The sequence below is a fragment of the Bacillus sp. SSR7 genome, assembly GCF_055902415.1.
The window spans coordinates 514,974-572,644 of record NZ_JBVVXV010000002.1 but is presented as its reverse complement, the minus strand read 5'-3'; the positions used below and the strand labels follow the sequence as shown (position 1 = coordinate 572,644).

The 57,671-nt window shown below is 36.3% G+C and carries 57 protein-coding genes and 1 other annotated feature (2 of these 58 cut by a window edge); of the genes, 7 read left to right on the top strand and 50 right to left on the bottom strand.

From position 1 onward, the window contains the following. From AC0NJG_RS07115 to panE, 27 genes are all read right to left on the bottom strand, one after another. Positions 1–276, bottom strand: the 5' portion of a protein-coding gene (locus tag AC0NJG_RS07115) for a TraR/DksA C4-type zinc finger protein (protein ID WP_001004664.1). 54 nt of this gene lie to the left of the window's left edge; only the first 276 of its 330 coding nucleotides appear in the window; it begins with the start codon at positions 274–276; the stop codon falls past the left edge of the window. Positions 277–432: 156 nt separating this feature from the next. Beyond that, a complete protein-coding gene (gene ileS2, locus AC0NJG_RS07110) occupies positions 433–3,198 on the bottom strand; it encodes an isoleucine--tRNA ligase (RefSeq protein WP_143881477.1) in 2,766 nt (921 codons plus the stop codon). Positions 3,199–3,269: 71 nt separating this feature from the next. After that, positions 3,270–3,494, bottom strand: a binding site (T-box leader). A 51-nt stretch (positions 3,495–3,545) separates the two neighbouring features. Further along, positions 3,546–4,052, bottom strand: coding sequence for a septum site-determining protein DivIVA (gene divIVA / locus AC0NJG_RS07105; RefSeq protein ID WP_001131612.1), 507 nt, complete (start codon positions 4,050–4,052; stop codon positions 3,546–3,548). A gap of 89 nt (positions 4,053–4,141) precedes the next feature. Beyond that, entirely contained in the window at positions 4,142–4,909 is a 768-nt protein-coding gene (locus AC0NJG_RS07100; RefSeq protein ID WP_087954474.1) for a YlmH family RNA-binding protein, read from the bottom strand. 15 nt (positions 4,910–4,924) lie between these two features. Continuing rightward, positions 4,925–5,188, bottom strand: a complete 264-nt coding sequence (locus AC0NJG_RS07095; RefSeq protein ID WP_000450919.1) for a YggT family protein — start codon at positions 5,186–5,188, stop codon at positions 4,925–4,927. Positions 5,189–5,194: 6 nt separating this feature from the next. Beyond that, a complete protein-coding gene (locus tag AC0NJG_RS07090; protein ID WP_000119138.1) occupies positions 5,195–5,665 on the bottom strand; it encodes a cell division protein SepF in 471 nt (156 codons plus the stop codon). A 19-nt stretch (positions 5,666–5,684) separates the two neighbouring features. After that, positions 5,685–6,359, bottom strand: coding sequence for a YggS family pyridoxal phosphate-dependent enzyme (locus AC0NJG_RS07085; RefSeq protein WP_016718318.1), 675 nt, complete (start codon positions 6,357–6,359; stop codon positions 5,685–5,687). Continuing rightward, positions 6,356–7,174: a peptidoglycan editing factor PgeF gene (pgeF, locus tag AC0NJG_RS07080; protein WP_087996512.1), complete on the bottom strand. Its 819-nt coding sequence runs from the start codon at positions 7,172–7,174 to the stop codon at positions 6,356–6,358. Before pgeF ends, AC0NJG_RS07085 begins: the two co-directional genes overlap by 4 nt. Before the next feature lie 118 nt (positions 7,175–7,292). After that, positions 7,293–7,577: a YlmC/YmxH family sporulation protein gene (locus tag AC0NJG_RS07075; RefSeq protein WP_048550538.1), complete on the bottom strand. Its 285-nt coding sequence runs from the start codon at positions 7,575–7,577 to the stop codon at positions 7,293–7,295. A gap of 167 nt (positions 7,578–7,744) precedes the next feature. Continuing rightward, the gene (gene sigG / locus AC0NJG_RS07070) at positions 7,745–8,524 is read right to left on the bottom strand and encodes an RNA polymerase sporulation sigma factor SigG (RefSeq protein WP_000197753.1); all 780 of its coding nucleotides are present in this window, start codon (positions 8,522–8,524) and stop codon (positions 7,745–7,747) included. A 157-nt stretch (positions 8,525–8,681) separates the two neighbouring features. After that, positions 8,682–9,401, bottom strand: a complete 720-nt coding sequence (gene sigE / locus AC0NJG_RS07065) for an RNA polymerase sporulation sigma factor SigE (RefSeq protein ID WP_000976948.1) — start codon at positions 9,399–9,401, stop codon at positions 8,682–8,684. A 19-nt stretch (positions 9,402–9,420) separates the two neighbouring features. Beyond that, on the bottom strand, positions 9,421–10,338 hold the full coding sequence (gene spoIIGA / locus AC0NJG_RS07060; protein WP_140421291.1) for a sigma-E processing peptidase SpoIIGA: 918 nt from the start codon (positions 10,336–10,338) through the stop codon (positions 9,421–9,423). Between the two features lie 460 nt (positions 10,339–10,798). After that, a complete protein-coding gene (gene ftsZ, locus AC0NJG_RS07055) occupies positions 10,799–11,953 on the bottom strand; it encodes a cell division protein FtsZ (RefSeq protein WP_000888991.1) in 1,155 nt (384 codons plus the stop codon). Positions 11,954–11,992: 39 nt separating this feature from the next. Then, entirely contained in the window at positions 11,993–13,300 is a 1,308-nt protein-coding gene (gene ftsA / locus AC0NJG_RS07050; protein WP_001087553.1) for a cell division protein FtsA, read from the bottom strand. 400 nt (positions 13,301–13,700) lie between these two features. After that, the gene (gene divIB, locus AC0NJG_RS07045; RefSeq protein WP_000798232.1) at positions 13,701–14,471 is read right to left on the bottom strand and encodes a cell division protein DivIB; all 771 of its coding nucleotides are present in this window, start codon (positions 14,469–14,471) and stop codon (positions 13,701–13,703) included. A 98-nt stretch (positions 14,472–14,569) separates the two neighbouring features. Next, positions 14,570–15,475, bottom strand: coding sequence for a UDP-N-acetylmuramate dehydrogenase (gene murB / locus AC0NJG_RS07040; protein WP_048550540.1), 906 nt, complete (start codon positions 15,473–15,475; stop codon positions 14,570–14,572). Positions 15,476–15,536: 61 nt separating this feature from the next. Beyond that, positions 15,537–16,631 (bottom strand): undecaprenyldiphospho-muramoylpentapeptide beta-N-acetylglucosaminyltransferase, encoded by a 1,095-nt coding sequence (murG, locus tag AC0NJG_RS07035; RefSeq protein ID WP_001265415.1) that lies wholly within the window; start codon positions 16,629–16,631, stop codon positions 15,537–15,539. Between the two features lie 105 nt (positions 16,632–16,736). After that, positions 16,737–17,828, bottom strand: coding sequence for a stage V sporulation protein E (gene spoVE / locus AC0NJG_RS07030; protein ID WP_000753510.1), 1,092 nt, complete (start codon positions 17,826–17,828; stop codon positions 16,737–16,739). A gap of 90 nt (positions 17,829–17,918) precedes the next feature. Then, complete coding sequence (murD, locus tag AC0NJG_RS07025; RefSeq protein ID WP_087954469.1) at positions 17,919–19,271, bottom strand: UDP-N-acetylmuramoyl-L-alanine--D-glutamate ligase; 1,353 nt, start codon at positions 19,269–19,271, stop codon at positions 17,919–17,921. After that, positions 19,272–20,246: a phospho-N-acetylmuramoyl-pentapeptide-transferase gene (gene mraY / locus AC0NJG_RS07020; protein WP_000893058.1), complete on the bottom strand. Its 975-nt coding sequence runs from the start codon at positions 20,244–20,246 to the stop codon at positions 19,272–19,274. A 22-nt stretch (positions 20,247–20,268) separates the two neighbouring features. After that, positions 20,269–21,744, bottom strand: a complete 1,476-nt coding sequence (gene murE, locus AC0NJG_RS07015) for a UDP-N-acetylmuramoyl-L-alanyl-D-glutamate--2,6-diaminopimelate ligase (protein WP_087954468.1) — start codon at positions 21,742–21,744, stop codon at positions 20,269–20,271. 208 nt (positions 21,745–21,952) lie between these two features. Further along, positions 21,953–23,869 (bottom strand): stage V sporulation protein D, encoded by a 1,917-nt coding sequence (locus AC0NJG_RS07010; RefSeq protein WP_001266227.1) that lies wholly within the window; start codon positions 23,867–23,869, stop codon positions 21,953–21,955. Positions 23,870–23,950: 81 nt separating this feature from the next. Continuing rightward, a complete protein-coding gene (locus AC0NJG_RS07005; RefSeq protein ID WP_474062943.1) occupies positions 23,951–26,101 on the bottom strand; it encodes a penicillin-binding protein in 2,151 nt (716 codons plus the stop codon). 21 nt (positions 26,102–26,122) lie between these two features. Next, the gene (ftsL, locus tag AC0NJG_RS07000) at positions 26,123–26,485 is read right to left on the bottom strand and encodes a cell division protein FtsL (RefSeq protein WP_000067081.1); all 363 of its coding nucleotides are present in this window, start codon (positions 26,483–26,485) and stop codon (positions 26,123–26,125) included. Between the two features lie 15 nt (positions 26,486–26,500). After that, on the bottom strand, positions 26,501–27,433 hold the full coding sequence (gene rsmH, locus AC0NJG_RS06995; RefSeq protein ID WP_000481789.1) for a 16S rRNA (cytosine(1402)-N(4))-methyltransferase RsmH: 933 nt from the start codon (positions 27,431–27,433) through the stop codon (positions 26,501–26,503). A gap of 368 nt (positions 27,434–27,801) precedes the next feature. Next, positions 27,802–29,418, bottom strand: a complete 1,617-nt coding sequence (bshC, locus tag AC0NJG_RS06990) for a bacillithiol biosynthesis cysteine-adding enzyme BshC (RefSeq protein WP_474062942.1) — start codon at positions 29,416–29,418, stop codon at positions 27,802–27,804. Between the two features lie 91 nt (positions 29,419–29,509). Continuing rightward, a complete protein-coding gene (gene panE, locus AC0NJG_RS06985) occupies positions 29,510–30,400 on the bottom strand; it encodes a 2-dehydropantoate 2-reductase (protein WP_087996506.1) in 891 nt (296 codons plus the stop codon). Positions 30,401–30,697: 297 nt separating this feature from the next. Between panE and AC0NJG_RS06980 the strand changes: the two genes are divergently transcribed. Continuing rightward, positions 30,698–31,171, top strand: coding sequence for an N-acetyltransferase (locus AC0NJG_RS06980; RefSeq protein WP_000506708.1), 474 nt, complete (start codon positions 30,698–30,700; stop codon positions 31,169–31,171). 34 nt (positions 31,172–31,205) lie between these two features. On the opposite strand, the gene AC0NJG_RS06975 is transcribed toward AC0NJG_RS06980, so the two are convergent. From AC0NJG_RS06975 to AC0NJG_RS06965, 3 genes are all read right to left on the bottom strand, one after another. Next, entirely contained in the window at positions 31,206–31,712 is a 507-nt protein-coding gene (locus tag AC0NJG_RS06975) for an RsfA family transcriptional regulator (protein ID WP_087954464.1), read from the bottom strand. A 129-nt stretch (positions 31,713–31,841) separates the two neighbouring features. Then, the gene (rpmF, locus tag AC0NJG_RS06970) at positions 31,842–32,015 is read right to left on the bottom strand and encodes a 50S ribosomal protein L32 (RefSeq protein WP_001984764.1); all 174 of its coding nucleotides are present in this window, start codon (positions 32,013–32,015) and stop codon (positions 31,842–31,844) included. A gap of 61 nt (positions 32,016–32,076) precedes the next feature. Continuing rightward, entirely contained in the window at positions 32,077–32,577 is a 501-nt protein-coding gene (locus AC0NJG_RS06965; protein WP_000872145.1) for a YceD family protein, read from the bottom strand. 153 nt (positions 32,578–32,730) lie between these two features. On the opposite strand from AC0NJG_RS06965, the gene AC0NJG_RS06960 reads away from it, so the two are divergent. After that, the gene (locus AC0NJG_RS06960) at positions 32,731–33,972 is read left to right on the top strand and encodes a nucleotidyltransferase (protein WP_474062946.1); all 1,242 of its coding nucleotides are present in this window, start codon (positions 32,731–32,733) and stop codon (positions 33,970–33,972) included. Positions 33,973–34,000: 28 nt separating this feature from the next. On the opposite strand, the gene AC0NJG_RS06955 is transcribed toward AC0NJG_RS06960, so the two are convergent. Continuing rightward, positions 34,001–35,023 carry a SepM family pheromone-processing serine protease gene (locus AC0NJG_RS06955; protein ID WP_087996502.1) on the bottom strand — a complete coding sequence of 341 codons (1,023 nt, stop codon included), beginning with the start codon at positions 35,021–35,023 and terminating at the stop codon, positions 34,001–34,003. Next, complete coding sequence (locus AC0NJG_RS06950; RefSeq protein ID WP_474062941.1) at positions 35,016–35,807, bottom strand: patatin-like phospholipase family protein; 792 nt, start codon at positions 35,805–35,807, stop codon at positions 35,016–35,018. Before AC0NJG_RS06950 ends, AC0NJG_RS06955 begins: the two co-directional genes overlap by 8 nt. A 113-nt stretch (positions 35,808–35,920) precedes the next feature. Between AC0NJG_RS06950 and ylbJ the strand changes: the two genes are divergently transcribed. Beyond that, positions 35,921–37,150 carry a sporulation integral membrane protein YlbJ gene (gene ylbJ, locus AC0NJG_RS06945; RefSeq protein WP_474062940.1) on the top strand — a complete coding sequence of 410 codons (1,230 nt, stop codon included), beginning with the start codon at positions 35,921–35,923 and terminating at the stop codon, positions 37,148–37,150. Here the strand turns inward: ylbJ and coaD are convergent. Together coaD and rsmD are read right to left on the bottom strand one after the other, a co-directional pair. After that, entirely contained in the window at positions 37,142–37,633 is a 492-nt protein-coding gene (gene coaD / locus AC0NJG_RS06940; protein ID WP_000200598.1) for a pantetheine-phosphate adenylyltransferase, read from the bottom strand. The genes ylbJ and coaD overlap by 9 nt on opposite strands. Beyond that, the gene (gene rsmD, locus AC0NJG_RS06935; protein WP_087996495.1) at positions 37,630–38,196 is read right to left on the bottom strand and encodes a 16S rRNA (guanine(966)-N(2))-methyltransferase RsmD; all 567 of its coding nucleotides are present in this window, start codon (positions 38,194–38,196) and stop codon (positions 37,630–37,632) included. The genes coaD and rsmD overlap by 4 nt, the downstream gene beginning before the upstream one ends. Before the next feature lie 503 nt (positions 38,197–38,699). Here rsmD and AC0NJG_RS06930 point away from each other — a divergent pair. Further along, positions 38,700–39,089, top strand: coding sequence for a DUF7147 family protein (locus tag AC0NJG_RS06930; RefSeq protein ID WP_000616011.1), 390 nt, complete (start codon positions 38,700–38,702; stop codon positions 39,087–39,089). A gap of 54 nt (positions 39,090–39,143) precedes the next feature. Here AC0NJG_RS06930 and AC0NJG_RS06925 read toward each other — a convergent pair whose 3' ends face one another. The 6 genes from AC0NJG_RS06925 to AC0NJG_RS06900 form a co-directional block, all read right to left on the bottom strand. Further along, the gene (locus AC0NJG_RS06925) at positions 39,144–39,410 is read right to left on the bottom strand and encodes a YlbG family protein (protein WP_002080814.1); all 267 of its coding nucleotides are present in this window, start codon (positions 39,408–39,410) and stop codon (positions 39,144–39,146) included. Positions 39,411–39,529: 119 nt separating this feature from the next. Further along, positions 39,530–39,982, bottom strand: coding sequence for a YlbF/YmcA family competence regulator (locus AC0NJG_RS06920; RefSeq protein ID WP_000634351.1), 453 nt, complete (start codon positions 39,980–39,982; stop codon positions 39,530–39,532). A 115-nt stretch (positions 39,983–40,097) separates the two neighbouring features. Then, on the bottom strand, positions 40,098–40,670 hold the full coding sequence (locus AC0NJG_RS06915) for a histidine phosphatase family protein (protein WP_033692458.1): 573 nt from the start codon (positions 40,668–40,670) through the stop codon (positions 40,098–40,100). Positions 40,671–40,752: 82 nt separating this feature from the next. Then, positions 40,753–40,998, bottom strand: a complete 246-nt coding sequence (locus tag AC0NJG_RS06910) for a YlbE-like family protein (RefSeq protein ID WP_001200990.1) — start codon at positions 40,996–40,998, stop codon at positions 40,753–40,755. A gap of 11 nt (positions 40,999–41,009) precedes the next feature. Then, entirely contained in the window at positions 41,010–41,453 is a 444-nt protein-coding gene (ylbD, locus tag AC0NJG_RS06905; RefSeq protein WP_087954459.1) for a YlbD family protein, read from the bottom strand. A gap of 141 nt (positions 41,454–41,594) precedes the next feature. Continuing rightward, the gene (locus AC0NJG_RS06900; RefSeq protein ID WP_087954458.1) at positions 41,595–42,629 is read right to left on the bottom strand and encodes a CAP domain-containing protein; all 1,035 of its coding nucleotides are present in this window, start codon (positions 42,627–42,629) and stop codon (positions 41,595–41,597) included. Positions 42,630–42,836: 207 nt separating this feature from the next. Between AC0NJG_RS06900 and AC0NJG_RS06895 the strand changes: the two genes are divergently transcribed. Next, complete coding sequence (locus tag AC0NJG_RS06895) at positions 42,837–43,202, top strand: YugN family protein (protein ID WP_001160939.1); 366 nt, start codon at positions 42,837–42,839, stop codon at positions 43,200–43,202. Between the two features lie 46 nt (positions 43,203–43,248). On the opposite strand, the gene AC0NJG_RS06890 is transcribed toward AC0NJG_RS06895, so the two are convergent. The 7 genes from AC0NJG_RS06890 to ctaB form a co-directional block, all read right to left on the bottom strand. Further along, the gene (locus AC0NJG_RS06890) at positions 43,249–44,247 is read right to left on the bottom strand and encodes a formamidase (RefSeq protein WP_000535791.1); all 999 of its coding nucleotides are present in this window, start codon (positions 44,245–44,247) and stop codon (positions 43,249–43,251) included. A gap of 227 nt (positions 44,248–44,474) precedes the next feature. Next, positions 44,475–45,380, bottom strand: coding sequence for a cytochrome c oxidase assembly factor CtaG (gene ctaG / locus AC0NJG_RS06885; protein WP_087954456.1), 906 nt, complete (start codon positions 45,378–45,380; stop codon positions 44,475–44,477). 81 nt (positions 45,381–45,461) lie between these two features. Beyond that, positions 45,462–45,794: a cytochrome c oxidase subunit IVB gene (ctaF, locus tag AC0NJG_RS06880; protein ID WP_000985703.1), complete on the bottom strand. Its 333-nt coding sequence runs from the start codon at positions 45,792–45,794 to the stop codon at positions 45,462–45,464. 3 nt (positions 45,795–45,797) lie between these two features. Beyond that, positions 45,798–46,421, bottom strand: a complete 624-nt coding sequence (gene ctaE / locus AC0NJG_RS06875; RefSeq protein WP_000557861.1) for a cytochrome c oxidase subunit III — start codon at positions 46,419–46,421, stop codon at positions 45,798–45,800. Continuing rightward, complete coding sequence (gene ctaD / locus AC0NJG_RS06870; RefSeq protein ID WP_011040617.1) at positions 46,421–48,256, bottom strand: cytochrome c oxidase subunit I; 1,836 nt, start codon at positions 48,254–48,256, stop codon at positions 46,421–46,423. Before ctaD ends, ctaE begins: the two co-directional genes overlap by 1 nt. Before the next feature lie 60 nt (positions 48,257–48,316). After that, positions 48,317–49,366 (bottom strand): cytochrome c oxidase subunit II, encoded by a 1,050-nt coding sequence (gene coxB, locus AC0NJG_RS06865; protein WP_087954455.1) that lies wholly within the window; start codon positions 49,364–49,366, stop codon positions 48,317–48,319. A gap of 93 nt (positions 49,367–49,459) precedes the next feature. Then, positions 49,460–50,383, bottom strand: a complete 924-nt coding sequence (ctaB, locus tag AC0NJG_RS06860) for a protoheme IX farnesyltransferase (RefSeq protein WP_001015058.1) — start codon at positions 50,381–50,383, stop codon at positions 49,460–49,462. 498 nt (positions 50,384–50,881) lie between these two features. On the opposite strand from ctaB, the gene ctaA reads away from it, so the two are divergent. Then, positions 50,882–51,817, top strand: a complete 936-nt coding sequence (gene ctaA, locus AC0NJG_RS06855; protein WP_474062939.1) for a heme A synthase — start codon at positions 50,882–50,884, stop codon at positions 51,815–51,817. 76 nt (positions 51,818–51,893) lie between these two features. On the opposite strand, the gene pyc is transcribed toward ctaA, so the two are convergent. From pyc to AC0NJG_RS06840, 3 genes are all read right to left on the bottom strand, one after another. Next, positions 51,894–55,340 (bottom strand): pyruvate carboxylase, encoded by a 3,447-nt coding sequence (pyc, locus tag AC0NJG_RS06850; RefSeq protein ID WP_173601295.1) that lies wholly within the window; start codon positions 55,338–55,340, stop codon positions 51,894–51,896. Positions 55,341–55,671: 331 nt separating this feature from the next. Continuing rightward, positions 55,672–56,850 carry an FtsW/RodA/SpoVE family cell cycle protein gene (locus AC0NJG_RS06845; protein WP_088327861.1) on the bottom strand — a complete coding sequence of 393 codons (1,179 nt, stop codon included), beginning with the start codon at positions 56,848–56,850 and terminating at the stop codon, positions 55,672–55,674. Positions 56,851–56,975: 125 nt separating this feature from the next. Next, a complete protein-coding gene (locus AC0NJG_RS06840; RefSeq protein WP_000135695.1) occupies positions 56,976–57,263 on the bottom strand; it encodes an Fpa/YlaN family protein in 288 nt (95 codons plus the stop codon). Between the two features lie 150 nt (positions 57,264–57,413). On the opposite strand from AC0NJG_RS06840, the gene AC0NJG_RS06835 reads away from it, so the two are divergent. After that, positions 57,414–57,671, top strand: the 5' portion of a protein-coding gene (locus AC0NJG_RS06835; protein WP_087954452.1) for a molybdopterin-binding protein. 240 nt of this gene lie beyond the right edge of the window; the window shows 258 of its 498 coding nt (coding positions 1–258); its start codon is at positions 57,414–57,416; its stop codon lies beyond the right edge, outside the window.

The window sequence follows — 57,671 nt, the reverse complement described above, 5'->3', positions numbered from 1 at the left end:
CGTTTTCATTTGTTTTACCGACATTACTCTCCCTGTGTCTTCACAAATACCATACATATCTATTTCCATTTTAAATAATGCACGTTCTACATCTTTTAAATCCTCTTTTATATCATGTAATAATAGTTTTTTCTTTATCTCTTCCTTAATTTCATACCCAAGCTCTTCGCTAAACTCTGTATTATATTTGTACATAACCTCTTTAGCTAGCCTCTCTTGTAACTCTTTTCGCATCAATTGCAATTCTTCTTTGATTTCCATATACATTTCATTCACGTGTACATTCCTCCCAGTTGCAATGTACGATTAGTGTGTCCGAAATTTATATGCTTACCTCTCACACATTTTTCCTTCATAGGAAAGAGAGTGAAAGTTATTTCAATATACTGTTAACCAAAAAAATGACTGCACTTTACGTGCAGTCACCCCTTATTATTTTACATAATTTTCTTTAACAACCGTTGCACAACGCTCACATAATGTTTCATGTTCAGCATCTTTACCAATTGTTTCTGAAACTACCCAACAACGTTCACATGTTTCACCAGTTGCTTGAGCAACAACAACCGCTGTATGTTCATACTTCGGTGCATCTGCTGGCGCTTCTTCCATCATGCCACCAAGTTTGTACTCAGAAACGATGAATAATTGCTTTAAGTCTTCGTTAATAGACTCTAACATAGCTTTCATTTCTGCAGTTGGATATAGCGTAATGCTTGCATTTAATGACTTACCGATTACCTTTTCATTACGAGCTACTTCTAACGCTTTTAATACGTCATCACGCAATGTCATAAATGCATCCCATTTTGTTTTCAATGCTTCTGCACCATCTAATTGTACAGCTTCTGGCATATCAGTTAATTGTACACTTTCTTCTGTTACACCCGGAATGTATGGCCATACTTCATCAGCTGTATGCGGTAAGATTGGTGTTACAAGTTTCGTCAATGCAACAAGAACATCATATAATACAGTTTGAATTGCACGACGATCTTCATGGTTTGCACCTTCAATATATAAAATGTCTTTTGCAAAGTCTAAGTAGAATGAACTTAAATCAATTGTACAGAAGTTATGAATTGCATGATATACAGCAGCGAAGTCGTACGTCTCATATGCTTCTTTTACTTTTGTAATTAAGTCATTTAATTTCACCAACATATAACGATCTACTTCACGAAGTTCAGCTACAGCTACTGTATTTTCACTTGGCTTAAAGTCGTCTAAGTTTCCTAATAAGAAACGGAATGTGTTACGGATTTTACGATACACTTCTGCTACTTGTTTTAAAATATCATCCGAAATACGTACATCAGATTGATAGTCAACAGAAGATACCCATAATCGTAAAATATCTCCGCCTAATTGATCCATAATTTTCTTCGGTACGACGATGTTTCCAATCGACTTACTCATTTTACGTCCTTCACCATCTAATACGAAACCATGACTTAGTACGCCTTTATATGGCGCTTTTCCTGTTACAGCAACTGCTGTCGATAATGAAGAGTTAAACCAACCACGATATTGGTCAGATCCTTCTAAATATAAATCTGCTGGACGTTGTAAGTCATCGCGCTCTTCTAATACCGCTTGGTGAGAAGAACCTGAGTCGAACCATACATCCATGATGTCTGTTTCTTTACGGAATTCACCATTTGGGCTACCTGGATGTGTAAATCCTTCTGGTAATAGATCTTTCGCTTCACGCTCAAACCATACGTTAGAACCGTGTTCACGGAATAAATCAGCTACATGGTTAATTGTTTCATCCGTAATAATTGGATCACCATTCTCAGCATAGAATACAGGAATTGGCACACCCCATGCACGTTGACGAGAAATACACCAGTCACCACGGTCACGAACCATGTTATGAAGACGCGTTTCGCCCCATGCTGGTACCCATTTTGTTTCCGCAACAGCTTCTAATAGCTCTTTACGGAATGCTTCAATAGATGCAAACCACTGTGCTGTTGCACGGAAAATAATAGGTTTTTTCGTTCTCCAATCATGTGGATATGAATGCGTAATGAATGTTAGCTTCAGTAATGCGCCTACTTCTTCTAATTTTTCTGTAATTGGCTTGTTAGCTTTATCATAGAATAAGCCTTCAAATCCAGGTGCTTCCTCTGTTAATACACCTTTATCATCAACTGGGCAAAGTACTTCTAAGCCATACTTTTTACCAACAATAAAGTCATCTTCCCCGTGTCCTGGTGCTGTATGAACACAACCTGTACCTGCATCTGTTGTTACGTGATCTCCTAGCATAACTAATGAATCACGATTGTAGAATGGATGCTTTGCAACTGTATACTCAAGTTCGCTACCTTTTACCGTTTTCACAACTTCAGCGTTTTCCCACTCTAACGTTTTTGCAACTGTCTCAAATAGTTCAGAAGCAATAATATATTTTTCATCATTTACTTTCACGATGCTGTATTCAAGTTCTGGGTGAACAGAAATACCTAAGTTTGCTGGCAACGTCCAAGGTGTTGTTGTCCAGATAATGAATTTCTCATCACCTTCTAATACGTTCTTTCCGTCTTTTACAGGGAATGCTACGTAAATAGATGCTGATTTTTTATCTTGGTATTCAATTTCAGCTTCTGCTAAAGCTGATTCACTCGTTGGTGACCAGTAAACTGGTTTTTGTCCTTTATAGATATAACCTTTTTTCGCCATATCACCAAACACTTTAATTTGTTGTGCTTCATAAGCTGGCTCTAAAGTAATGTATGGGTTATCCCAATCAGCACGTACACCTAAACGCTTAAATTGCTCACGCTGACGTTCTACTTGTTCATATGCATACTCTGCACATAACTTACGGAACTCAGCAACTGTCATTTCTTTACGCTTTACACCTTTATTTGTTAAAGCTTGTTCAATTGGTAAACCGTGTGTATCCCAACCTGGGACATATGGTGCACAGAAACCAGTCATTGATTTATAACGAACGATAAAGTCTTTTAATACTTTATTTAATGCATGTCCCATATGAATGTCACCATTCGCATATGGAGGTCCATCATGCAGTACAAATAAAGGACGACCTTTCGTATGTTCTTGTACCTTTTCATAAATATTCATTTCCGCCCACTTTTCTTGCATTGCAGGCTCACGTTTTGGTAAATTCCCACGCATTGGGAACTCTGTTTTTGGCATTAGTAATGTATTTTTGTACTCCATGCTCAATTCCTCCTTACATGTATAAAAGAAAGACCTAAAAAACGGAATAAAAAAGAGACTTTCTCATCCCAAAAAGGGACGAGAAAGTCTCCCGCGGTACCACCCTAGTAGATCCTATACGTATGTATACAATCCTCTTTATATTCTTAACGCGAATATACGCCTACGCTTACTCTATTTGTTCAGCGCGGAACTCCAGGGTGATATTCCCATTATCTCCTTATCCTGAGCTTACACCATCCTCAGTTCGCTATATAAGGTATGAAAAAGGTACTTATCCCTATCTTCGTTTTTCTTAATAAATATGTTGTTTAAAATTATATGTAATAATGAGAAAAACGTCAAGCTTACACTGTTTCTTCTTTTTTCAACAGCTCGTCTACTTCGTCTTCTAACTCAATTAGTTTATCCCAATCATCGTTGTTTAACATTTCAAGCTGTGTTTCTAATAACATACGGAAACGAGTGCGGAATACTTTCGCTTGTTTCTTTAGCTCTTCAATATCAAAAGCAACTTTTCTTGATTTTACTAAAGCTTCGTTAATAATACGGTCTGCATTCTTTTCAGCTTCACGTACAATTAATTTTGCCTCTTTTTGCGCATTACGTTTTACTTCTTCCGCTGCTTCTTGTGCAACAACGATAGATTTGTTTAACGTATCTTCAATATTAGAGAAATGATCTAACTTCCCTTCTAATTGCGCAACTTGTTCTTCTAAAGCTTTTTTCTCACGAATGACTAATTCATAATCTTTGATAATTTGATCAAGAAACTCATTTACTTGATCCTCATCATAGCCACGGAATCCGCGACCAAATTCTTTGTTATGAATATCTAATGGTGTTAACGGCACAACGCCACCTCCAAGTAGTTATCTAAATTTCCTCTTTCAATTATATCTTTTCTTCGACAAAATAGGAGGATTTCCTTCTAAAAAACCAATCATTTTAGTATACCATACAAAATTCTCCATTTGTCGCGCTTTGTTCTACCTTCTACAGAAAACAATTTACTGCGTCCATATCCTCTCACTGAAAAAACATCTCCTGGATAACATTCATAAGAGGTTTGCTCCACTGTTTTCCAATTCACTTTTACTAAACCATTTTTTATGAAAGGTTGTACTTTTTGCCTAGATATATGTAACATTTCAGCTAACATAACATCTAAACGAAGTGAAGAAACTGTTCCGGATTTCTCCCCCCACGTTTCTTGTATCTGTAGAATTTTTTCCCCTTGCACTGGTAATAAGGAGACTTTCACTTTTCCTATAGATTGTAAGTTCATCTCAATATAAGATACAACTTCTTTCGCGACTACAATTTGGGCACGATCTTCTTGAAGCAAAATATCACCACATTTTTCTCTCGTTAAACCGAGAGACATAAATGTACCTAATATTTGCCTATGCTCTAGCGTATAAAACTTGGAAGGATAGTCAATTTCCAATACTTCTACTTGAAATTCCTCTTCATTTACTACTAGATAGTCCGGATAAATGAGTGCTCTTTTGCGCTCTGCTTGAGACGTTGCACCATCAAACTGTACAGCAACATCTCCTTGCCCTATTACCATCGTGACAATTTGTTGTTGTCTTGGATCAAGAAAGTCTGTTAACTTCACTTGATGGTACTCCGCTGCTCGCTTCCACTCTAACACTTTATCCACAAAGACCACTTCATCAGGTCTAAAATGCTCGTAGATGCTCATGTATTTAACCTCTTACTATAAGAAATAGCCGAATAAAGTTACTAAACCACTTGTAGCAAGTCTCAACGCAAAAATCGCAACAAGTGGTGAGATGTCAATCATACCAAGCGGCGGAATAAATCTGCGAAATGGTTCTAAATACGGTTCACAAATACGGGCAAGAAAATCTCCGAAAGTTGATTCCTTTGCACCTGGGAACCATGATAGGAGAATGTAAATAATAAGTGCCCACGAGTAAATCTCGATAGCAGTAACTAAAAGCCTTAAAACTGTTTCCATGGCGTATTACCACCTCTTTATATTTGTGTCTTCTTCTTCACCGAATAACTCTGAAATTGCCCCAACTATATCTACATTTTCAGGCGTACACATAAATGTTTTCGGTCCTATTTTTTGAATGTCCCCGCCTATAGCGTATACAGTACCACTTAAAAAGTCAACGATACGTACAGCTTGATCCGTAGACATTCGTTGTAAATTAATCACAACAGCTCGTCTACCTTTTAAATGGTCCGCAATTCCTTGCGCTTCCGAATATGTGCGTGGTTCTAATAAAACAACTTTTGAAGATTGCTTCGCTGTTTCAATACTCACAACATTTTGTTTCGTTTGCGCTTTTGGAAACGTAACATCTTGTTGTTCTGGCGGATCTTGCTGCTTCTTCATGTCTGTTTGCTCCTTTTCATAACTATATTGAGCTGCTTCTTTTTCTTCAGGTGTATCAAAAAAGAAGTATTTTACTTTTGACCAACTCATAATAAGATTCTCCTTCCTTTTACGCTTTTCCTACTAAAATCGTCCCCAAACGAATGTATGTAGCACCTTCTTCAATTGCAATGGTGTAATCATTAGACATTCCCATTGATAATTCTTTACATGGCGCATGTAATAATTCTAACTCCTGTACTTCTGTTTGTAGCATACGTAATGTCTTAAAACAGCGTCTGATTTCTTCCTCTTCTTCTGTAAATGGAGCCATTGTCATTAGTCCAACCACTTCAATCTTATCCAATTCTTGCAAACTTTGAATAAAAGAAACGGTTTCTTCTATTGCCAATCCTTGCTTTGATTCTTCAGATGATGTTTTCACTTGAATAAAACATTTCACTTTCTTATCCGCACGTTTTTGAATTTCTTTTGCAAGTGAAAGACGATCTAATGAATGTAAATAATCGATTTCATTAATGATTTCTTTTACTTTTCTCGTTTGTAATGAGCCAATAAAATGCCAATTCACTTTTGAACCGAAATGTTCGTACTTCTGTAAGAAACCTTCATTTCTATTTTCACCTAAATCGATAATTCCTGCTTCAATTACTTCGTTTGTTTTTTCAATTCCTACCGTTTTTGTAACCGCAACGAGTTTAATATCTTGCAACGAACGTCCTGCTCGTGCGCAAGATTGTTTAATTGATTCGTTTACAGTTGTTAAATTTGTTTGTACTGTCACTTGCTTTCTTCCTCCTTAAAACCTATGAAACTCAACATTCTTCCCGTCTTACCTTGATCACGACGATGAGAGAAAAAGAGTTGTTCTTCACAGCTTGTACAAAGAGATGACATTACAATATTCTCTTCTTTTATACCTACTTGTAAACATAATATACGATTAATTTCTTTTAAATTAATTGCATACTGTCCGTCAGTAATTTTTTTATAAGGGACAGAACCGTTTACTACTTGCTCTGCTGCTGTTAACACTCGATCATCAACAACGTAACAACAAGATCCAATTGCTGGTCCAATCGCAACATGAATTTCATCACTTGAAATCCCTTCTGCATTCCATTTTTGAATCATTTCTTTTGCAATCTCTTTTACAGTCCCTTTCCATCCAGCATGCGCAAGTCCTATCATACCATGTGATGGTGCATAAAAATAGAGTGGAACACAATCCGCGTAACAAGATGTTAGAAGAACATCATTATTAGTCGTATAAATGCCATCTGTTTTTGAAATGCCGTCTTCATATGAATAAACGCCACTTCCTTTTTCCTGTTCTCCCACTTTTTCAACATGATGATCATGAACTTGTTCAGAGCAAATCCAGTTTTCTAATGGTTTTTGTAACTTATTTGCTAAAATGCGTCTATTTTCATGAACGTTCTCCGCAATATCATTCACATGTAATCCTAAATTCATCGCATGAAAGGAGTCCGTACTTACCCCACCATCTTTTGTCGTAAATCCAGCAGTAATGTTCCCAAGTTCTTTCCACGCTTGTAAATACAGTATACCGTCCACATATTTAAATGGCTCTCTCATAATAGCGGCTCCTTTTAATTAAAATAACATAAAAAAGCATGGTACTTCCTGTCTATTTTACCATACTTTTATTTTTTCATAATCCTAACAGAAAAAAAAGAGGAATTTGTAATATTCTTTATGAAATTGTCGGTGTTTGTATTGATTCTGTTACAGAATTAACAGAACTTACTCTAACAAGTATGACATCTTCCCCAATTTTCACAATTTCTTTCCAAGGAATTACAATTTCTATATCTTTCCCAAAAATCCCTAACATACGTGTCTGTTTGGAAATAATAATAGACTCGATTTTTCCTGTGTTCATATCGATTTCGATATCTCCAATATTACCCAGCCTTTTTCCGTCTGAAACATTTATTATATCTTTCATCTGTAATTCCGAAATTCGTATCACTTTCATCCTCTCCCTTATATATGACGACTCGAAAAAAAATTGTTTCTCAAATGAACAGGAAGCACCCTCTTGCCAACCTCATATTATTTTCATTATATGAACACAGCTACCCTACTATGAGCGCAAACAAACTATATGACATATAAAAAGGTCTCACCATAAATGGTGAAACCTTATCCTTGAATCGTCTTATTCATTTGTTTAATAGCTGATTTCTCTAAACGTGACACTTGCGCTTGAGAAATCCCAATTTCTTCTGCAACTTCCATTTGTGTTTTTCCTTGGAAGAAACGTTTTCGAATAATCATTTTCTCACGATCATTTAAACGCTTCATTCCTTCTTTTAGAGCTAACTCTTCAACCCACTGCTCGTCCTTTTGTTTTTCATCACTTAACTGATCCATAACAAAGATAGGATCTCCCCCATCGTTATAAATCGGCTCAAATAATGAAACTGGATCTTGAATCGCATCTAAAGCAAAAACAATTTCTTCATGAGTCACTTCAAGCACTTTTGCAATATCCATTGCTGTCGGTTCTTTTGAATTTTCTGCAATCAATTTTTCTCTTACTTGTAACGCTTTATACGCAATATCTCGTAAGGAGCGAGATACGCGAATCGGATTGTTATCACGCAAATATCTGCGTATTTCCCCAATAATCATCGGCACAGCATACGTTGAAAATTTTACATTTTGGCCTAAATCAAAGTTATCAATGGATTTCATAAGTCCGATACAACCAACTTGAAATAAATCGTCAACATATTCTCCTCTGTTATTAAATCTTTGGATGACGCTCAGTACAAGACGTAAGTTTCCATTCACTAATTTCTCTCTTGCGCTTATCTCTCCACTTTGCATTTCACGAAATAATTTACGCATTTCATCATTTTTTAGTACGGGAAGTTTAGCTGTATCAACACCGCAAATTTCTACTTTGTTTCTCGTCAAAGTGTTCCCTCCTATCGGGAGTTGCTGTACAGTGTAAAGTATTTCCTTTGAAGGGGATTTTATGCATGCGGTTTTCTCTTCATTTTTTATTTTAGTTGTCCTTCCTTATACAACTAAATAGAATAAGACCAGCCTAGATAACGGCTGGTCTTATTCTTTACACCATTTTATTAAATTCTTTTCGTAATCTTTTTATGATTCTTTTTTCTAAACGCGAAATGTATGACTGTGAAATCCCAAGCATATCCGCTACATCTTTTTGCGTCTTTTCCTCTCCTCCAGCAAGCCCAAACCGAAGTTCCATAATTTGTTTTTCACGATCATTTAATTGATGCAATGCTTTCATTAGAAGATGACGATCCACAGTCGCTTCTAAATCTTTCGTAATAATATCATCGTCTGTACCTAATACATCTGATAATAAAAGTTCATTTCCATCCCAATCGATGTTAAGCGGTTCATCAAAAGAAACTTCTGAACGATTTTTATTATTCCTGCGCAAATGCATTAAAATTTCATTTTCGATACAACGTGAGGCATATGTTGCTAATTTTATTTTCTTTTCTGGATTAAATGTATTCACCGCTTTAATAAGACCGATTGTTCCAATGCTAATCAAATCTTCAATATTAATCCCTGTATTTTCAAATTTTCTCGCTATATATACGACTAGCCGTAAGTTGCGTTCAATCAGTAACGATCTTGCCGCCTGATCTCCTTTTGGCAATTTATTTAAAAGAACTTCCTCTTCTTCTTTCGTTAACGGCGGTGGTAACGCTTCACTTCCACCAATGTAATAAATTTCATCGGTCTTAATTCCTAATTTCAGCAATACTTTATACCAAAGGTATACTAAATAAAATTTTAATTTCATCATATTATCCCGCCTCCCATTATTAAGCGATTACCATTTTTTGAGAAATCAACATTTTCGGATGCACAATACATTGATACTCTCCATTGGTTGACAACTGTTGTGTATTTAACCCAATCAATACTTTGTTCACAACAATAGAACTTCCTTCATGATAAATTTGTACACTGTCTGGCTTAATTGCCCATAAAAATTGACTTTCTACTCCCACTGCTCGGAAAGGAATTAAGCGTAATTTTGTCGCCCACCCAGAATCATTTTCTGGTATTTGAGGAATTTCTGTTTTGGAATAAATTTGTTCTGTTAACCAAGCTGGCAAACAATGTTCTAACGATGAAATATGCATAATCATAACAGGTGTTTTCGTTAACGGGTCATAAAGTTGATTTCCACTATCAATTAAGCCTGCAAGTTCTAGCTCCTCTTCAGCTAATTGAATTTTCAATTTCACAATTTGATCATAGTGTATTTTTGTAACCTCTACGCTTTCAATACGCTTTTTAGAAAAATAATAAATGACTGGAAAACCAAAAATAACAAACAACCAGCTAATTGGGTCACCGTAAGAAATTGATTGAGATTGAACCAACCCATTTACCATTTCATTCGTTTGCAAAAAGAAATGAGTGCCCATTAACCCTCCGCCAACCATAAAGGTTACAAAATAAAAAGTAAAAACAGTTTGTGCATAATTTCTAAATGTTGTAAACCCAAATGCTGTATACACAATAAGTAACGAGTACAGTAGTTTCATAATTGGATGTGTCATCACAGAAGCAAAAGGAGTAAAGGCAAAAATAACAATGGTTGAACCTATCAATGCCCCTAACACAAGCCTCCATCTTTTGATCTTCTTTTTTAACACGGTAGCTGTTAATAAAAGTAAAAGAAAATCAATGCAGGCGTTTAACAACCAAACAACGTCGGCGTAAACAACCAAACAATTCACCTCTTTTTTTAAGTTGAGACTAGTATAATGCATATCCAATAGGAAAGTGTGTCAATTTGCGGAGGTGTTTTTTTGTTATTTTGTGCTTTCTAGACATAATCTGTCGGTAAAAAATAAAAGTATATGCTTCATAGAATACTATACTTTTTTATTTACATATAAAGTGAAACTTTAATCAGTGGGTGTTTTCTTCACCCTACTGATTATTAGTTGAACCAATCGGGCTTTTACGGGCAGCCCGACCCCCACCTAACTTCTTTGCTTTCGCTGAATTTTGAGGTGAGGTCTTATTACTCGTTAATGCGGGATAAAGTAAGATTTCAATCGACCCTCATCAATCGGACTGCACAAAAATTAGCGGAATCAAGTGAAATATATAACAAAAAAAGACCTGCTTAGCAGATCTTTTCCCTGTATAAAACAAAAAAGGAGCATAAATGCTCCTTTTCTTTTATCGTCTACGACGATTACGTAAGAATGCTGGAATATCGATATCATCTGAATCTGAATGACGCTCATGTACAACCGGCTCTTCACGCTTCATTTCACGTTTTACTTCACGTTGTTTTGGTGGTTGAGCTACTGGCTGTTGCTGTTGTTGCGTGTGATTCACATTCGGACGGATAATTGGTTTTGGTGGTTGAGTTGCAATTGTATCATCAAAACCAGTTGCAATTACAGTTACAACGATATCATCTTTTAATCCTTCATTAATAACCGAACCGAAGATCATATTTACTTCTGGATCTGAAGCTGAAGCTACAATGTCTGCCGCTTCTTGTACTTCATATAAGCTTAAGTTAGCTCCACCCGTAATGTTCATGATAACACCTTGAGCTCCATCAATAGATGTTTCTAATAATGGACTAGAAATCGCTTTTTTCGCAGCTTCAGCAGCACGATTTTCTCCATTACCAGAACCAATACCCATTAAAGCAGAACCTCTATTAGACATAATTGTCTTTACGTCTGCGAAGTCTAAGTTAATTAAACCTGGTGTTGCAATTAAATCTGAAATACCTTGAACACCTTGACGTAATACGTTATCTGCTTCACGGAATGCCTCTAACATTGGCGTGTTTTTATCAACAATCTCTAATAAGCGATCGTTTGGAATTACAATAAGTGTATCTACATTTTCTTTAAATGCCGCAATACCAGATGCCGCTTGTGTTGCACGCTTACGTCCTTCAAATGTAAATGGACGTGTTACAACACCAACTGTTAATGCACCTAATTCTTTTGCCACTTGAGCAACAACTGGAGCTGCACCAGTTCCAGTTCCGCCGCCCATACCAGCAGTTACGAATACCATATCAGCACCACGAAGTGCTTCTTGGATCTGTTCTTTACTTTCTTCTGCAGCTTTTTTCCCTACTTCAGGGTTTGCACCTGCACCAAGTCCACGTGTTAATTTTCCACCAATTTGCATTTTCGTTTCAGCTTTTGATAGATTTAATGCTTGTGCATCAGTATTCACAGCGATAAAGTCTACACCTTGTACACCGTGTTCAATCATACGGTTTACAGCATTGTTTCCGCCACCGCCGACACCGATAACTTTTATATTCGCTAATTGATCTTGAGTAGTATCAAACTCTAACATGTCGAAATCCCCCTAGAACCTCATTTTTCGTGTCCAATTTTAATCCCATAAATAACGGAATACACGTTTTACTTTTGACATCATACGGTCATCATTTTGATTATTATTGTTTTGATTACGCGTTTTTTGTTTCGCAGGTTGCTGTTGTACCGGCGTTGGAGCTGGTGCTGGTACTGGTTCAAAATGCTCTTGTTTTTCCTGTACATTTTTCCCACGCAACTTAGCTTTTTGATAAGAATGTTTAATTAATCCTACTCCACTTGTATATTGGGGCTCACGCACGCCAATATAATCAGGAGTTGCTATACGAACATTTTCATGTAAAATATCATATGCAAGATCAAGAACACCTGGCATAGAAGCAATTCCACCAGTTAGTACATAACCAGAAGCTACTTGCTTTACTCCTAACTTACGCACTTCATCTTGAACAAACATTAAAATTTCCTCTACACGAGCCTCTATTATATCCGATAATTCCAACTGAGAATATTGTTCTGTTTGATCGCTTCCCATAATAGGAACCGTAAACATCTCTTCTTCAGACGCTGTATCATAAAAAGCATGTCCATATTTCAACTTAATTTGATCTGCATTTTCTGTTGAAGTTTTCAACCCAATCGCAATATCCTTCGTTATATGGTCTCCACCTAATGGTAATACGCTCGTTGCTTGTAACTCTCCATCTTTAAAAATAGATAAAGTTGTAGATCCTCCCCCCATATCAACAAGGGCTACTCCTCTATTTTTTTCATCTGAAGATATAGCAACTGTTGCAGCCGCTAAAGGTTGAAGACAAATATCAACAATTTCAAGACCTGCTTTTTCTACACAACGAAGTAGGTTATGTAGTAAAGTTCTTGAGCCTGTAATAAGTGTACCTTCCATTTCTAATCTTACACCGATCATCCCGCGCGGATCGTTAATCTCGTCAAGACCGTCTACAATGAACTGTCGAGGTACCACATCAATAAACTCACGTTCTGGAGCAATTGACACAACTTGTGCTGCATCTAGAACGCGTAAGACATCTTCATTCCCGATTTCACGATCTTCATTTGAAACAGCGACTACTCCGTGACAAGGAAGTAGCTGTACCTGGTTTGCATTGACACCTACTACAACTTGCTCAATGTGGATTCCCACCATGCGCTCAGCTTGTTCAATTGCTTTTTTAATTGATCGAACAGTCTCGTCTATATCAACTATCGATCCCTTCTTTAAACCATTTGATTTTACATTTCCAACACCAATAATGTTTAAGCTGTCATTAACCATTTCACCAATGATGACTTTAACATTGGATGTACCGATGTCAAGACTAACATATATTTCATTGCTGTTCATTCTTTGGCACCTCCTTCTTTATTTATACCATACAACTCAATATATGGAACAACAATCGCAACTTTACTATTTATAAGAAAAATATTCAACGTCTTTATACGTTTCCCTTTTTTAACCCTATATTTTTCTTATTTTTATTTAACATTCATTTAAGAATATCGCAGTAAACTGTGAATAACTGCTTATCTTGAAATAATTCTATTTCAAGTGTAAAGATTACCGCCAAGTATAAGTCTACACTAAGATGTACTCATAGAAAAGTGAAACTTGTACCAATCCTAGTATGAATCTAAGAATTTTTACATATTTTTCATCAAATGAACCATTCTTGTAAATTCCTATGCACCAAGCAGAACATTCGTTTCGTTTTTTCTACAATAACGTAGTAAAAACTATCATTCTATTCTTTTTTTTCTTCTGCTCCTAATTCTTTCGTATACGCCCCTACTTCTAAGTCAATTAATACCTTTTTACCTGGCTCAATTGTTTTTAAGATAAGTGGATAAGCTTCCATACGTTTTGCGAAATTTTGAATCGTAGTGCTCACTTCATACCCTTCATTCATATATAAAGTAAGGTGGTCTTCATTCGCATTCGTCGGTGAATAACGAATTTCAGAAATAGACCTTAAAATAGTTGGTGTTAATTTTTCAAGCTCAGCAATTAACTCCTTCATTTTCTCCTCTTTAAAAGGTTCAAAAATTGGCGCTGCAACAGGAAGTTTTCCGTTCGGGAGTACATCAAGTGTTTTCCCGTTCTCTAATAACGGTTGTAATTTCCCATCTTTGTTTATATAACCAATCGTTAAATATTCTTCAATATGAACGTCAATTTTATTTGGAAAACGTTTCTTTACATTTACTGCTTTAATTTCTTTTCGTTTCGTTAAGTTTTCTTCTGCTTTATGTGCTGTCACTCGGAAATAACTTGTATCATATGTCACACCTGATTCCTTCATCACTTGTTCATCTGTCATGTAATGATTTCCAAACACGCTTATCTTTTTTATATTGCTAAGCGGAGACCGAAAATAAATTAAAAAGAGCACTAATAAAAATAAAATTGATATGTATAAAATCAACCGATGATTAACATTTTTCTTGTTTTTTTTCTGTTGATTTTTTAACTTTGGTACACGATCCTGTAGTTTAATCACTTTACTATTTTTCATGTACGATCCCCCTACGTAACATAAAGAACGGCATGTTCCTCATGCCGTTCTTATCTTCTTATTATAACATAAATGATAATGAGCGGAACGAATAACCGTTATCTTCCAATGATTTCTACTTCTGTATGCATTTCTACGCTAAATTTATCCTTGATTGTTTGTTTTACTAATGCTATTAAAGATAATACATCTTGCGCGCTAGCTCCACCAGTATTAATAATGAAGTTCCCATGCATTTCAGAAATTTGAGCTCCACCTATTTGATAACCACGAAGCCCCGCCTTCTCTATTAAATCTCCTGCAAAGTATGGAATTGGATTCCGAAACACACTTCCTGCACAAGGGTGATTCCATGGCTGTGTTTCACGGCGGTAATCTTTATTCTTTTGCATGACACTTACAATTCCCTCACGCTCTCCTATCTGTAATTGAAACTCAGCTTCCAAAACAATACCAGGACGTTTCGTTTGCAATACAGATGTACGATAGGAAAACTCCATTTCTTCATGCGTTAACCAGTCGATTGTTCCATCTTCAAACAAAATAAGAGCTTTTGAGAATATGTTTGATATATCCGATTTATGTGCTCCTGCATTCATATACACTGCACCGCCAACACTTCCTGGAATACCACTTGCGAACTCCAGACCAGCTAACCCTTGACGACTAAGTAAAGTTGATAATTTAATCAGGGGATACCCACCACCAACTCTTACTCTATGTTTTTCGACTTCTAAGTGGTCTAATCCTTCTCCTAAACGAATAACGACACCTTCTATACCTAGATCAGATACAAGAAGGTTTGAACCACGACCAATTACAGTCCACTTTGTTTTATATTTCTTTACTAACTGCAACGTTTTTTCAATACCGGCAACATGCTTTGGCACAATTAAAATATCAGCTGGTCCACCTATTTTCATAGTTGTATAACGTGCTAACGGTTCATCCACTAACACACGACCAACATTTGCTTCTATAAGCTCATTTACTAATTGCTCCATAAACAATCTCCCCCATACTAAGCATCCTTATTACAGTAGTATGCAGGGCGTTCAACTAACGTTATTTTTTTACAAGCTTATTCATTACTTCATACAACTTATTTGCTGCATCTGGAATACCTAATTGCCCAGCAGCAAGCTTCATATTTTGTAATGTTTGTGCATCTAATAAAATCTCGTCAATATCACGAATAAGTGTTTCAGCTGTTAAATCTTTTTCAAGCAACATTTTTGCTGCTCCTTTATCGACAACAGAACGTGCATTTTTTTCCTGATGGTTATTTGTTACATAAGGACTCGGAATTAACACACTTGGCTTACCTAACGCTGTTAATTCTGCAAGTGTTGTTGCTCCAGCCCTTGAGACAACCAGGTCTACACCTGTAAGTACTTCTGGCATATTATGAATGAAAGGTTTAATAATAACATTATTCGGATTCCCTTTTTGCTTCACTGCATCCATCACTTTGTCGTAATGAACTTCACCTGTTACATACAATATTTCGTAACTTTTATTTCCAAACTGTTCAATTGCCTCTACGAAAGCATCGTTAATTGGTCTAGCCCCACGGCTGCCACCAAAAATAAGCACGGATTTTTTAGGAAGAGATAAACCTACTGAACGTTTTCCTTTCATTCCATTTTGATCCATTACTTCTGACGCTCGTGGGTTTCCTGTCATGACCACTTTTGACTGCGGAAAATGTTCTGCAGCCGCTTCAAAACAAACTGCAACTTTATCAACATAGCGGCTTAAAAATTTATTCGTTACACCAGGTACACTATTTTGTTCATGTACAATAGTTGGAATACCTAATTTTGCCGCAGCATATACAACAGGTCCACATACATATCCACCTGTTCCAATTACAATATCTGGATTAAAACGACGAATATATCGTTTACTATCTTGTACACCTTTTAGGAAACGCATCACCGTTTTCACGTTATCTAACGATATTTTACGCTTAAATCCACTTATAACTATAGATTGAAACGGTATACCTGCTTTGGGCACGATTGTGCTCTCTAATCCATTCTCCGTACCAATATATAAAAACCTTGCTTCCGGATTTAATTTTTTTATTTCTCTTATTAAAGCAAGAGCCGGATAAATATGACCTCCAGTGCCCCCACCACTTACTAATACACGCACTACTAACTCCTCCGCTTCTCTTTTTCTTATTACAGTCGTATTTATTTCTATATACATATTGTTTCTTCGTACACATACGAAAAACCCTGTCTTATAAAACAGGGTTTAGTAGCGAGAATGGCGACTTATATTTAATAATACACCTACTGCCATTAACATTAATGTCAAACTTGATCCACCATAACTTAAAAACGGCAAAGTAATACCCGTAACAGGCATCAATCCTGTTACAACACCAACATTAATCATTACTTGAATCGCAATCATCGCCACAATACCTACTGCTAAAAACGTACCATATAAATCTGGCGCTCCTAAAGCTATACGAATTCCACGCCATAATAATAGACTAAATAATAATAACACAAATGAACCACCAATAAAACCTAATTCCTCGGATAAGATTGCAAATATAAAGTCTGTTTGCGGTTCAGGTAAATAAAGAAACTTTTGTCTACTTTGTCCAAGTCCAAGCCCGAATAATCCACCTGGTCCAATTGCGAGTAACGATTGAATAATTTGAAATCCACTTCCAAGCGGATCTGACCACGGGTCTAAATATGATGTAATACGTTTCATCCGATACGGTGCTGATGCAATTAGCCCTACAAATCCTGCTACACCAAGCAAACCAAACATTGCAAAGTGAAAGACCCTTGCTCCTGAGATAAATATCATAATGATACATGTCCCAACCATTACCGTTCCTGTACCAAGGTCCGGCTGTAACATAATCATTCCGAAAGCAAGAAATACAAAACCTAGAGCTGGTAGTAAACCACGTTTAAAAGAGGTAATTAATTTCTGTCGTTCCGCTAAAAATTTCGCTAAGAAAATGATCATCGCAAATTTCATAAATTCGGACGGTTGAATGGAAAATGCCCCGATTCCAATCCAACTTCGCGCTCCTCCTCGAACAAGACCTACTCCAGGAATAAGAACGAGAATAAGAAGAATGAAGCACACTAGCAAAATTACTTTTGAATACGTACGCCACACCCAATAATCAATTTTCATAATAAAAAACATAGCCACTACACCAAGACCTGCGAATAGCAATTGCCTTTTTGCAAAAAAGAATGAGTCCCCCATTTTATAAGAGGCCCAAACCGCACTCGCACTATAAACCATAATCATTCCGATTGTTAACAACGCAAGTGTAACGATGATGAGAATAAAATCAGGCGTTTTCTTCATTACCCATAAACACCACCTCTTTAGGCAGAAACTTTTGCCCTATGTAACAAAACATCAGTAGGTGTTAGCCTACTGATGTTTTGATTTACTTTATATAAGTTTATGCACAGCTTGTATAAAAATGTCTCCTCTTTCTTCAAATGTTTTAAATTGATCCCAGCTTGCACATGCTGGAGAAAGAAGAATTACATCGCCATCTGTAGAATGAGCATAAGCTTTCACTACAGCTTCATCTAAAGTATCGACACTTTCAATCGTATCTAATCCCGCTTTTTGTGCAGCTCTTACTAATTTTGGAGCTGTTTGTCCAAATGTTACAATCGCTTTAACATTTTTGAAATACGGAATTAAATCATCGAATTCATTTCCACGATCCAGCCCACCTGCTAATAACACAGTCGGTTGTGTAAACGCAGATAAAGCTTTCTCTGTCGCTAACATATTCGTTGCTTTTGAGTCATTATAAAACTTACGGTTGTTTATAGTTGTTACATATTCTAAACGATGTTTTACACCTGTAAAACGTTTTAGCACCGCCGTAATCGCTTCATTAGAAACACCCAATAATTTTGCGATACTCATCGCTGCTAAAATATTTTCTAAATTATGTTGACCAGGTAAAACGATATCGCCTACTTCAACAACTTTTTCACCTTTAAAATAAAGAGCGTTATCTTTTATACACGCACCATCTTCAATTTCTTTCGTTGTTGAGAACAGTACTTTTTGACCCTTACTATAAGCAGATAAAGCCATCACATCTGCATCATCTGCATTTATTACACTATAATCATTTTCTGTTTGGTTTTTAAAAATATTTGCTTTTGCTAAACCATATTCTTTCTTCGTCCCATGATAATCTAAGTGGGCCTCAAATAAATTTAAAAACGCAGCAATTTTAGGTTGGAACAATTCTACTCCCATCAGTTGGAACGATGAAAGCTCTGTAACTACAACTTCATTTTCTTTTGCATCCTGTGCTACTTCACACGCTACAGTTCCAATGTTCCCTGCAATTATAGGATGCTTTTGTCCTTCTTTTAGCATTTCAAATGTAAGCATTGTCGTCGTCGTTTTACCGTTAGACCCCGTAATCCCAACAAATGGTGCTTCTGAAATACGATATGCTAATTCAACTTCCGTAACAATTGGAATTTGCTTTTCTTTCGCAGCAACTAATATTGGATTAGAATACGGGATTCCTGGATTTTTTACTACAAGAGCAATATTTCTCTCTAATAATTCTAAAGGATGACCACCGCATACAACATCCATTCCTTTTGCTTGTAATTCTGCAGCAAGTACATTCTCTGCCAAAGGCTTTCCGTCATTTACAATAACATTTGCCCCTAACTTTTGTAACAATGTAGCTGCTGCATAACCACTTTTTGCAATGCCTAATACAAGAATATTCTTATTTTGAAATTCAGTTACAGTTTTCAATTACATCCACACCCCGATATAAATTCCTAACACAGCTAATAAAAATCCTACAGACCAAAACGTCACAACAACACGCCATTCTGACCAACCACATAATTCATAATGATGGTGTAATGGGCTCATTTTAAAGACACGTTTTCCTGTTGTTTTAAACGAAATAACCTGAATAATAACCGATAAAGTTTCCATTACGAATACTCCGCCAATGATTACAAGTAGCAATTCTTGTTTTAATAAAATTGCTACAGCTGCAATGGCTCCACCTAAAGCTAATGAACCTGTATCTCCCATAAACACTTTTGCTGGATTCGCATTGAATACTAAAAATCCAAGTACAGCTCCTACAACTGCCATACAGAATATTGCTACTCCAAATTGCTCTTGTGCCACAGCAATAATACTAAATGCTCCAAATGCAATAGCAGCTGTTCCTGATAATAAACCATCTAAACCGTCAGTTAAGTTAACTGCATTTGATCCACCAATAAGCATAAATAGTACAAGTACAAAATACGCCCAACCTAATTCAAACTTAACATCCGTTCCCGGAATCATGATGTATGTGTGGAACGCTTGCCCTTTTCCAATTAAAAAGAACGCAATAGCAATAACAAGCTGACCTACTAATTTTTGTTTTGATGTTAAACCAAGATTTCTCTTCTTCACTACCTTTATGTAGTCATCTAAAAATCCAATCAATCCGTAACCAAATGTCACTAATAGTAATAACGATACCTCTGCACCTAAATGATTAAACTTAATCGCCATAATAAGTGAAGTTACCATCATAGATACGTATATGACGATACCACCCATTGTCGGTGTCCCTGATTTTTTTTGATGTGATTTTGGTCCCTCATCACGAATACTCTGTCCGAACTTTAATTTTCTTAAAAATGGAATAAACAATGGCGAAAGGGCAACAGAAATTAAGAATGCTACCCCAGCCGTTACTAATAAACCTTGCTCAAGCACATGTAGTCCTCCTCTCACGTTGTTACTCTTCGTTGTTTAAACGCTCTGTAATTGCTTCTTTAGCGATTTCACGATCGTCAAAATGATGAACATCTTTACCAATAATTTGATATGTTTCATGACCCTTACCAGCAATAATGATAATATCTTCAGCTTTTGCGTTAGCAATTGCATGGTATATCGCTTCTTTTCTATCAATAATTACTTCGTAATTTTTTCCATTTGCACCATGTACCATATCATCTAAAATAGCTCCTGGCTCTTCACTTCTTGGATTATCTGAAGTGTAAATTGCGTGAGTTGCATATCGTGTTGCAACACTTGCCATGATTGGTCTCTTCGTTCTATCTCTATCACCGCCACAACCGACGATGCAATATACGTCACCTTTTGCAAACTGTTTTGCTGTTTTCAATACATTTTCTAAGCTATCTGGCGTATGTGCATAATCAACAATAACTGTATAATTTTGTCCACCATCAACGACTTCAAAACGTCCTGGAACTCCAGCTAGTTCCTTTATTACATCGATGATTGTTTCTAAACTTACACCGGAAACAAGTCCTGCCGCTGTCGCAGCTAGTACGTTATATACATTAAATTTCCCAATTAATTTCATCGTAACATCTACACTCTCATACGGTGTTACAAGCGTAAATGTAGTTCCACCACTTGTCATAACGATATCTTTGGCCATAACATCACTTGTTGTATCAATTCCATACGTTACAACAGTTGCTGCAGTACTTCTCATATATTCCGCTGTTACAGCATCATCGTTATTCAATACCGCGTATTTTTCACGATTATGATTATAACTATTGCCAAGTTGCGCAAATAGCAACCCTTTTGCATGTTTATATTCTTCCATCGTTTTATGATAGTCTAAATGATCTTGTGTTAAATTTGTAAACACCGCTACATCGTAATCACATCCGTGTACACGGCCAAGATCTAAAGCATGTGACGAAACTTCCATTACTGTGCTATCCACACCGTGTTCAACCATTTTTGCAAACGTCTGTTGAAGTGTTAGTGCATCTGGTGTTGTATTTTTCACCTCAAATGTTTCATCACCGATTTTCATATTAATCGTTCCAATTAGCCCCGTTTTATGACCATGTGCGCGCATAATCTCATCCATAATATGCGATGTTGTTGTCTTTCCATTTGTACCTGTAATACCGATTAAATGTAACTTGTGTGTTGGTTGACCATAAAAATAATCAGCTAAAACCGCTAACGAACGAAAAGTATTTTTCACAAGTACAACTGGAACGTCAACATCAATTGGTCTTTCCGCAACAATAGCAGCCGCTCCTTGTGCCGCTGCTTGCTTAGCAAAATCATGGCTATCAACCGTATATCCTTTCATACATACAAATAAGCTTCCTTCTTTCACTTTACGTGAATCAGCTTCTATAGATGTGATTTCTGGATTTTCTTTTGGAACAACTGGAAAATCATGCAAACATGATACAAGTGTATGCAACTTCATTTCACTAAACCCTCTCTACATTGTGTATTTATCTCTTTTATTAATAAGCAACACGTTACCTCCTAATTATGTAAAATAGGAGGTAAGTGCTACTCTGTCTAATAAATAGACCTATTTATAACCGAGACTCTTGCGGTCTCAAATTAAGTAACTCTTCTATAAAGAACTCACTTCCACCAATTGTACCATAAAACGTACTAGGTTACCTTTAATTCCCGAAGTAAATTCTAATTTTTGAGCCTTCTTTCACTTTAGCTCCTGCTTCTGGGGACTGCTTAATGACTTTCTCTCCGTCTCCACTTATATCAAGCTTCAAATCGACGAGTTGCGTCTGTAAGTCTTTCTTTTTCATACCAATTAAATTCGGAACTTCCACAGTTGGTGTATCGCCCCATTTATATTCTCTCTCAACTTGTTCTTTTCTCGGTTTCACTCCCATAACAGGAAGTGCATCCCGAAGAATATTCCCAACAATTGGAGCTGCTACTACTCCACCAAATTGCGTTACACCTTTCGGATTATCAACAGCAACATAGACAACAATTTCTGGATCATCTGCTGGAGCAAAACCGATAAAAGATACAATATAATTATTCTCTAAATATTTACCATCTTTCACTTTTTGAGCCGTACCTGTTTTCCCACCTACACGATACCCATCAATAAAAGCACCTTTACCAGATCCCTTTGCTACAACATTCTCTAATGCATACCGAACTTTTTCTGAAGTTTCCTTGGAAATAACTTTTCTTTTTTCCACAGGTGTCTTTTTACTTACAACTTGATTGTTTTTCGGATCAATAAATTCTTTAGCTATATACGGTTGATACAATGTTCCACCGTTTACAGCTGCTGCTACCGCCGCCACTTGTTGAATTGGCGTAACAGAAACACCTTGACCGAATGAAGTTGTTGCTTGCTCGACTGGACCGACTTTGTCTAAATTAAATAAAATCCCACTACCTTCACCTTGCAGGTCAATTCCGGTTTTTTGTCCAAAACCAAAATTACGAATGTATTTAAACAATCGGTCTTTACCAAGACGATCACCCAGCTCGATAAATCCTGGGTTACAAGAGTTTTGAACTACTTCTAAAAACGTTTGGCTACCATGGCCTCCTGCTTTCCAACATTTCAATCTTGCTCCACCAACTTCAGCTGCTCCATCATCATAAAACGTATCTTTCTCTAAGTCTACTAAATTTTCATTCAAAGCTGCGGCTAACGTAATGATTTTAAATGTTGAACCAGGTTCATACGTACTCCATACTGGTAAATTTCTATTGTACACTTCTGGAGAAACACTTTGAAAATCTGCCGGATCAAAACTCGGCCGACTCGACATACCTAAAATTTCACCATTTTTCGGATTCATCGCAATCGCAATCATACCATCTGGATTATATGTCGACTCTGCGATATTCATTTCTCTTTCCATAATTCTATTAATACGTGCATCAATTGTTAATCCTAAATTCAAACCAGCTTCTGGTTTTTTGAAATCATCACCAACATTAGGCATCCTTTGCCCTTTTGCATCTGCAAAAAAGCGCACATGACCTTCATCACCATTCAGTTCTTTATCATAATATTTTTCTAGTCCCATAAGACCTTGGTTATCACTACCTGCAAACCCTAATACGTGTGATAAAAAGTTGCCAAATGGATAGTACCGGATAGAGTCCTCTGCGATATAAACACCTTTCAAACTTAATCCTCTTACCTCTTTCGCCTTATCATGTGATATTTTCCTTCCGCCTTTATCTAACCTTACAATAGATTCTTTTTTTGTAATCCTCTTATAAATCTCATCTTTTTCCACACCTAATACTGCAGCTAACTTCTCTGCAGTCTCTGCTGGTTTTTCAATTTGCCTCGGTACAACAAAGACAGTTGGAGCACTTTTATTCGTGGCAAGTTCCACACCATTTCGGTCTAAAATTTTCCCACGTTCAGGTTCAAAAGTAATATTACGACTCCATGAATCTTTCGCACGATCCGTTAACATATTCCCAAGAAAAAATTGCACATATCCAAGACGAATATCGATGATAGTGAAAATAAGTATACCTGATATGAGTATAAAAATAAGTCGTTTTCTAACTGTTACATTTGATACACGCATATTGGAACAAGCCTCCCTTACGCCTAGCTTGTTCCAATATATGCTTGTACTTATTTAATTAGAACTTCTTCTCTTTTACCATTACGGCTTTTCTGCTTCTTGTTGTGGTTCAAGTGGCGGTACAAGTGTTACACCTAACTCTGTACCAGGTTGCAACAACGTTCCTTCTGGTACACTTTGTTCGGTTACGTATCCTGTACCAGTAGGTTTTAGGTTAAGCTTTAATGTTTTTGCTAAATTCATAACATCACGAAGTGCCCAGCCTTGTATATTTGGCATTGTAGGTTTATCTCCCACTAAGAAGACTCGGTCACCCTTCAATGTTTGTTCAGTCGCTTTCGGTACTTGTTGCTGCACTTTCCCTTCACCTAATACGATTGGACGAAGTTTGGCTTTATCAATGGCTTTTTTCGCTTCTTCCATCGTTTTTCCCGTTACATCTGGAACAGCAGTTTGCTGCTCTTTCACATATTTCTTCGGATCTTTCACTTCATTAGGCTTAATCTTTAAATACTCTAAACTATTCTTCGTTACATATTTAAAAATATCAGCTAAAGGTTGTGCGCCGCTCTCATCATCTTTCAATTTGGGCTGTTTAACAGCTAGATACACAACAAGTTGCGGATCGTCCATAGGTGCCATCCCTAAGAATGAGAATATATAATTCTCTCTTCCCGTCATATAGCCTCCTTTTCCATCCGGAATTTGCGCTGTTCCTGTTTTACCACCAACTGAATAGCCATCGACTTTATAAGCAGTTCCTGTTCCTTTCGGCGATGTAACAACGCGTTCTAATAACTGTCTTACTTGCGCTGCTGTCTCTTTTGTAACAGGTTTGCCCACTTCTTCTGGCTTATGTTCTAATTTTACTTCCCCTGTTATCGGATCTACAATTTTATCAATTGTATAAGGTTTCATCATTTTTCCATCGTTCGCAATAGCAGTTGCAGCTTGTACAAGCTGAATTGGTGTTACAGTAGAGCCTTGTCCAAAAGCTGTTGTTACTTGCTGTATTTGCTGATCGAATAAAATGGTATTTGAACCTTCACCAGGTAAATCAATATTCGTTTTTTCATCTAATCCGAAAGCTTGGATATACTTTCTGAAACGGTCTGGACCAAGTTTTTGATCACCTAAAATAGCAAACGCTACGTTGGAAGAGCGCTCTACCCCTTCATCAAATGTGATAGATCCCCATCCAGCGCCGCCATTATGATCTTTTATTTTGCGGTTCCCGACTTGATATGTACCAGACTGGTAATAATCTTGTCCCTTATACACGCCTTCATTAATAGCTGCTGCTAGCGTGAAAATTTTCATTGTTGATCCAGGTTCAAATGCATTTGCAATTGCATCATTATAAAAATATTTATTATTTTCTTGATTCGGATCATAACTAGGTTTACTAGACATAGCTAATATTTTCCCTGTTTTTGGATCCGCAACAATTCCTATTAAGCTTTCTGGTTCATAATGTTTACTCGCTTCTTTCATTGCGTCTTCTAAATAACTTTGAATACGTTGGTCAAGCGTTAAATAAACATTATCGCCATTTTTAGGTGCCTTTACATTCACTTTTCCACCGTCAAGAGATACTCCTCTACGATCGCCTGTATAAGCTACTTTTCCATTAGCAGCACCTAAATACTTATCCAAACTCTTTTCTAAACCAAATTGTCCTATAGCAATTCCTTTATCATCAGGTCTCGCATGACCTACAACATAAGATGCGAAATCACCGTTTGGATACACTCTTGCATTTTCTGTAATAAAAGATATACCCGGCAACTTCAATGCTTCGATTTGTTCCTTCTGTTCTTTCGTCAAGCCCTTACCTAAATTCCCAAACTCTACCTGACTTCTACCTTCTTTATTTAACGTATCTAAAATCTTCTTTTCATCTTTTCCGAGTACGCCCGCAATTTTCTTGGCGGTATCCTCTTTATTCTCAACCGGCTTCGCACCTTTTAGTTCCGCTACAAGTTTATAAGAGTTTGCATCTTGCGCTAACACATGACCGTTTTGATCATAAATCGTCCCGCGATTTGCTTCGAGAACTCCTGTTTTACTATGTTTTTGCTGAGCGAGTTTATCCAAATCCTGATTATGCACTGTTCCTGTCGCTTGTATGTAAAAAAATCGGGCTAATAACAGCAAAAAGAGCAGGAGGAATAAAATCATAAAATACCCTGCTCCCTTATTGGTATGAAATTTAGTCATATTTCTCTTCATTTTCCCTTCACACCTATTGCCTTATTTGAGGCCTTTCACATTATTCGCATTAATTTCTAGCCCGTGTTTTTTTGCAACTTCAGCGATTCGTTCATAACGACTTAACTTCTCTACTTCAGCCTGTAACTCTTGATTTTCTTTTTGCTGCTGTACAATTTTTTGTTCTATTGTCGCAGCTTCTACATTAACTTGATAAAGTCCTGCTTTATTTCCAATAAACGCTACACAGGCATACAATAAAAAGCCAATAAACGCTACATACAACAGTTTTTCGATTCTTGTAATCTTCGCTTTAGCTTTTGGCTGAACCATCTGCTGTGGGGGCGTTTGAATCTGAACCTCTTCTTGCGCTTGTTGCTTGTACTTTACAGCTAAGTTACTCATACCTCTCTCCCCTTTTTATCGTTTTTCAGCGATTCTCAATTTCGCAGAACGCGCTCGATTATTTTCTTCTAACTCTATATCAGAAGGTAAAATCGGTTTTCTTGTAATAAGCTTTAATTTTGGCTTAAATTCATCAGGAATAATTGGTAATCCTGGTGGCAATTGTGGCGTTGTACTATTTCGCTTAAACGTCGTTTTGCAAATACGGTCTTCTAAAGAGTGGAATGTTATAACACTAACTCTTCCGCCCGGCTTGACCATCTCAATTGCAGATTCCAACGCTTCTTCAAATACTTTCAATTCATCATTTACCGCAATACGGATTGCCTGGAACACTCGCTTCGCAGGATGTCCACCCGTTCTACGAGCAGGAGCTGGAATACCCTCTTTAATTAGCTCTACTAATTCCCCTGTCGTTTCAATAGCTTTATTCTCACGATACGCTTCAATTTTTCTTGCTATTTGTTTTGAAAATTTCTCTTCGCCATACTGGAAGAAAATTCTTACAAGTTGTTCATATGACCAGCTATTTACAACATCATAAGCTGTTAATGGGGCATCTTGATCCATTCGCATATCTAACGGTGCATCATGATGGTAACTAAAGCCACGCTCTGGTGTATCTAATTGCGGGGATGAAACACCTAAATCAAATAAAATACCGTCTACTTCTGTTATACCTAATTCCTGTAGTTTTTCAGATAGGTAACGGAAATTACTCTTTACTGTTATGAACTGTTCACCGTATGAAGAGAATTTTTCTTTCGCATTTTGAATTGCTATCTCATCTTGATCAAACGCGATTAATCTTCCGCCTTCAGTTAATTGGGATAATAAATAAGAACTATGTCCTCCTCCCCCCAGTGTACAATCTACATATGTACCACCTGGCTTTATATCTAAGCCATCTACTGTTTCCTTCAAAAGCACTGTTACGTGATTAAACATTGTTGCACCTACTCTTTTTCCAATTAATTATGTTGAATGTATCTCCTCCTCTAAACGCATATTTTACGACTAGAGAACGAGATACTATGAAAGAACGACTCATTTAACTTGCCTACAAAGGCAGCATACTATACAAATCGCTATTTTCTTTTATTATATACTAAATTTTATCATCTTTTGCGGGAATTTAAATAAAAAACTGTCGAAAAAGATAATAATACGTTTACATTTTGTGCTATTTTGTCATATATTTAAGTATCCTGCATAATTACGATATTAACCTCTTTGAAATTAATAATTCAGAAAAATTTCACTTCACAGTAAATTCAACGGGATAAAAATAAAATCCTGCTCCTAAGAGCAAGATTCTATAGTTTTATAACGTGATGTTTTCCATTCCAAGAAAACGGTTTTTCCATTACACGATCAACGAAATCCAAACCGAACTGATTTAAGTAGTAACATACATTCCACACACGCTCTTGCGGCGCTCCCAATGGACGGATTGCAAATTGTATACGACGGAATTTATTTAGTTCCACTTCATGTTTTTTCTCAACATTTCTTTTCAACATTCTTTCCAACAATTCAATTTGTTCATTAATTTTGAACTCATTTTTCCCTGCAAACGAACTTAATCCAGGATCTATTTTCTTCACAAATTGTTGTAATGACTTATGAATATCAATTATTTCTTTTTTCGCCTCTACAAATCGTTCATCTATCGGTTCCTCTATTTGATTAGATAGCCAGTTTTCACGCAACTTATCTACGTTATTTAAAAACGGGTCACTCTCTTGCAATTGTAAATCGTGTAAATCTGTCGCTATATCCCTCTCAATATAAGTGATTGTAATACGAGGAACGACAGGCGGCATTCGGAAACCGATAGTATGGAAGACTTGTTGTAATTCACTCCAGTAAGCTAATTCCCCTGGACCTCCAATAAACGCAAGCGTAGGAAATAGATACTCTTGCATAAGAGGGCGCGTTACAACATTATTACTAAAGCGCTCTGGGCTTCTTTCCATCTCTTCAATCAATTCCTCATATGAAAAGGAATACGTCCCATCCTTCCCAACAAACTTCCCTTGATTGTCTTCAAGCAACACTCGCTCATTATCAATTTCCATGAATATATGTACTGCATTAGACTTTGTTTCAATAATTGGCTTATATCCTAATTCTTTAATTACTTCCTGTTGGTTATGAAGCCCCTCTTGCACTTCTTTATACTTACTTACAATTTGTTTAAAAAACGGCACTTCTAATTTTCTTAATTCAGGATGATGCGAATCGACAAGAATTAAACCAGAATTCACGAACATTTTCATAATAAGGTGACCAAAGAAATCTACATACGTATTCGATTCCCTTAAAGAATCATCAATAAATTGCAGTACATCCTTTGTAAAATTCGTTTCAGGGTATGTTTTAAAAATTTCTTCAATCCACTTTCTACAGTCTTCCAAAGAAAGCTCAGACTCTGAAGCACTCGCCTTTTTCGGATTACGATCATGAAAAATGGTCTTTTTTATTTTTTTATTCTTCGTTACAAAAGTATGATTAATTTCATCCATATCATGGTCTTCACCAGCAATCCAGAAAACAGGAACAACTTTAACACCTAAACTTTCTTCCTTTTCCTTCGCAAGCTGTAAAACTGAAATAATTTTATGAATTGTATAAAGTGGTCCAGTTAATAACCCAGCTTGTTGTCCAGCTATAACAACACATGTATCTTCATCTCCAAGCGCTTTTACATTTTGAATTGTAGCTTCTCCCGCTTGTAATTTTGTATTATATTCTAATAAGTGCGCTACTAAATCTTGGCGGAAAAACTCCCTCTCACGCAAATCTTGTACACGCTGTTTAAAAGCATCTTCTGTTAACATATAATCAAAACACGACTGTATCTCTTTTTTACCGTTCATATAGTCCGCTACAACACCTTGTTGCGGAACAGAGATTTCTTTTATCTCCATATAATTCTTCCTTTCGTATCCTGTTCTCTCACCAATCCACATTGTAGTCAATGTTTCACGTAAAAGCAAAGAATTACACTTATACTTTTACTTATACTTTTACTTCTAACCCTTTTATTGCATCGAACAAAAATTGAAGTGTCGGAACGGATCGTTGCTGTTTCTTAGCTTCTTCTAATACATATCCAACAATCGCACCAATCTCTGTTTGTCTATTCGCCCTTACATCTGCCAGCATAGATGATGTATTATGAGCCGTTCTTTCACATACATGACGTACCATTTCCCATACCATTTCTTTTTCTTCTTTAACGAGAAAAACGACTTCCTGAAATACTTGCTCCATCATCTGATAAAAAAACGGGTTCGTAATCAATTCTCCGTTCTTGACCTGTAATAATGCCGTCAATGGATTGATACATACATTCACTACTAATTTTTTGTGCATAACATCCTTCCAATCATCTTCTATTCGAATTGGAAAATGCGGAAAAGGAAAGCAATTACATATTTTTTCAAAATGTATAGACCGACCGCGCACGATTCCAAACTTCGTTACACCTATCCCTGTATGATAAACGGTATGCCTTTCTTCCTTTTTTGCACCGTGCTCCACAATTCCAACTGCAATATTGTCATTATCTATTTTCTGCATAACATGAAGGTGCGACATTCCATTTTGCAAAAAGACTAATGAGGATTTCCCTCGCACAAAAGGTAGTATGTCAGTTATATGATATTGCTTAACAGCAATAAATATATAATCTAGCTGCTGGTCTAGCATACTATTTATTGGTAATACTGGCGGGAATACCGTTTCACGTTTCCCCTCCCTAATACAAGTTACACCCGTTATATTTAATTCGTCAGCCTGCTTAGCTGTCCTTGTAAACAACGTAACATCTTGATTACTTTTTTGTAAATAAAATGTATACAATAGACCAATAGCTCCTGGTCCCACAACTCCGATTTTCATTTTCACGTAAGGAACTCATCTAAACACGATACACAAGTCCCTTTTTCCCCTCCCTTTTTATTCCTCAAACACTCGATTCGATTCGTGCGGAATCATAATTAACTAAAGATGAACAAATGCCACCTCTTCTTCCAATATGTATAGACTACTTATTACTATGCCTCTACTCTTAGTTTAGCAAATCCTCAAAAAATAATAAAAGAAATACACTATCATCTTCATAAAAATAAAAAAATGAGTTATAATATTATTATAAATATTTTCACTTTTCTGCATTCAATGAGACAAAAAGGATGTGATGTTATGGGATTCCCAAAAGTTGAGCGCTTGCTCATCAATTATAAAACATTAGACGAGTTTAAAAAATTTAAAGGCTGCGGAGCTCAAGAACTATCCATGTTAGAAGAATTACAAGCAAACATTATTGAAAACAATAGTGAATCTCCATTTTACGGTATTTATTATGGTGGATCACTCATTGCACGTATGAGTCTATACATGAAAAGGAACGGCGGGGAACCATTCGAAATTACAGGTACTTACCTAGAACTTTATAAACTTGAAGTATTACCAACTTTCCAAAAACAAGGGTTTGGAGAAATGCTTGTAAATTATGCAAAGGGACTGCAGTTCCCAATTAAAACGATTGCACGTATCCATTCAGCTGGTTTTTGGGATAAATTAAATTTCCAACCTGTGTCAGTACCTGATGGTGATTTTTACGTTTGGCATCCAGAAACAAATTTGAATACGGTTACAAATGAAGAGTCTGCATAAGAAATAAAAAAACAGCTACATAGCAGCTGTTTTTTTATTTCTTTACCTTCTCTAATTTCCCATTCGAACGAGCGCTGTTTCTTTCCGCCACCATTACACTTCTTTTTTGATCGATATAATCAAGCAATGTTCTATATTCTTCCTCATATACTGATAATCGCTCCAACAGGCTCTCTTTCTCTGTTTGTAACGATTCAATTTGCTGTTGCAACACCACTAAAGAGTTTTCATCTTTATAATTTTGCAAGAAATCAATAACATCATTCAATGTAATTGACGTAGGTTCTAACACCTTCGTCTCTTTCACTTCATAATTTTCCACTTTACGCAGTTGCTTCGCTTCTTCAATACGTTCTTTGTATTGCTTTCTAACGTAAGAATTCCATCTAAAGCCACATGCTGCTGGTGTACGAGATAAATGTCTTCCTACTTCTTTAAAGGCAGATAATTGCGTTCCACCTTCTCGAATATGCCGGAGTACTACTTCTGCCAGAAGCAAATCTTCATCATCAGTCCAAGCATCTTGTCTTGTTGTCGCCATCTCTCTAGTCCTCCCTATGCATTTTTTATTAAACATATGCAGTTACTAGAAAAGATAGAATACAACAAATGAAGAATAAGACAAAAAAAATAAACGTAGAAGATATCTTCTACGTTTATTTTTCCGCAATTACTTGCTGATTACTTCTTTACCTTTGTAAGTACCGCATGCTTTACATACACGGTGAGCTAATTTCGCTTCACCACAGCTTGGGCACTCTACCATACCAGGTACTGATAATTTGAAATGCGTACGACGCTTTCTTTTTACTGTTTTAGAAGTTCTTCTAAAAGGTACAGCCATTCTTCCCACCTCCTTAAAAGAAATAGTTATTTTCATATGAAGGCCTGAACCAGTCTTCCGATTATTTGTCAAAAAACTTTGCAAGTCCTGCCAATCTTGGATCAACAGGCTTTTCTTTGTCTTCTTCCGAAATCACTTGCCAGTCTTGACCTTGCGTCGGTGCTCCACCAGAAACATCATCACTGAAAATTTGCATTGGAATCTCCAAAAGTATATTTTCCTTGATTACGGGCAGTAAGTCAAGTACTTCTCCTTCTAAACAATGAATTTCAGCTTCGGTTTCAAATTCTTCTTGTGAAGTTTGGAACACCTCAGTTGTTTTAATGTCAAATGGTAATGTCACATCTACTAAAGAGCGAGAACATGGTAAAACCATGCTTCCAGTTATATGTAGATGGAACGTAAACTTACCGGAGCCAAAATCAACTCTTCCTGTTACGTGAACAGGATTAATTTCACGAATATCTTTCTCGACCTCTTTTAGCTCACTTACATCTACCATCTCATCCAATGTCAATCCTTTATTTCTCAATTTATTCAATTGATGGATGGACCATTTCATATCATATCACCTCAAGGCAACAAACAAAATTATAGCTAGCCATTTTATATTTGTCAATGTTTTTTCTTTACACTATAATGAAGTCATCATAGTAAATAATATATAGAGTATCACGTTTTCCAAAAAGATGCTACATCGAAAGGAGAGATTAACATAAAAGCCAGTGGTATTGTCGTTGAATATAACCCTTTTCATAACGGTCATGATTATCATGTGCAACAAACAAAAAAGTTAACACACTCTGATATTACAATCGCTGTTATGAGTGGCCCTTTTTTACAACGTGGTGAGCCGGCACTCGTATCGAAATGGTATCGTACCAAAATGGCCTTAGCATGCGGTGTAGACCTCGTTGTAGAGCTTCCTTATGCCTTTTCAACGCAAAAGGCCGAAACCTTTGCAAATGGCGCTATTTCTATTTTAAACGCCCTACACGTTTCTGAAATTTGTTTCGGCAGTGAAGATGGACAAATCGAAAATTTTTATAACACCATCTCTGTGCAGAAAAATGAAGAAGAGACTTTTAATCGTCTTGTAAAGCAATTCATGAACGCAGGTAATAGTTACGCAAAAGCTACATCTGAAGCTTTCCTACACATTTTATCTTCTGAAAAAAATATAGACATGTCACAACCAAATAACATTTTAGGCTTCCAATACATAAAAGCCATTCTAATGCAAAATAGTTCTATGCAAGCACAAACGATAAAAAGATTCGCATCTCATTATCATGATGAAACCTTTAACGACCAACATATTGCAAGCGCAACAAGTATTCGCAAACAACTTTTTAGCGAAAATAGTTCCTTTACAGAAATTGAGCCTTTCATCCCAAAAGAGACTGCTTCTCTTTTAGCGAGTTATAAACAAAACTACGGGACATTACATAATTGGGAACAATACTTTTCATTTTTCAAATACAAACTTATGACAATGTCTCCAGAAGACTTACGACATATATATGAAATCGAGGAAGGTTTAGAGCACCGTATTTTATCAAAAATACAAACCAGTTCCTCCTTCCATTCATTCATGGAAGCATTAAAAACGAAACGTTATACGTGGACTAGATTACAAAGAGCTTGTACACATATTTTAACAAATACAACAAAAGAAGAAATACATTGCGCAAATATAGAGCAACATGCACCGTACATTCGTCTATTAGGCATGTCACAAAAAGGACAAACGTACCTTTCAAAAAACAAGAAAAAAATAGAGCTTCCAATCCTTACGCATACAAAAACATTTGACCATCCTACTTTACACATAGAGCGAAAAGCCAATTCTGTATATTTCTCCATCATACAAGAACCATTACGAACACAACTACTAAAACAAGATGCAACACATCACCCAATTCGTTACGATGAAACAACTGCAAAATTCCTATAAAAAAATCTCTCTTTTCAGAGAGATTTTTTTATTTTTTTCCCATTTTCTCCAAATACATTAATGCATCATCCAACGTATCAACTGGCACAACTTTCATTTTCGTTTTAATATCTTTCGCAGCCTCAAGTGCATCTTTATAATTCGATTTCTCCGCACCTTTTTCATTTGGTGCAAAAAACACTTCAGCGCCAGCATCACTTGCAGCAACCACTTTTTGCTGAATACCACCAATCGGGCCAATTTCTCCCCTTTCATTAATCGTACCTGTTCCAGCTATTTCATGCCCTTTCGTTAAATCCTCGTCCACCAGCTGATTATATATTTCTAATGTAAACATTAGACCTGCCGATGGCCCACCTATTTCATGAGAGTCAATTTTCACTTTCGGATCTACCACTAATTCTCTTTCCGTAACGATAGAAACACCTATACCAACACGCCCATTTCCATTCGGAATAGTCTTTACACTTAAATTTTCCTTTAACTGTTTCCCATCTCTCTTATATTCAATATTTACTGTATCTCCTTCCTTTTTCCCTGTCATATATTCAATAAATTGTTCCGTCTTTTCAAATGTTTTTCCGTCGACAGCAATGATGACATCACCAAGTTTAAGCTTCCCTTCTGAAGGCATTCCTTTCGCTACACCAGCAACCAACACACCTTTGTTTTCAAAAGAAACAGTACGATTTGCACGTTTATAAGCATTATAAATCGCTGCATTTTGCGAATCTTTCATCGCATAATTTTGGCGAAATTGATATTCTTCATCACTTTCACCTTTTTGCAATATTTCTTCCGCTTTTGAAATATGTGTATATTTATTAAACTGTGCCGCTATTAAATTCACTACATTTGCCGGTCCCATTGAAACCGTAACAAGCATAAAATCACCTGATTCTTTTGTCCCCCCTTCAACTTGAACGTAAGGCTCTAATTTGGCAGCCATTCCTGGTTTCGTTACATAATACGGCAGGCGTACATAAACAAGTAACATTGCCAATATAACCCCTATTAAAATTGCATATACAAACCGAAAACGCTTAAACATTATGTTTCTCCTTCCACTGCTCAATTAATAAATGAATATTTGCAACATGCTTTTCCGCTTCTACCTCTCCAACTCGAATAATGTCTTCAATGTTTATAAAAGTACGGGAACTAAATTGCTCTACAGCCGGGCGCATCATTAAGTCAGATGCAATTTGCCGATTTATCACAAGCTCATGTTGCATAATTTCAATACTCTGCATAATTACATCATAAATAGACGTAACCTCTCCATTTACTTTAATCGGGGATACATCAACAGCAATGACAATATCGGCACCTAACTCTTTCACAACCGATACTGGGATGCGATCAATTACTCCGCCATCTACCAATAATCGTCCATCTATTTTCTCTGGCACAAACACTCCAGGTACAGAAATACTAGCTCTCACCGCCTCTGCAACTGGACCACTTGTAAAAACTACTTTTTCCCCCTTTAAGATATCAGTAGCCACAACAGCCGTCGGGATATCTAATTCTTCTAAATTTTTATTATATGTAAACATTTTAATCATATCTTTGACACGTTTTCCAGAAATAAATCCCATTTTCGGAACCGTAAAATCTAAATAATATTTCCTCTTAAAAACATTTGCCAGTTTATACAGTCTTTCAACGTTTGAACTAGCCGCATAAAATGTACCTACTAAAGCCCCCATACTACTTCCTGCAATCATATGAATCGGTATATCATTTTCCCTTAAAACCTTTATAACACCAATATGAGCAAAACCTTTTGCGCCCCCAGATCCAAGAGCTAAGCCAATTTTCGGTTCTTTCACTTTTCTCACCCTTTAATTTTTTTCGTTCCTTTTTCATACTTATGGTCTAAATTCACTACGTATCCACGTATACTGAAATGAACGTTTTTTGGGACAAAGGGGGATTTACTTACATGTATGAAAAATGGAAAACGACTTTCCTTACCATATCAACACTTTTTTTAACCTTTTCTCTTGTACTCCACCCCCAAGCTGCTTTACAAGCTTCCATTCGAGGGTTAAATATATGGTGGGAAGTTGTATTCCCTTCACTTTTACCGTTTTTCATCATTGCCGAACTTCTCATTAGTATTGGTGTTGTAAAATTTATAGGCGTTATATTAGAACCACTTATGCGACCACTTTTCCGCGTTCCAGGAATAGGCGGATTTGTTTGGGCAATGGGAATGGCTTCAGGCTTTCCCGCAGGCGCCAAATTAAGCGCTAGACTGCGCAAAAGCAATCAGCTAACACAAATTGAAGCAGAGCGCCTCGTATCTTTTACAAACTCATCCAATCCACTTTTTATTTTTGGCGCTGTTTCTATCGGTTTTTTCAATAATCCGAAATTAGGAATCGTATTAGCTGCTGCACATTATTTAAGTAATTTTGCTGTCGGGTTACTGATGCGTTTTTACGGCAATAACAACAGTTCCACGCATGATAAACATGTTACAAAAAAACGCCCTTTTCAAAACCCTTTTTCAATTCTACACGAGACACGTATGCAAGAAAAAAGACCAATAGGAAAATTACTTGGGGACGCTATCGTTTCTTCTATTCAAACGCTACTTATGATTGGTGGATTTATTATTTTATTCTCTGTTTTAAATAAAATGATTACTGTATTTCATATTACAGCAGCCCTTTCTTTTATTATGCAACATATTTTATCATTCTTCCAACTAACTACTGAATTTAGTATCCCAATATTATCTGGCATGTTTGAAATGACACTTGGAAGCCAAATGATTAGTCAAATAACTGAAACACCCCTCCTGCAGCAAGCTATGGTAACAAGCTTTATTTTAGCATTTAGCGGCCTTTCTATTCAGGCACAAGTCGCTAGCATATTAGCTGAAACAGACATTAGATTTAAGCCCTATTTTTTCGCACGAATTATCCAAAGTATTCTTGCTCCTATTTTTACTTTTATATTTTGGAAACCATTTTATGAAAAAGTAAGCTCTTTTTCACCCATGCAAAAAGATATCCCTGTCTTTTTATCGAATCATTCTTCTATTCCGCATGAAATTTGGACATCTTTTATACACTACGGACCGATATTTACATTATTTTGTTTATATGTATATGTCATCTTATTATTTTTTCGGAGCAACAAAGAAAAACCCCGTTCACTTTAACGGGGTTTGAAACTTTTCTTTTAAAGCACGTTCTACAACAGGAGGTACAAGATCTACTACACTTCCTCCATATCTCGCAACTTCTTTCACAATGCTCGAGCTTAAAAATGAGTATTGATTGTTTGTCATAATAAAAAAGGTTTCAATGTTTTCATCTAATTTTCGATTCATAGAAGTAATTTGCATCTCATATTCAAAATCAGAAACTGCTCGTAACCCACGTAAAATCGCGTTCGCATTACGCATTTTCGCATACTCAACTAGTAGTCCACTATGTGAATCTACTTTAACATTAGGAATATCCTTTGTTGCTTCTCGAATTAAATCTAAACGCTCTTCCACTGAAAAGAACGGTTTTTTTGACGAGTTGTTTAAAACTACTACGTATACCTCGTCAAATACTTTTGCTCCCCTTTTAATAATATCCAGATGCCCAAGGGTAATTGGATCAAAACTTCCCGAAGAAATAGCTATACTTGTCATTCCGTCCCCTCACCTTCATACTTAAAAATCGATATCGCTGTAATACCATAATTCTCAGCTCGCACTTTTACAAGTCTTCCTATAGACTCGGGTAAAACTACATCATTACCATGCTCCGCCATAATTAAACCATCGTTATGTAGCAATCCATGTTGATCCATTACACTAATTAAAGATATAATTTTTTGATCTTTATATGGAGGATCAATTAATATAAGATCAAATGATATTTCACGTTTTATAAGTGCTTTTATCGCACGTTCTGCATCATTCCGATATACTTCAGCTTGTTCCTGTATTCTACAACTTTCTAAATTTTGATGGATTACCTTTATCGCTTTATTGTCTCGATCAACAAAAATTGCTTTATCAATCCCTCTACTTATAGCTTCGATTCCAAGACCACCGCTACCACCAAATAAATCAAGAGCGACACCCCCATCAAAATAAGGGCCTATCATATTAAAAATGGATTCTTTTACTTTATCAGTCGTTGGACGTGTTGTATTACCTGGCACCGCTTTAAGCGGGTGTCCTTTACATTTTCCTGAAACTACTCTCATCTGTTGTCACTACCTTTATTTCAATCTATCGAGCAATTATAGAAAGCCCTTCTCCATTCGGTAACCGCTACCAAACTTTACGATTCCATTCATCTTCCAACGAAGACTAGAAGAACTTAGCTTAAAATAACCGCTCTGCATTTTTATGTATTCATCTCACCATTCGCTAACACGAACTATTCGTTTCACTTTATCTTTTTTATCCTATCATAAAATAAAAAAAAGAAAAATAAAAAGCCCAACATAAAATTTAATTTCATTATGTATATCTTCATTTAGATTGGACATAAATAACTATAACAACATCACCTTCGATGTTGTTGCCAACCGCGGAGAAGACTTACGTTTCCCCATAAGTTCTTCCTCCGGTTTCTCCTCTCCCTTTGCCTTCTTACTAGTATATGCTAGTATAAGAAGGGCCCTGCTTTGCAGGGTTTTTTTTCTTTGTCTACTTTTCATTTAAAAAGTGAGATGGTACAGTAAAAGAAAGAGGAGGAAAAGATATGATTCAACGCTTTATAGAACTCGGAGAGGGCTACTCTGATTTATATGAATTACTTGAAATTGCCAAAGCAAATCAAGAACGTATAACACATATGTTACAATTTGAAACAATTAAAAATGAAAAAAAAGTGTGCTCACTTGTTGTAATATTAAAACCAACTACTACTGGTGATTTCCAACCATTATACATATGTCGTGAAGGCATTCCTGTACTTGAAAATAAAAAAAGTAAACGCGTCATTTTATTTGAAGAAACAGCAGAACAACTTGGAAAAAAAGTGACTACCTTTACAGTAAAACCATCCACAACTTTCCCAGAAAAAGAACTGTTTTTCAATCATTTAATTGGTATTTTACGAATGAATAATTTTATTCCTCCAATGAAATAATGTGTTATTTCAAATGAAAAATCCCCTGCTAAAATTAGCAGGGGATTTTTTCTATTAGCTATAATCGTATTCTTTTGCCCGATCAGGACGCGAATTTTCAAATTCCGTTTTTAAATACGGGCGGTACGACTGTTCTATCTTTTTCACAAAAGGAAGTTTGTTCAACTTTTGCATCATATGCTCAATTTGTTCCATATCACAATATACTACTGCATATTTTAAACGTTTTGATATGTAATGTATGTTACCATATTTTCTTAAAATCTTGGCATGTTTCAATGAATGTAAATAAACAATCATACTTTGTCGTTGCCCGAACATAATCTTCTCCATCTTCTCCTTTTAAAAACTTATATTTTATGAAAACCAATCAGAAATTTATGACATTACAGGACAAACTCTGTATACATTTTCTTCTATCTTCTAAAAAACGGGGTGATTTACCCCGTTTTTTTACAACCGCAACCTCCGCCGGTACCACAACCTCCACCACAGCCACCAGCATCAAAAAATGGATTTCCTGTTGGAACTTTGATGGAAGAGGACACCTCAGAACCGATTGCTACACTCACTTCATCTAACAACTTTTGTAAAGCCGTTTCTACTCGTTTAAAAGCTGCAATCTTATCATGTAAGTCTACAGAACGCTTCAATTCCCTCATTTTCGTTGAAACGAAAGTATAGTCAGGATGATATTTACCGAAACGTTGCACTTCCTCATATCGTTCTTTCATCGCTGTAAATTGCTGAATTAACGTCTGAACTTCCATATCTTCATGCAAGTCTTTATAACATTTACGGTAATCTTCTGCTATATCTGAACAGATGATCGCTTTTGCAAGCTGCTCTGCCTTATCTAATATTAATACGCTTTCTAGCGTCGCTACAATCATGAGAGACACCTCCGAGTATTTATCATACCACATTTAGAATAGAACTACTAATTGAAGTGTCTCACTAAACAGAAAGATATCATTCTAACTATTTTTTAATAATTTCAGTACACATTTATACATTAATATGTTCCGCAATGTTGTATTTAAGAACATCCCACTTCCCACTATTTTCATTCACATAACTAATACATGCGTTTTTTAACGGTGTCTTAAACGAAATATCTTCCGGAGCAATTGCATGTAAAATTGCTTTTATCGCATGTGAATGGGCTACAATAATAATACGTTTGCCAGAATGAGTTTCTGCAACGTCTTTTACCGCAGCAAAACAACGAGCTACAATTTCTTCATCTTGCTCCATACCTTCTACTTTACCTTCTGCAATTAATTCCCTAACAGTCGCAACCGGCTTCCCAGAAGCTTCACCAAAATTACGTTCAACAAATCGCTCATCTAATAAAATTGATTGTAATCCAGTTGCCCCTGCAATTTCCTTAGCTGTTTCTTGCGCTCTAATTAATGGGCTACTTATAATTATATCCCATGCCTCCGCTTGCAAAGCAGCTGCACTTTGACTTGCTTGCTTCTTCCCCACCTCATTAAGCGGAATATCTTCACGTCCCTGAATAATCTCTTGAAAATTCCAATCAGTTTGTCCATGTCGTACTAAACAAATTTCCGTCATGCTCATGCTGCAACTCCTTTTTAAATAATCCGCTTCTATTGTATCAAAAGTTCTGCATGACGGACATAGTTTTCCCTTCCAATTATGTTGCATTTTGCTGCTTCATATACTGAAACATATCAATCATAATGGAAGCAACTGCCAATTGATTTTGAAATTTCTCAACTTTATCTGGTATCGTTTTTTTGAAATGTTGCATAGCTGCTAACTCAAATGCCTCTTTTTCTTCAGGGTTTCGCGTTAGTTTTCTATACCAGTACGGTTGCTCCCTAATATAGCGAGATAAATCCTCATCAGCCTTTATAAACTCCATAATTTCTGCTCTCATCCGCTTTCCTCCTAATCCTTCTGAAAGAAAAATGGATTATTTTCGGAAGTACTCTCTTCTTGCTGCGTGCGTTTTCCTTGAAATTGTTGAAAAACTTGTTGCACACTACCAATAGCACTCGTCACATTGGCTAAATGATGTTGCATTTGTTCCACGTCTAACTTTTTAAAAAAAGTAAGCATTTGTCCCATCACATCAGCAGTTTTTTCCTCTTCAGTTCGAGTATCCTTTTCTTTTCCTTTTTTCTTTTCTTTTACCGAAGAAAAAGCAGGCGCTCCATCCGGTCTAAAAGTTGCCCATATTGGATCTTCTTCACCAAGTAAGTACCATTCCTCATAAAACTGTTGCCAAGTTTTATGACCACTTCTAACTTCATGAACCATTTTAGGGTGATGGTTTACAAACTCTTTAAACTGTTGAACCGATGGATGTAACGGTCCTTTTGTTGTCGGCATAATCCTCACCTCTTCATGTATATCTACTATATAATAAGAAAAAAAAGGCGCATGGTTCGCCTATTTTTAGACGATTCATGCACTTTTTTATCCTACTATTTGCATAGGGGAAGATTCCCATCCACAATTTACAGTTTCATTTTATTTCCGAATAAAATTTTGTGTGTAAAACTTATCGTATACGCCAACACCTAATCCTGTAAATTGTTCATTCAATAAATTCTTTCGATGTCCCTCACTATTTAACCAACCTTGCAATGCCGCAACTCCATCACTATGTTGCGCCGCTATGTTCTCACCGGCAAGTTGAAATCCTACTTTCCCGCGTTGTAAACGATCTCCTAACGTACCTAACGTAGGTGAATCGTGTGAAAAGTAATTATTATCCTTCATATCTTTACTATGACCGATTGCCACTTCTGCCGTTTGTTGGTCCCACGCTAACAACGGTAAATTATGACGACTTCGAATAATATTTGTTAAATCAAAAATTTGTTGCATATTCCCATTCTCTATTTGTTTCATTTTATCTGGAGTTAATGGTTGTTCTGCCAGTAATTCACCTGAATAAACGAGCTGATACGGTCTTTGACGTAATAACGTTTCGTCATCCATATAACGAACACCGACAAGCTCATGCGTAAAATGATCAAAATATAATTGTGCCCAGCCATCTTCTACTGGTATTAATGGTTGCTCCATCACTTCAGTATCAGATAACTCAAATTGATAACTACTCTTCCCTCTTTTTAATGAAATCTCATGCGAGAGTGGATTCTTTTTATACACATCTTCATACTTTTCATTTATATAATAAGGTGGCACCTTAACTTGCTCACCAGCAACATACGCCGTTACAACTTTACGCTCAGCAACCCCAAATTGAACATACTGAGATAAATCTTGATTGTATACCCACCATTCATATCCGTAAGCAGATGGCTCTATTCGAGAAGGTTCGCCCCATTTTGCTAATAAAATTTCAGAGTCCCCACCAATCATATTTAAAACCGTATCGGCAGAGTCTTCATTTACTTGTTTTTTCTTTTTCACAATTTTATTTTCTTGCTTTGATTGGGATGGGGTTAATATATATTGTGAAACGAGTAATTTCCCGTATAAATCAACAGCTAAAATTAAAATTGTAATCATTACGATACGCAATAATTTCTTCAATCGATATACCTCCTGCACAAAACATAAAATTGAGATATACACAAATCCTTTTCTTTCCTTTTTTTGTGTGTACCGTACTCTTTTCACTATATCATATTTTCGCAAAAAAAGTCTGGATTATCCCTTTTCTCTCAATATGAATTGCACTTTCTTATTATTCATACTATTATAAAAATAATGATGTAACATTAAAAAAGGAGGTATTTTATGCAATTTACAAATACAAAATTTAATGGGGCAGTCGTTGATTTAACACTATTAACAGAGATTATGGAAAAGAACCATTTTGTACTTGCTGGACAGTGGGATTATGAACGAGTTACATACGATTATAAATTCGAAATATTAAACGATGTTTATTATTTACGTGTACAAGGTTTAGCTGTTGAAGGTGACATTGGTAGTAGACACGCTGAAATAAAGCTACTTCCTCCCTTATTAGGTAAACACTATTATCCTCACGGCGTTGAATATGGTGATGGTGAAATTTTCCCAACGAATGTACTTCAAAAAAGCGAACAACTCCTACAAAATGTCGAAAAAGAGTTAAAAGAATTCCAAATCATTGAGTAAATAGAACAAGCGCATCAATATGATGCGCTTGTTCTATTTATCTTCCTTAAGAATGAATCGTCTTTTTGACTGGATACCCATAAATAGTTCCATCCTTTACTTTAATCTCATCTTCCCAAGGAACCTTATATTTACCTTCAGCTAAATCTTTTACAAACGTATATGGGTTTTCTTTCACCCCACCAGGAGTCGCTACATATCCCCTTGAACCTAAATTATATATATTATTTTCGAGACCCCATCCTAATCTAGCTTGATCTGCTAGCTCTGGATATACTTCAGCAGTAACAATCTCCCAAGGATTTCGGTGTCCTTGCACTAAAGTAGTCCCATCAAAATTACATACTTGTCCTTCACCAAAATAATAAAATACACCATCATAACCGGCTAAGTTCACCGACAATGTATACATTAAATTTTGCCATGCATTCGAACGATTAGTTAACATCCATTGTTCACTAACTTGTGTGCTATATCCAGAAATACGAATCAAGACATTTGCACCTTTATAAGCTGCTTCACGAGCTACTTCAGGAAACATACCATCATGACAAATACAAACAGCTAATTTACTTCCTCCAGGTCCATCACAAACAGGTAAACCTAAATCTCCAGCCTTCCAAGGTTCAACTGGCACCCAAGGATTTAGCTTACGATACTTCAAAATCATTTCACCTTGTGGATCAATAATTATTGCTGTATTATACGGTTCTCCACCATCAGGATTTCTTTCCATTATAGAAAAAACACCATATACTTCAGACTCTTTACATGCCTCAGCAAACAAGTCTGTTTCTGGCCCAGGGACTGTACATAAAAACTCTTCTGTAGTCCATTTTTTTGTATTAAGCCCTTGCGTACTGTATTCTGGAAATACTATCAATTCCAATCCAGGATACCCTGCTTTAGTTGAATGAATTGTTTTTATGATCTGTTTAATTTGTTTATCAATGTCTGCACGTGACTCTACTACCGGTACCGGATATTGTATTAATGCTGTTAAAAAACCACTAATTGGCTTTACCATACTTCCACTACTACCCATTTAAATTCCCCCTTAAAATAGTCCTTGTTTTATTAAAGATAACAATATAAATTTGTAACTCTCTAAAAAACTTGTACTACACATGGAATTATTATGCATTAAAGCTAGTAGTAAATCTTATATCCACTTTTAGTACATGCCTACACTAACTTAACATAAATAATTAGAAAATTCAATCTATTAAAGTTTAGTAAAACTAAAAAAGTGTATGGAAACCCATACACTTTTTACTTCGTTTGTAAATACGGCGGCAATTGTTGTAACTGCTCTTTATCCTTTTCACGCTCTCGACGCGCCCATCGAAAGAACACATAACCAATAATTGTACCGTACACTATTTCCTGGACAATTTTCATAATGATGCCGCCTGTTTGTTGGTCTTGTAAAACTGGCATCCAGTGTAAAAATTCTGGTCCAGTTATATTTAAATCAGATAAAGTTCCCGCTGGTACACATAGTTCCATCGCCTTCATCCAAGCAGCTGGATCCGTATACGTTGCAAACAACGGTGCCGTCGCAAAAATGATTAACGCACAAGCTGGCGTTAATAATATACCATTAGCAAACATATAACCAAGTTTCTTTATATCACTCAACGTTTGATATTCTGGTAATGGATTTAGCATCGGCCACCACATCATGATTGCCGTAAAGAATAATATAGCGAGACAAATAGGATGAGCAATTTGACTTTGTTTTACTGCATCAAAAACAACTGGTAAATGATAAAAAGAAAACAGGCCATTAAATACAAACAATGCGATAAGTGGCTTAGTAAATATCTTCAATATAATTTGAACGAACTTAAAAGAAGTAATATAACGATATAACCAAACTGGTATACCAAGCAACAATAACGGCGGAACGGCAATATACATGACTGCCATTTCAAACATATGTGCACTAAATATAATATGACCAATTAAATCAATAGGCCCTCCCTTTACAAAATACAAAAGTACAATCCCGGTCGTAAAATAAAAAACTTGCTTCTTACTTACCTTCGTCGCATGTTCAAATCGCATTCTATATGGCCCAATAATTAAAAAATATCCAATGAGGATCGAAAGCATAAATAATAAAAAGATTGGACTCCATAGCGCTTGAAAACCAAATATCCACAAGTTACTCATTGTCACACCTACCTTCTTAAGGTTATCCTTTCACATAATATGAAGAGGGAGCTGTGACAACACAAGCTCCCTCTTCACTTTTCAAATCCACACAATTGTCATAAAAGCTAAAATTGTAATTAACCCGATTAACAGACCAGAATAAAGAAAGAAACTCGCTGCTTCATGTCCTTTATGACTCATATGCATAAAATAGTACAATTGAAAAATTACTTGTACCACCGCTAATAGTAAAATAAATGGTACTGAGAAAGTCGGACTAAAAGTTTTCGGATATGCTACTGCTACAAATGCAACTAATGTTAAAAATATCATTAATGCAAATGTAATAACTTGATGCTTCATTTCCTCCGCACTTTTTCTCTTCCGATAAACGAGATCAACTTTAGGATTATTCGTTTGCTTTATCGCCATTGTTTATCCCACCATTCCCATTAAATATACTACAGTGAAAATAAACACCCAAACTACGTCAATAAAGTGCCAATAAATTGATGCAACATAAAACTTCGGTGCATTGTATAAATTTAGACCTCTCTTCGCATTTCTAAAGATTAATGTTAAAATCCAACACAATCCAAACAATACGTGGAGTCCATGTGTACCAACAAGAGCATAAAACGCAGAACCAAATGCACTACTTCTCATAGTATGCTTAAATTCATGTGTATAATGGTAAAACTCATAGATCTCAAACCCTAAAAACCCTAATCCTAGCAGCACTGTTACTAGTAGCCAAAGTTGCATTTTCTTAAAATTAAAGTTTTTCATATGATACATCGCATATACGCTCGTTAAGCTACTCGTTAATAAAAGCATCGTCATAATGAAAACGAGTGGCATTTGGAACATCTCTTGAGATGTTGGTCCGCCATTTGTAGAATTCTTTAACGCTAAATATGTGCCAAATAAGGAAGCGAACAATACTGTTTCGCCTCCAAGAAATAACCAAAAACCGACAAACTTATTTTTCCCCTCAAGGGTTGCTTTTTCAGGCTCTGCTGGAAATGTTTCATTCGTTAATTTTTCATCTACATGCATTACGCCTTGCCCCCCTTATCTTCTAAATCTTCTTTATGAATATGATATCCATGATCATCAATTACTGAACGTAGGAACATTGTACCAAACGTAATAATTAAACCGATAATTGCTACTAATAACCAAAACTTATCTTTTCCACCCTGCATATACATTGCACCGAATGCTGCTATAAACAATCCTAAAGAAATGATAAATGGTGAAAATGATGGATTTGGCATATGAATATCACCAACTGGTTCCGCCGCTGTCATCTCTTTATTCCCTTCACGTTTTTCAATCCAAAACGGATCTAACCCGCGAACAAATGGTAATTGTTTAAAGTTATATTCTGGTGTAGGTGCTGGCATTGTCCATTCTAATGTACGTCCATCCCACGGATCACGACCAGCCTTCTCTTTTGATACTGTTGTTTTAATTACATTGAATAGAAGAACAATCGTTCCAAGAGCCATAAATACCGCTCCAATAGAACTAATCATATTGCCCATTTCCAACCCTTGACCTTCAAGATATGTGTAGTAACGACGTGGCATACCAATTAATCCTAGGAAATGCTGAATGAAGAACGTTAAATGGAAACCGATAAAGAATAACCAAAATGTTATCTTTCCTAACGTTTCATTCAATACTTTATTAAACATCAGCGGCCAATAATAATGGGCTCCTGCAAGTAAACCAAATACAACACCGCCGACAATTACGTAATGAAAGTGAGCTACTACGAAATAGTTATCATGAAATTGATAATCAGCTGGTGCAGATGCTAGCATAACACCTGTAACTCCTCCCATTACGAATGATGGAATGAAGGCTACTGCCCACATCATCGGTGTCGTAAAACGAATACTTCCGCCCCACATTGTAAAGAGCCAGTTGAATATTTTAATACCAGTCGGAACCGCAATCGCCATTGTTGCAACTGAGAAAATAGCATTTGCAACTGGACCAAGCCCAACAGTAAACATATGATGCGCCCATACCATAAATCCTAAAAATCCAATTAATACTGTCGCAAACACCATCGACGAATAACCAAATAATCGTTTTTTCGAAAACGTCGCGAATATTTCTGAGAATATTCCGAAAGCTGGGAGTATAAGAATGTATACTTCTGGATGACCGAAAATCCAGAATAAGTGCTCCCATATAATTGTATTCCCACCCAGTGCTGGATTAAAGAAACTTGTTCCAAATAAGCGATCTAACATTAAAAGTCCTAATCCTACAGTTAACGGCGGAAAAGCAAATAATATTAATGAAGATGTTACAAATGTCGTCCATGTAAACATCGGCATACGCATATACGTCATCCCTGGCGCACGCATATTAATAATGGTTACAAGGAAGTTAATGCCTCCAATTAATGTACCTATACCGGAGATTTGCAAGCCAAGCACATAAAAATCAACACCATGGCCTTTAGAGGCTAAAGCTAAAGATGCATAAGATGTCCATCCTGCATCAGGTGCTCCACCTAAAAACCAACTTAAATTCAAAAATACTCCACCAAAGAAAAATAACCAAAATCCGAGTGAATTCAAAAACGGGAACGCTACATCACGTGCACCAATTTGAAGTGGTACAGCGGCGTTCATAAATGCAAACACGAGTGGCATAGCTGCGAGGAAAATCATTGTTGTACCGTGCATCGTTAATACTTGATTATAAGCATCCCCAACAAGAAAAGCGTTGTTAGGAATCGCTAATTGAAGGCGAATAAATAGAGCTTCTATTCCGCCTATTATAAAAAACAATCCACCTGCAATTAAATAGAGAATGGCAATCTTTTTATGGTCTACTGTCGTTAAATAATCCCATATGACAGCACCCATCCCCTGTTTTTTTGCTACAGAACTCACGTTTTCAACCTCCCCTTCGCGAATAATCCCTCTTTACTTTTCAACTTTTAACGTTTGTAAGTATGCATTTAATGCATCAATTTGATCGTCTGTTAAGTTGCCATATTTGCCAGTCATTTTGTTTCCTGGCTTCATATTTTCAGGATCTTTCAGCCATTTTTTTAAGTTTTCTTCATTGTTTTCGGCAATACCGGCAACCATATCGCGATCCGCAAAATTTGCTAAGTTTGGTGCGATACGAGCGGAAGGTGGTCTACTATCATTAGATCCAACTGCGTGACAACCAATACAGCTTTTATTAAATATTTCTTGGCCTTCTTGCGCCTTTGTTGAAGCTACTTCTTTCTTCCCATCAATTTTCTTCATATCAGCAAGCCACTTTTTGTACTCGCTTTCATCTAAAGCTTTCACTTTGAATTGCATTAAAGAATGTGATGGGCCGCAAAATTCTGTACAAAAACCATTATAAGTGCCCGATTTATCTGCCTTTAACCACATTTTGTTCACATTATCTGTATTTGTATCCATTTTCCCAGCTAAAGATGGAACCCAAAACGAATGTTTAATATCGGCACCCTTCAAATTCAAATACACTTTCTTACCTGTGGGGATGACTAAATCTTGAGAAGTTACTATCTTTTCTGATTTATAAGAAAATTCCCACCAATAAAGATTCGCTGTTACATCAACAACGATAGTATCTTTATCAATATTCTTTTTCTCCATCGCACTTACATCAGCAAGTTTGAATGTATATGTAACCGTCGGAACAGCTAAGATTAGCAAAAGAATAATCGGAATAACTGTCCATATAATTTCTAGTTTGTGATTCCCTTCAACTTGCTCCGGAATATACTCTTCCTGACCTTTCTTTTGTCGGAAACGCACAATTACATATAAGAAAATAATAGTAACTACTAGTACTACTCCTACCATGATCGCACTTGCTAGTAAGAGCAGATCATATTGCATTTTTGCTACTTCTCCTTGCGGAATTAAAGTAGATTGAAAGGCTTTACCGCATCCCCCTAACAGTAAAGCCAGCAGTGAAACGAACGAAAGCAGTCGCCACTGTTTCTTCATACAAACAACCCCCACTTTCCTTGTGAATTAGATTGTACTTTATAGTTAAGTAAAGTAAATCTCAACGTAAAGAAATCCAATTATGTCGTTGTCTTAGAAGAATGTAACTACAATCATTGATACAAATAAGATTGTTAAATAATTTAGGGAATAAACAAACATTTGCACAGACCATTTGATGTCATCTTTCTTACGGAAGCCATAAAATCCTAAAACGATCCATCCGATGTTAAGCAGTGTTGCAATTACCATAAATGTTATCCCTAGTCCACTCATATAAAATGGTAGTGGTAACAAACATACTGTCCAAATCATAATTTGGCGTTTCGTAATTTCAAATCCATGAACTACAGGAAGCATTGGAATTCCTGCATTTCGATATTCATCAACACGTTTCATTGCTAATGCAAGGAAATGTGGGATTTGCCAAATAAACATAATTAAAAATAACATCCAAGCAATTGGATGGCCTAAAGATGGATCGATTGCTGCCCATCCAATTAAAGGTGGAACTGCACCAGATATACTACCTACAACAGTATTTAGTGTATACTTTCTCTTTGTCCATAAACTATATAGAACAACATATGTGAAAGCACCAATAAATCCCATTAAGACTGCCATTGGTGTTGTTAATAATAAAAATACAAAACCAAGAAGTAATATAACTAGTCCAAATGTAAGTGCAAATCCTGGTTTATACTTTCCAGTAACCGTTGGACGGGTCTTTGTTCTTTCCATTAATGGATCGATGTCTCGATCAATGTAGTTGTTTAAACAACATACCCCTGCCATAACTAATCCAGAACCAACGATTGTAAAGAATAACTTATCCAGATTGTCCATCACACTTAATCCATTAAAGTGTAATGCCAACCAAAATCCTGTAAATACAGTAAGTGTATTTGAGTTTACAATCCCCATTTTAACGAGCGCTTTTAAATCTTGTAACCGAGTTGTTTCCGGTACGCTTGTAACAGCAGACTCATCATGCAGCTCACTTGTTGCATGGTTCATCACTTTAACCCCCTCTTAAAACTTTCATCTTTCTTTTTGCGCCTATTTCAAATTGAAATATTTCGCTTCTATATAGCAATATTATTACAGTAGAAACATTGTTAACCCATTCTACTACTAATCTACGCCCATACTCCAATATATTAAATCATATTTCCCGAACATTTTGTGAAGAAAACATGAACTTTTTGTGTCGAACATAAAAAACTTAATTGTTTCTTATCCATATCATAACATGATGTTACCTTCTATAATAAACTTTTTTGTCATATTTCACACGTATTCTCCCCATTTCTTTTCAAAATAGCCTATTTTTCACCTAAAAATTTCCTTATAAACCTTATTTCCACACCCGTTTTCTCTTCCCTGTCTTCCCCCTCCATTTCTTTGCTATTTTATTATTTTTTATATATCATAGGAACTAGCGCGTTTTATTCTATACATAATGGAATGAAAATATTTCGCAATAACTTCATAGCAGAAAGATGGTGAAAGAGATTGCAACGCTTTATTAAATGGTTAGCAGTCATTACGAGTCTTGATTTATTAATAGTTTTATTAGGAGGCGCCTTAGTTACAAAAACAGGCTCTGGCCAAGGGTGCGGTAAATCATGGCCACTTTGTAACGGCGAATTTGTTCCATCTAATTTATCAATGGAAACTATTATTGAACTAAGTCATCGCCTTACATCAGGATCAGCAGGAATTCTTGTCACTCTCCTTTGTATTTTGTCCTGGAAATATTATAAACATGTGCGCGAAACAAAAACGTTAGCAATTTTATCCTTCGTATTTTTAGTTGCACAAGCATTAATGGGAGCCGCAGCGGTTGTTTGGGGGCAAATGCCAGCTGTACTTGCTATCCATTTCGGTATTTCCTTAATTTCATTTGCTTCTGTCATTTTATTAACGTGTCTTATCTTTGAAATTGACCAAAAATTTGATGCACGTTCACTTATTATAGACAAAAAAATGAAATTTCATATTTATGGTGTAACAATTTACAGTTATATTGTCGTCTACACAGGAGCTTTAGTACGTCACGAACGAGCTAGCTTAGCCTGTCCAGACTTTCCTTTATGTAGCAAAAATAGACCTATGCCAACTCAATTACATGAATGGGTTCAAATGGGACATAGAGTTGCAGCGATGTTAATTTTCGCTTGGATACTATACGCGATGATTCTCGCTATCCGCCATTACAAACAGCAGCCTGTCGTATACTGGGGATGGATCATCTCATTTATCCTTGTTACACTTCAAGCTATCGTAGGAATTTTAGTCGTATTTACAAATGCTAGTTTATCAATGGCATTATTGCATTCACTATTCATTTCTTGCTTGTTTGCTGTACTATGCTATTTAGTTATGTTAGGTACAAGAAGTAAAGTGAATGCAAAAGAAGCTGCATCAACTTCTAAACAAACAAAATAAATGAAAATACCTTGCCGAATTGGCAAGGTATTTTTTCGTAATAAAAAAGAGCTGTGTTTCCACAACTCTTTTTATTTTAGTGATCTAATTCAATGAGTAAGTCGCCCGTTTGAATTGCATCTCCATCGTTAACATATACTTTTTTCACTTTACCATTGAACGGCGCTTGAACTGTCGTTTCCATTTTCATCGCTTCTGTAATTGCCATAGAATCGCCTTTTTTCACTTCATCGCCTTCTTTTACAACTACTTTAATAACCGTTCCTGGCATTGTTGCGTTAATGTGGTTTGGATTTTCACGGTTTCCTTTCACACGTTGTGCAACTGTTGCTTTCACACTTTCGTCTTTCACAACAATCTCACGTGGTTGACCGTTAAACTCCAAGTAAAGAACACGATTTCCATCTGGCTGAGGCTCTCCAATTGATACTAGTTTAACCATCAATGTTTTACCTTGTTCAATTTCCACATCGATTTCTTCACCAAGTCTCATACCATAGAAGAATGTCGGTGTATCAAGCACAGATACATTTCCATAAATCTCAGCAACTTTTTCGTAATCCATAAATACTTTTGGATATAATGCATATGCAACTACATCAAACATCGTCACTTCGCGTCCAAGTTTATGGAATAGCTCTTCTTTTAACGCGTCGAAATCTACTGGTTCTAATAATTCACCTGGTCTTACTGTTAATGGTTCTTTCCCTTTTAAAATAATTTCTTGTAACTTTTTCGGGAAACCACCATATGGTTGTCCTAAATCTCCAGAGAACATTTCAACAACAGATCCTGGGAAGTCCATAGAATGTCCACGCTCTAAAACATCTTGTTCTGTTAAGTGATTTTGAACCATGAATAATGCCATATCACCGACAACTTTAGATGATGGTGTTACTTTAACAATATCACCAAACATGTCATTCACACGGCGGTACATTACTTTTACTTCATCAAAACGATCGCCTAAGCCAACCGCTTTCGCTTGTTGTTGTAAATTACTATACTGTCCGCCTGGCATTTCGTGCATATATACCTCTGTATGAGGAGCATTCATACCGCTTTCAAACGGTGCGTAGTATTTACGTACATCTTCCCAATAATGAGATAGTTTTTCTAATGAATCTATATTAACATCTGGCTGTCTTTCGTTTCCGCCTAACGCATAGTATAGCGTGTTCGCACTTGGTTGTGACGTTTGACCAGCCATAGAACTTACTGCTACATCGACAATGTCAACACCTGCTTCAATTGCTTTCGTATACGTTAATATACCATTCCCACTCGTATCGTGTGTGTGCAGGTGAATCGGAATCGATACCGTCTCTTTTAATGCTGAAACTAAATCATATGCTGCATTTGGTTTTAGTAAGCCCGCCATATCTTTAATACCTAAAATGTGAGCTCCTGATGCTTCTAATTCTTTTGCTAAATTTTTATAGTAATTTAAATCATATTTACTACGTAACGGATCATGAATATCCCCTGTGTAACACATAGTTGCTTCTGCAATTTTACCAGTATCTCGTACAGCATCAATCGCAACTCTCATACCTTCTACCCAGTTTAAGCTATCAAAAATACGGAACACATCAATTCCAGCTTGAGCAGAACACTCCACAAACTTTTGAATTAAATTATCCGGATAGTTTTTGTAGCCAACTGCGTTTGAAGAACGAAGTAACATTTGGAATAAAACGTTTGGCATTTTTTCACGAAGATCTAGTAATCGTTCCCATGGATCTTCCTTTAAGAAACGATATGCAACATCAAACGTTGCACCGCCCCACATTTCCGCTGAGAATAAGTTCGGTAACATTCTCGCTGTCGGCTCTGCAATTTGATGTAAATCTTTTGTACGAATACGCGTCGCGAGCAATGACTGATGCGCATCACGGAATGTTGTATCTGTTAAAAGTACACGGTTTTGATCTTGTACCCACTTTACTAATCCGTCTGCTCCACGCTCATCCAAAATTTGTTTCGTTCCATTTTGGATCGGCTCTGAATGTAATACATTCGGTATACGAGCATCTGGGAAAATTGGTTTCTCTTTTTTCCCTACTCCCGGGAAGCCATTTACTGTTACTGTCCCAATGTAATTTAACATTTTTGTTCCGCGGTCTTTACGTTTCGGGAACAAGAATAGTTCAGGTGACGCATCAATAAATGAAGTGTCATATTCCCCTGATAAGAAGTTTTTATGTTTTACTACATTCTCTAGGAATGGAATATTTGTTTTAATACCACGAATACGGAATTCTTTTAAGTTACGTTCCATTTTTGCAGCAGCTTGTTCAAAAGTAAGCGCCCATGTTGTAACTTTTACAAGTAAAGAATCATAGTACGGTGTAATAACAGCACCTTGGAAACTATTACCTGTATCAAGACGAACCCCAAAGCCACCACCTGATCGATATGCCATAATTTTTCCTGTATCCGGCATGAAATTATTTAGTGGATCCTCAGTCGTTACACGAGATTGTATTGCAAATCCATGTACAACAACCTCCTCTTGCTTTGGAACACCCACAAATTTGCTATGTAATGCATGTCCATCCGCTATTAAAATTTGTGATTGAACGATATCGACTCCTGTAATCATTTCTGTAATTGTATGTTCTACTTGAACACGCGGATTTACTTCAATGAAATAGAAATTATCATCTTTTACAAGGAATTCAACTGTTCCTGCGTTTAAATAATTTACATTTTTCGTTAATTTCACAGCAGCATCACAAATACGCTGACGCAAATCATCTGAAAGCGACACACTAGGTGCAATTTCTACTACTTTTTGATGACGACGTTGTACAGAACAGTCTCGCTCGTATAAATGAACAACATTGCCTTCTTCATCTGCTAAAATTTGAACTTCTATATGTTTAGGTTTTTCAACGAATTTTTCTACGTATACTTCATCATTACCAAAGGCTGCTTTCGCTTCTGACTTCGCTCGATTATACGATTCTCTTAATTCTTCACTAGTACGTACAATACGCATACCACGACCGCCACCGCCAAGGGAAGCTTTAATAATAATCGGGTAATCATACTTTTCAGCAAATTCTTCAACTTCTTCTATTGAATCTACTGGACCATCACTACCAGGAATAACTGGAATTTGTGCTAGCTGCGCTTGTGTTCTTGCTTTCACTTTATCTCCAAACATATCTAAATGCTTACTTTTTGGGCCGATAAAGATAATCCCTTCTTCTTCACAACGTTTTGCGAATTGAATATTTTCTGACAAGAAACCATATCCAGGGTGGATTGCATCTACATGATTACTTTTCGCAATCTCAATAATGCCCTCAATATCTAGATAAGCATCAATTGGCTTTTTTCCTTCCCCAACTAAATAGGATTCATCGGCTTTATAACGATGATAAGAACCACTATCCTCTTTAGAATAGATTGCAACTGTTTTTAACCCCAGTTCCGAACAAGCTCGAAACACACGAATTGCAATCTCTCCACGGTTAGCTACCAATACTTTTTGAATACGTTGCAGCTTTGTCATGATTTTCCCCCTCTACTTTCCTACCACTCTAGAGATAAAATATATACACACCATAAAGAGCGTGAAGTTCTTCACTTTCTACATTATATTATACTTAGAAAGCTTCACTTTATTTTTATCCATCATACCTTATTTTTTAACAAATGATAAGTTTTCTGAGCAATTTGTCTCACAAAAATAGTATAGCATACCTCTTCCTTTTCTAACAACTTAATTGTATATCACTTTTATATAAATGTGATATACCATTTACCAAAAAGAGAAATTAATACATCACATTTAAAACTACTTAAAAATAAAAAACACATCATGCTCTAAAGCACAATGTGTTTTATTTTACAACTACAAGATGTGGTCCACCTTGTTCTCTTTCTTTAACTGTCTCGTTCTGTTGTTTCTCTTGTCGTTTTACATGACTAGCAATATTGAGTAATATCCCCATCGCGAGTAGATTAGCTAATAAGGAACTCCCGCCATAACTAACAAACGGTAAAGGAACTCCTGTAAGTGGTATTAACCCAGACATACCACCAACATTAACAAATGTTTGGACTCCAAACAAACTTGCAATTCCGATAGCTATTAAACTTCCAAATGGATCTTTACACTTTTGTGCAACTCTAAACGCCCGAATAATTATAAGTAATAAACAGATTAAAATAATAGCCACACCTATAAAACCAAGTTCTTCAGATATAATTGCCATTATAAAATCCGTTTGTGGTTCTGGTAAGTAACCATACTTTTGTACACTATTTCCTAATCCTCTACCATTTAGCCCTCCCGAAGCAATTCCAATAAACGAATTTATTAATTGAAATCCATCCTTTTGTGGATCGCTAAATGGATCAAGAAAAACGGAAAACCGCGCTTTTTGGTACTGACTTAATTTATAACTCCCAAGGAAATACAACGCCGGAGCCCATACTATAGACGTTAACAAGAATCTCTTTATCCACAAATTAACATTAACTCCTGAACAAAGAAACATAATTCCTACTGTTCCCGCAATTAACATATCGGTACCTAAGTCATTTTGCTTTAAAATTAAAAACATGATTACACCAACACCCAAAAGTACTGGTCCTGATCCTTTAAAAACAGACGTATTCGTTTCTTGCCTTTTCGCAAAGAAATGGGCCAATACGAGAATAACTGTTATCTTAACAAATTCCGCAGGCTGTATTCCAAATATCCATCCATTTGCACCATTTACTGCTTTAGCAAAGAAGGCAGCTGCTGCTAATAACGCTACACTAATTCCATAACTTCCCAATAAAAAGATTCGTTTTCTCCACACTTTATATGGAATAATAGCAAGAATTATTAATACTATTGTCCCAGCGGCTAAAGTAATTAATTGTCTTTTAAAAAAGAAATTTGCTGGTTTATCAAATCTCGAAATCGCAACAATGGAACTCGAACTATATACCATTATAACTCCCAGCACACATAAGATAACAAGAGGAAGTAACAATGAATAATCCATTGATTTCCATACTCTTTTCATTTCATTTCCTCTTTCTGTTTCAATTTAATTATTGTTGTATTCCATATGTATATTGATTCTTCCTGCTTTATTATACAAATAAAAAGCTCAAACTTTTTCAGTTTGAGCCCCCTTATTTGAACCCGTTATTGTTGTTTGTTTGTAAATGCTTCATGAAGTGCAGATAACTCACGTTCAAGCTCTCCTAACATTGCCTTCCCTTGTTCTTCTGCAATAAGACCAAGGCGAACTGCAAAATCGACTTCGCGGGATAGTCCAAACATTTGTGTGTCTAACACTTCTTCATATAATGGACATTGCGGCATTGTAAGATGGTCCATTTGCACCTTAATAAGTCTTAAAATCTTCTCCGCATCCGCTTGTAGAAGGGCTAGTGCCTTTTCCTGATGATTTGATACTGTCTCAGACGCCAAATTGATTCCCTCCGTTTCCGTCCTACTCTCTCCTATCTATTAATATTAGCGATAGTTTTAATAAATTGCAATAGAAACATTTTTTGTGACAATAGTGCCTAATACTATTATACTGAAAAGTGGGAGTATAACACAAATGGGGGAACAACAATGAGCGAAATTTTATTTATTAATGGAAAAGTTCGTTTTCCAATCACTATCGATCCAACCGTTTGGATCTTTGATGATCGAAAAGTAGATTTGACAACTTACTTTGATGAAACGAGAGAAAACACTTCAGAACTAGAAGCTTACTTAAAAAACACTTCAGAACATTGGGATCGCGAAATCCGTGATGGTGCTGCTTTCCCACCGATACAACAAAGTGTAAAGAAATATAAAAAAGAACAGCTAATTACTGGAACGTTC

Coding starts and splice junctions, on each gene's coding strand:
- ileS2 (WP_143881477.1), bottom strand. CDS start 3,198: ATGGAGTACAAAAATACATTACTAATGCCAAAAACAGAGTTCCCAATG.
- AC0NJG_RS07100 (WP_087954474.1), bottom strand. CDS start 4,909: ATGAGCATCTACGAGCATTTTAGACCTGATGAAGTGGTCTTTGTGGAT.
- AC0NJG_RS07095 (WP_000450919.1), bottom strand. CDS start 5,188: ATGGAAACAGTTTTAAGGCTTTTAGTTACTGCTATCGAGATTTACTCG.
- AC0NJG_RS07090 (WP_000119138.1), bottom strand. CDS start 5,665: ATGAGTTGGTCAAAAGTAAAATACTTCTTTTTTGATACACCTGAAGAA.
- pgeF (WP_087996512.1), bottom strand. CDS start 7,174: ATGAGAGAGCCATTTAAATATGTGGACGGTATACTGTATTTACAAGCG.
- AC0NJG_RS07075 (WP_048550538.1), bottom strand. CDS start 7,577: ATGAAAGTGATACGAATTTCGGAATTACAGATGAAAGATATAATAAAT.
- sigE (WP_000976948.1), bottom strand. CDS start 9,401: ATGATGAAATTAAAATTTTATTTAGTATACCTTTGGTATAAAGTATTG.
- ftsZ (WP_000888991.1), bottom strand. CDS start 11,953: ATGTTAGAGTTTGATACTACTCAAGATCAATTAGCGAATATAAAAGTT.
- ftsA (WP_001087553.1), bottom strand. CDS start 13,300: ATGAACAGCAATGAAATATATGTTAGTCTTGACATCGGTACATCCAAT.
- divIB (WP_000798232.1), bottom strand. CDS start 14,471: ATGAAAAATAGTAAAGTGATTAAACTACAGGATCGTGTACCAAAGTTA.
- murB (WP_048550540.1), bottom strand. CDS start 15,475: ATGGAGCAATTAGTAAATGAGCTTATAGAAGCAAATGTTGGTCGTGTG.
- spoVE (WP_000753510.1), bottom strand. CDS start 17,828: ATGAAGAAAACGCCTGATTTTATTCTCATCATCGTTACACTTGCGTTG.
- murE (WP_087954468.1), bottom strand. CDS start 21,744: ATGAAGTTGCATACACTTGTATCATGTTTGCATGATTTTCCAGTTGTT.
- AC0NJG_RS07010 (WP_001266227.1), bottom strand. CDS start 23,869: ATGCGTGTATCAAATGTAACAGTTAGAAAACGACTTATTTTTATACTC.
- AC0NJG_RS07005 (WP_474062943.1), bottom strand. CDS start 26,101: ATGAAGAGAAATATGACTAAATTTCATACCAATAAGGGAGCAGGGTAT.
- ftsL (WP_000067081.1), bottom strand. CDS start 26,485: ATGAGTAACTTAGCTGTAAAGTACAAGCAACAAGCGCAAGAAGAGGTT.
- rsmH (WP_000481789.1), bottom strand. CDS start 27,433: ATGTTTAATCACGTAACAGTGCTTTTGAAGGAAACAGTAGATGGCTTA.
- bshC (WP_474062942.1), bottom strand. CDS start 29,418: ATGGAGATAAAAGAAATCTCTGTTCCGCAACAAGGTGTTGTAGCGGAC.
- AC0NJG_RS06980 (WP_000506708.1), top strand. CDS start 30,698: ATGGGATTCCCAAAAGTTGAGCGCTTGCTCATCAATTATAAAACATTA.
- AC0NJG_RS06975 (WP_087954464.1), bottom strand. CDS start 31,712: ATGGCGACAACAAGACAAGATGCTTGGACTGATGATGAAGATTTGCTT.
- rpmF (WP_001984764.1), bottom strand. CDS start 32,015: ATGGCTGTACCTTTTAGAAGAACTTCTAAAACAGTAAAAAGAAAGCGT.
- AC0NJG_RS06965 (WP_000872145.1), bottom strand. CDS start 32,577: ATGAAATGGTCCATCCATCAATTGAATAAATTGAGAAATAAAGGATTG.
- AC0NJG_RS06955 (WP_087996502.1), bottom strand. CDS start 35,023: ATGTTTAAGCGTTTTCGGTTTGTATATGCAATTTTAATAGGGGTTATA.
- ylbJ (WP_474062940.1), top strand. CDS start 35,921: ATGTATGAAAAATGGAAAACGACTTTCCTTACCATATCAACACTTTTT.
- coaD (WP_000200598.1), bottom strand. CDS start 37,633: ATGACAAGTATAGCTATTTCTTCGGGAAGTTTTGATCCAATTACCCTT.
- rsmD (WP_087996495.1), bottom strand. CDS start 38,196: ATGAGAGTAGTTTCAGGAAAATGTAAAGGACACCCGCTTAAAGCGGTG.
- AC0NJG_RS06930 (WP_000616011.1), top strand. CDS start 38,700: ATGATTCAACGCTTTATAGAACTCGGAGAGGGCTACTCTGATTTATAT.
- AC0NJG_RS06925 (WP_002080814.1), bottom strand. CDS start 39,410: ATGTTCGGGCAACGACAAAGTATGATTGTTTATTTACATTCATTGAAA.
- AC0NJG_RS06920 (WP_000634351.1), bottom strand. CDS start 39,982: ATGATTGTAGCGACGCTAGAAAGCGTATTAATATTAGATAAGGCAGAG.
- AC0NJG_RS06915 (WP_033692458.1), bottom strand. CDS start 40,670: ATGACGGAAATTTGTTTAGTACGACATGGACAAACTGATTGGAATTTT.
- AC0NJG_RS06910 (WP_001200990.1), bottom strand. CDS start 40,998: ATGAGAGCAGAAATTATGGAGTTTATAAAGGCTGATGAGGATTTATCT.
- ylbD (WP_087954459.1), bottom strand. CDS start 41,453: ATGCCGACAACAAAAGGACCGTTACATCCATCGGTTCAACAGTTTAAA.
- AC0NJG_RS06895 (WP_001160939.1), top strand. CDS start 42,837: ATGCAATTTACAAATACAAAATTTAATGGGGCAGTCGTTGATTTAACA.
- AC0NJG_RS06890 (WP_000535791.1), bottom strand. CDS start 44,247: ATGGGTAGTAGTGGAAGTATGGTAAAGCCAATTAGTGGTTTTTTAACA.
- ctaG (WP_087954456.1), bottom strand. CDS start 45,380: ATGAGTAACTTGTGGATATTTGGTTTTCAAGCGCTATGGAGTCCAATC.
- ctaF (WP_000985703.1), bottom strand. CDS start 45,794: ATGGCGATAAAGCAAACGAATAATCCTAAAGTTGATCTCGTTTATCGG.
- ctaE (WP_000557861.1), bottom strand. CDS start 46,421: ATGCATGTAGATGAAAAATTAACGAATGAAACATTTCCAGCAGAGCCT.
- ctaD (WP_011040617.1), bottom strand. CDS start 48,256: ATGGGTGCTGTCATATGGGATTATTTAACGACAGTAGACCATAAAAAG.
- coxB (WP_087954455.1), bottom strand. CDS start 49,366: ATGAAGAAACAGTGGCGACTGCTTTCGTTCGTTTCACTGCTGGCTTTA.
- ctaB (WP_001015058.1), bottom strand. CDS start 50,383: ATGAACCATGCAACAAGTGAGCTGCATGATGAGTCTGCTGTTACAAGC.
- pyc (WP_173601295.1), bottom strand. CDS start 55,340: ATGACAAAGCTGCAACGTATTCAAAAAGTATTGGTAGCTAACCGTGGA.
- AC0NJG_RS06845 (WP_088327861.1), bottom strand. CDS start 56,850: ATGAAAAGAGTATGGAAATCAATGGATTATTCATTGTTACTTCCTCTT.